This window comes from Bradyrhizobium sp. Pha-3 (assembly GCF_042258615.1).
GTDB lineage: Bacteria > Pseudomonadota > Alphaproteobacteria > Rhizobiales > Xanthobacteraceae > Bradyrhizobium.
Window position 1 is genome coordinate 738,682 of sequence record NZ_CP170152.1, and the last position, 56,837, is coordinate 795,518.

Annotated in this window: 53 protein-coding genes and 1 pseudogene (1 of these 54 running past the window's edge); 33 read left to right on the forward strand and 21 right to left on the reverse strand. The window is 65.4% G+C overall.

The features are described 5' to 3' along the window. Positions 1-121: 121 nt before the first annotated feature. From ACE10Z_RS03445 to pdeM, 4 genes are all read left to right on the forward strand, one after another. Positions 122-1,348: an ABC transporter substrate-binding protein gene (locus ACE10Z_RS03445; protein WP_375786687.1), complete on the forward strand. Its 1,227-nt coding sequence runs from the start codon at positions 122-124 to the stop codon at positions 1,346-1,348. A gap of 180 nt (positions 1,349-1,528) precedes the next feature. Beyond that, positions 1,529-2,464, forward strand: coding sequence for a class I SAM-dependent methyltransferase (locus ACE10Z_RS03450; RefSeq protein ID WP_375786688.1), 936 nt, complete (start codon positions 1,529-1,531; stop codon positions 2,462-2,464). A 182-nt stretch (positions 2,465-2,646) separates the two neighbouring features. Further along, positions 2,647-5,403, forward strand: coding sequence for a ligase-associated DNA damage response DEXH box helicase (locus ACE10Z_RS03455; protein WP_375790093.1), 2,757 nt, complete (start codon positions 2,647-2,649; stop codon positions 5,401-5,403). A gap of 64 nt (positions 5,404-5,467) precedes the next feature. Then, complete coding sequence (gene pdeM, locus ACE10Z_RS03460; RefSeq protein WP_375786689.1) at positions 5,468-6,139, forward strand: ligase-associated DNA damage response endonuclease PdeM; 672 nt, start codon at positions 5,468-5,470, stop codon at positions 6,137-6,139. A 191-nt stretch (positions 6,140-6,330) separates the two neighbouring features. On the opposite strand, the gene ACE10Z_RS03465 is transcribed toward pdeM, so the two are convergent. After that, positions 6,331-7,194: a LysR family transcriptional regulator gene (locus ACE10Z_RS03465; protein ID WP_375786690.1), complete on the reverse strand. Its 864-nt coding sequence runs from the start codon at positions 7,192-7,194 to the stop codon at positions 6,331-6,333. Between the two features lie 98 nt (positions 7,195-7,292). Between ACE10Z_RS03465 and ACE10Z_RS03470 the strand changes: the two genes are divergently transcribed. Continuing rightward, positions 7,293-8,231, forward strand: coding sequence for a DMT family transporter (locus ACE10Z_RS03470; RefSeq protein WP_375786691.1), 939 nt, complete (start codon positions 7,293-7,295; stop codon positions 8,229-8,231). Between the two features lie 139 nt (positions 8,232-8,370). Further along, positions 8,371-9,705: an NRAMP family divalent metal transporter gene (locus tag ACE10Z_RS03475; protein ID WP_375786692.1), complete on the forward strand. Its 1,335-nt coding sequence runs from the start codon at positions 8,371-8,373 to the stop codon at positions 9,703-9,705. 20 nt (positions 9,706-9,725) lie between these two features. On the opposite strand, the gene ACE10Z_RS03480 is transcribed toward ACE10Z_RS03475, so the two are convergent. After that, the gene (locus tag ACE10Z_RS03480; RefSeq protein WP_375786693.1) at positions 9,726-10,208 is read right to left on the reverse strand and encodes an Lrp/AsnC family transcriptional regulator; all 483 of its coding nucleotides are present in this window, start codon (positions 10,206-10,208) and stop codon (positions 9,726-9,728) included. A gap of 147 nt (positions 10,209-10,355) precedes the next feature. Between ACE10Z_RS03480 and ACE10Z_RS03485 the strand changes: the two genes are divergently transcribed. Further along, complete coding sequence (locus tag ACE10Z_RS03485; protein ID WP_375786694.1) at positions 10,356-11,666, forward strand: aspartate aminotransferase family protein; 1,311 nt, start codon at positions 10,356-10,358, stop codon at positions 11,664-11,666. On the opposite strand, the gene ACE10Z_RS03490 is transcribed toward ACE10Z_RS03485, so the two are convergent. The 5 genes from ACE10Z_RS03490 to ACE10Z_RS03510 all read right to left on the reverse strand — a co-directional run bounded on the left by ACE10Z_RS03490 (position 11,663) and on the right by ACE10Z_RS03510 (position 19,049). Beyond that, complete coding sequence (locus ACE10Z_RS03490) at positions 11,663-12,445, reverse strand: TIGR02186 family protein (protein ID WP_375786695.1); 783 nt, start codon at positions 12,443-12,445, stop codon at positions 11,663-11,665. The genes ACE10Z_RS03485 and ACE10Z_RS03490 overlap by 4 nt on opposite strands. Next, a complete protein-coding gene (locus ACE10Z_RS03495) occupies positions 12,442-13,371 on the reverse strand; it encodes a sulfite exporter TauE/SafE family protein (RefSeq protein WP_375786696.1) in 930 nt (309 codons plus the stop codon). Before ACE10Z_RS03495 ends, ACE10Z_RS03490 begins: the two co-directional genes overlap by 4 nt. Before the next feature lie 267 nt (positions 13,372-13,638). Beyond that, on the reverse strand, positions 13,639-14,484 hold the full coding sequence (locus ACE10Z_RS03500) for a hypothetical protein (RefSeq protein WP_375786697.1): 846 nt from the start codon (positions 14,482-14,484) through the stop codon (positions 13,639-13,641). A gap of 123 nt (positions 14,485-14,607) precedes the next feature. Continuing rightward, positions 14,608-18,189, reverse strand: a complete 3,582-nt coding sequence (locus ACE10Z_RS03505) for a hypothetical protein (protein ID WP_375786698.1) — start codon at positions 18,187-18,189, stop codon at positions 14,608-14,610. Between the two features lie 272 nt (positions 18,190-18,461). Next, positions 18,462-19,049, reverse strand: a complete 588-nt coding sequence (locus ACE10Z_RS03510; RefSeq protein WP_229169550.1) for a PadR family transcriptional regulator — start codon at positions 19,047-19,049, stop codon at positions 18,462-18,464. A 164-nt stretch (positions 19,050-19,213) separates the two neighbouring features. Here ACE10Z_RS03510 and ACE10Z_RS03515 point away from each other — a divergent pair, with 164 nt between their 5' ends. The 4 genes from ACE10Z_RS03515 to ACE10Z_RS03530 all read left to right on the forward strand — a co-directional run bounded on the left by ACE10Z_RS03515 (position 19,214) and on the right by ACE10Z_RS03530 (position 25,223). Next, positions 19,214-19,630, forward strand: coding sequence for a nuclear transport factor 2 family protein (locus tag ACE10Z_RS03515; protein ID WP_375786699.1), 417 nt, complete (start codon positions 19,214-19,216; stop codon positions 19,628-19,630). A 108-nt stretch (positions 19,631-19,738) separates the two neighbouring features. Continuing rightward, positions 19,739-21,526 (forward strand): acyl-CoA dehydrogenase C-terminal domain-containing protein, encoded by a 1,788-nt coding sequence (locus ACE10Z_RS03520; protein WP_375786700.1) that lies wholly within the window; start codon positions 19,739-19,741, stop codon positions 21,524-21,526. 137 nt (positions 21,527-21,663) lie between these two features. Continuing rightward, the gene (locus ACE10Z_RS03525) at positions 21,664-22,872 is read left to right on the forward strand and encodes an acetyl-CoA C-acetyltransferase (RefSeq protein ID WP_375777327.1); all 1,209 of its coding nucleotides are present in this window, start codon (positions 21,664-21,666) and stop codon (positions 22,870-22,872) included. Between the two features lie 137 nt (positions 22,873-23,009). After that, positions 23,010-25,223, forward strand: a complete 2,214-nt coding sequence (locus tag ACE10Z_RS03530) for a 3-hydroxyacyl-CoA dehydrogenase NAD-binding domain-containing protein (RefSeq protein ID WP_375786701.1) — start codon at positions 23,010-23,012, stop codon at positions 25,221-25,223. Between the two features lie 402 nt (positions 25,224-25,625). Here the strand turns inward: ACE10Z_RS03530 and ACE10Z_RS03535 are convergent, their stop codons facing one another. Both ACE10Z_RS03535 and gstA read right to left on the reverse strand, forming a co-directional pair. Further along, positions 25,626-25,877 carry a hypothetical protein gene (locus tag ACE10Z_RS03535; RefSeq protein ID WP_375786702.1) on the reverse strand — a complete coding sequence of 84 codons (252 nt, stop codon included), beginning with the start codon at positions 25,875-25,877 and terminating at the stop codon, positions 25,626-25,628. A gap of 285 nt (positions 25,878-26,162) precedes the next feature. Further along, positions 26,163-26,780, reverse strand: coding sequence for a glutathione transferase GstA (gstA, locus tag ACE10Z_RS03540; protein WP_375786703.1), 618 nt, complete (start codon positions 26,778-26,780; stop codon positions 26,163-26,165). Between the two features lie 131 nt (positions 26,781-26,911). Here gstA and ACE10Z_RS03545 point away from each other — a divergent pair, with 131 nt between their 5' ends. The 3 genes from ACE10Z_RS03545 to ACE10Z_RS03555 all read left to right on the forward strand — a co-directional run bounded on the left by ACE10Z_RS03545 (position 26,912) and on the right by ACE10Z_RS03555 (position 29,598). Next, positions 26,912-27,436, forward strand: a complete 525-nt coding sequence (locus ACE10Z_RS03545; protein WP_375786704.1) for a MarR family winged helix-turn-helix transcriptional regulator — start codon at positions 26,912-26,914, stop codon at positions 27,434-27,436. Between the two features lie 93 nt (positions 27,437-27,529). Then, entirely contained in the window at positions 27,530-28,900 is a 1,371-nt protein-coding gene (locus ACE10Z_RS03550) for a glutamate--cysteine ligase (RefSeq protein ID WP_375786705.1), read from the forward strand. 143 nt (positions 28,901-29,043) lie between these two features. Then, complete coding sequence (locus tag ACE10Z_RS03555) at positions 29,044-29,598, forward strand: PAN domain-containing protein (protein WP_375786706.1); 555 nt, start codon at positions 29,044-29,046, stop codon at positions 29,596-29,598. A 109-nt stretch (positions 29,599-29,707) separates the two neighbouring features. On the opposite strand, the gene ACE10Z_RS03560 is transcribed toward ACE10Z_RS03555, so the two are convergent. From ACE10Z_RS03560 to ACE10Z_RS03580, 5 genes are all read right to left on the reverse strand, one after another. Continuing rightward, a complete protein-coding gene (locus ACE10Z_RS03560) occupies positions 29,708-30,274 on the reverse strand; it encodes a nucleotidyltransferase family protein (protein ID WP_375786707.1) in 567 nt (188 codons plus the stop codon). After that, positions 30,271-30,618, reverse strand: coding sequence for an MmcQ/YjbR family DNA-binding protein (locus ACE10Z_RS03565; RefSeq protein ID WP_375786708.1), 348 nt, complete (start codon positions 30,616-30,618; stop codon positions 30,271-30,273). The genes ACE10Z_RS03560 and ACE10Z_RS03565 overlap by 4 nt, the downstream gene beginning before the upstream one ends. 63 nt (positions 30,619-30,681) lie before the next feature. Continuing rightward, positions 30,682-31,452, reverse strand: coding sequence for a signal peptidase I (gene lepB / locus ACE10Z_RS03570; RefSeq protein WP_092119164.1), 771 nt, complete (start codon positions 31,450-31,452; stop codon positions 30,682-30,684). Continuing rightward, complete coding sequence (gene tldD, locus ACE10Z_RS03575; protein ID WP_092119161.1) at positions 31,452-32,876, reverse strand: metalloprotease TldD; 1,425 nt, start codon at positions 32,874-32,876, stop codon at positions 31,452-31,454. The genes lepB and tldD overlap by 1 nt, the downstream gene beginning before the upstream one ends. Positions 32,877-33,147: 271 nt before the next feature. Continuing rightward, positions 33,148-33,618, reverse strand: a complete 471-nt coding sequence (locus ACE10Z_RS03580) for a winged helix-turn-helix transcriptional regulator (protein WP_375786709.1) — start codon at positions 33,616-33,618, stop codon at positions 33,148-33,150. A 121-nt stretch (positions 33,619-33,739) separates the two neighbouring features. Between ACE10Z_RS03580 and ACE10Z_RS03585 the strand changes: the two genes are divergently transcribed. The 8 genes and pseudogenes from ACE10Z_RS03585 (at position 33,740) to ACE10Z_RS03620 (ending at position 38,297) form a co-directional block, all read left to right on the forward strand. Continuing rightward, entirely contained in the window at positions 33,740-34,132 is a 393-nt protein-coding gene (locus tag ACE10Z_RS03585; RefSeq protein ID WP_375786710.1) for a DoxX family protein, read from the forward strand. Positions 34,133-34,142: 10 nt separating this feature from the next. Next, a complete protein-coding gene (locus ACE10Z_RS03590; protein WP_375786711.1) occupies positions 34,143-34,646 on the forward strand; it encodes a hypothetical protein in 504 nt (167 codons plus the stop codon). Positions 34,647-34,681: 35 nt separating this feature from the next. Next, entirely contained in the window at positions 34,682-35,284 is a 603-nt protein-coding gene (locus ACE10Z_RS03595; RefSeq protein ID WP_375786712.1) for a TlpA family protein disulfide reductase, read from the forward strand. A 45-nt stretch (positions 35,285-35,329) separates the two neighbouring features. Next, a complete protein-coding gene (locus ACE10Z_RS03600) occupies positions 35,330-35,824 on the forward strand; it encodes a GNAT family N-acetyltransferase (RefSeq protein ID WP_375786713.1) in 495 nt (164 codons plus the stop codon). Positions 35,825-35,979: 155 nt separating this feature from the next. Further along, the gene (locus ACE10Z_RS03605; protein ID WP_375786714.1) at positions 35,980-36,342 is read left to right on the forward strand and encodes a hypothetical protein; all 363 of its coding nucleotides are present in this window, start codon (positions 35,980-35,982) and stop codon (positions 36,340-36,342) included. A 159-nt stretch (positions 36,343-36,501) separates the two neighbouring features. Further along, positions 36,502-36,669, forward strand: a pseudogene (locus ACE10Z_RS03610) (TolC family protein); the annotation flags it as partial. A gap of 117 nt (positions 36,670-36,786) precedes the next feature. Continuing rightward, positions 36,787-37,635, forward strand: coding sequence for a hypothetical protein (locus ACE10Z_RS03615; RefSeq protein ID WP_375786715.1), 849 nt, complete (start codon positions 36,787-36,789; stop codon positions 37,633-37,635). A gap of 152 nt (positions 37,636-37,787) precedes the next feature. Next, positions 37,788-38,297, forward strand: a complete 510-nt coding sequence (locus ACE10Z_RS03620; RefSeq protein ID WP_375790094.1) for a MarR family winged helix-turn-helix transcriptional regulator — start codon at positions 37,788-37,790, stop codon at positions 38,295-38,297. Between the two features lie 37 nt (positions 38,298-38,334). Here ACE10Z_RS03620 and ACE10Z_RS03625 read toward each other — a convergent pair whose 3' ends face one another. Continuing rightward, on the reverse strand, positions 38,335-38,862 hold the full coding sequence (locus tag ACE10Z_RS03625) for an invasion associated locus B family protein (protein ID WP_097676619.1): 528 nt from the start codon (positions 38,860-38,862) through the stop codon (positions 38,335-38,337). Between the two features lie 487 nt (positions 38,863-39,349). On the opposite strand from ACE10Z_RS03625, the gene coxB reads away from it, so the two are divergent. The 8 genes from coxB to ACE10Z_RS03665 all read left to right on the forward strand — a co-directional run bounded on the left by coxB (position 39,350) and on the right by ACE10Z_RS03665 (position 46,022). Beyond that, on the forward strand, positions 39,350-40,189 hold the full coding sequence (gene coxB, locus ACE10Z_RS03630; RefSeq protein ID WP_375786716.1) for a cytochrome c oxidase subunit II: 840 nt from the start codon (positions 39,350-39,352) through the stop codon (positions 40,187-40,189). Between the two features lie 96 nt (positions 40,190-40,285). Further along, positions 40,286-41,902, forward strand: coding sequence for a cytochrome c oxidase subunit I (gene ctaD / locus ACE10Z_RS03635; RefSeq protein ID WP_375786717.1), 1,617 nt, complete (start codon positions 40,286-40,288; stop codon positions 41,900-41,902). Positions 41,903-41,964: 62 nt separating this feature from the next. Beyond that, positions 41,965-42,903 carry a heme o synthase gene (locus ACE10Z_RS03640; RefSeq protein WP_375786718.1) on the forward strand — a complete coding sequence of 313 codons (939 nt, stop codon included), beginning with the start codon at positions 41,965-41,967 and terminating at the stop codon, positions 42,901-42,903. 38 nt (positions 42,904-42,941) lie between these two features. Then, a complete protein-coding gene (locus ACE10Z_RS03645) occupies positions 42,942-43,106 on the forward strand; it encodes a CoxF protein (protein WP_176528844.1) in 165 nt (54 codons plus the stop codon). Between the two features lie 5 nt (positions 43,107-43,111). After that, positions 43,112-43,750: a cytochrome c oxidase assembly protein gene (locus ACE10Z_RS03650; protein WP_097676615.1), complete on the forward strand. Its 639-nt coding sequence runs from the start codon at positions 43,112-43,114 to the stop codon at positions 43,748-43,750. A 107-nt stretch (positions 43,751-43,857) separates the two neighbouring features. Beyond that, positions 43,858-44,754 carry a cytochrome c oxidase subunit 3 gene (locus ACE10Z_RS03655; RefSeq protein WP_092119134.1) on the forward strand — a complete coding sequence of 299 codons (897 nt, stop codon included), beginning with the start codon at positions 43,858-43,860 and terminating at the stop codon, positions 44,752-44,754. Positions 44,755-44,817: 63 nt separating this feature from the next. After that, the gene (locus tag ACE10Z_RS03660) at positions 44,818-45,204 is read left to right on the forward strand and encodes a DUF983 domain-containing protein (RefSeq protein WP_375786719.1); all 387 of its coding nucleotides are present in this window, start codon (positions 44,818-44,820) and stop codon (positions 45,202-45,204) included. Then, positions 45,201-46,022, forward strand: a complete 822-nt coding sequence (locus ACE10Z_RS03665) for an SURF1 family protein (RefSeq protein WP_375786720.1) — start codon at positions 45,201-45,203, stop codon at positions 46,020-46,022. Before ACE10Z_RS03660 ends, ACE10Z_RS03665 begins: the two co-directional genes overlap by 4 nt. A 2-nt stretch (positions 46,023-46,024) precedes the next feature. Here the strand turns inward: ACE10Z_RS03665 and ACE10Z_RS03670 are convergent, their stop codons facing one another. Genes ACE10Z_RS03670 through ACE10Z_RS03685 form a run of 4 tightly spaced genes read right to left on the reverse strand, consistent with a single transcriptional unit; the run spans position 46,025 to position 51,553 of the window. Next, entirely contained in the window at positions 46,025-46,681 is a 657-nt protein-coding gene (locus tag ACE10Z_RS03670; RefSeq protein WP_375786721.1) for a hypothetical protein, read from the reverse strand. A gap of 20 nt (positions 46,682-46,701) precedes the next feature. Next, positions 46,702-49,821: an efflux RND transporter permease subunit gene (locus ACE10Z_RS03675; protein WP_375786722.1), complete on the reverse strand. Its 3,120-nt coding sequence runs from the start codon at positions 49,819-49,821 to the stop codon at positions 46,702-46,704. Then, the gene (locus ACE10Z_RS03680) at positions 49,818-51,017 is read right to left on the reverse strand and encodes an efflux RND transporter periplasmic adaptor subunit (RefSeq protein ID WP_375786723.1); all 1,200 of its coding nucleotides are present in this window, start codon (positions 51,015-51,017) and stop codon (positions 49,818-49,820) included. Before ACE10Z_RS03680 ends, ACE10Z_RS03675 begins: the two co-directional genes overlap by 4 nt. Then, entirely contained in the window at positions 51,014-51,553 is a 540-nt protein-coding gene (locus tag ACE10Z_RS03685) for a hypothetical protein (protein ID WP_375786724.1), read from the reverse strand. Before ACE10Z_RS03685 ends, ACE10Z_RS03680 begins: the two co-directional genes overlap by 4 nt. A 137-nt stretch (positions 51,554-51,690) precedes the next feature. Between ACE10Z_RS03685 and ACE10Z_RS03690 the strand changes: the two genes are divergently transcribed. Next, a complete protein-coding gene (locus ACE10Z_RS03690) occupies positions 51,691-52,590 on the forward strand; it encodes a LysR family transcriptional regulator (protein WP_375786725.1) in 900 nt (299 codons plus the stop codon). Between the two features lie 79 nt (positions 52,591-52,669). On the opposite strand, the gene ACE10Z_RS03695 is transcribed toward ACE10Z_RS03690, so the two are convergent. Both ACE10Z_RS03695 and ACE10Z_RS03700 read right to left on the reverse strand, forming a co-directional pair. Next, the gene (locus tag ACE10Z_RS03695) at positions 52,670-54,271 is read right to left on the reverse strand and encodes a DHA2 family efflux MFS transporter permease subunit (RefSeq protein WP_375786726.1); all 1,602 of its coding nucleotides are present in this window, start codon (positions 54,269-54,271) and stop codon (positions 52,670-52,672) included. Then, a complete protein-coding gene (locus ACE10Z_RS03700; protein WP_375786727.1) occupies positions 54,271-55,548 on the reverse strand; it encodes an HlyD family secretion protein in 1,278 nt (425 codons plus the stop codon). Before ACE10Z_RS03700 ends, ACE10Z_RS03695 begins: the two co-directional genes overlap by 1 nt. Positions 55,549-55,752: 204 nt before the next feature. Here ACE10Z_RS03700 and ACE10Z_RS03705 point away from each other — a divergent pair, with 204 nt between their 5' ends. Together ACE10Z_RS03705 and ACE10Z_RS03710 are read left to right on the forward strand one after the other, a co-directional pair. Further along, positions 55,753-56,478 carry a TetR/AcrR family transcriptional regulator gene (locus tag ACE10Z_RS03705; protein WP_375786728.1) on the forward strand — a complete coding sequence of 242 codons (726 nt, stop codon included), beginning with the start codon at positions 55,753-55,755 and terminating at the stop codon, positions 56,476-56,478. 46 nt (positions 56,479-56,524) lie between these two features. Then, positions 56,525-56,837, forward strand: the beginning of a protein-coding gene (locus tag ACE10Z_RS03710) for an outer membrane protein (RefSeq protein WP_375786729.1). 620 nt of this gene lie beyond the right edge of the window; 313 of the gene's 933 nt are visible here — the first part of the coding sequence; it begins with the start codon at positions 56,525-56,527; its stop codon lies beyond the right edge, outside the window.

The following is a 56,837-nucleotide window of genomic DNA, read 5'->3' on the forward strand; positions in this document are numbered from 1 at the left end:
CCAACTTGAGTCTACACGCTACGCATTTGCCGTGACGCGGCATTGCGCCGCAAAGCTGTGACTTCGCGCTTGCTCGGCGCTGGACGGAATGCGAGAGCTTTTCGCCTCAGGGAGAGAACCAATGAAAAAACATACGCGGCGCGAGTTCGGCGCCACCGCATTGTCCGTGATTGCAGCGTCCGTGCTGCCTGCGCCGTTCGTCCGGGCCGCCGACAAGAAGTACGATCCGGGTGCTGGTGACACCGAGATCAAGCTCGGCCAGACCGTGCCGCATTCCGGACCCGGCTCGCTCTATGGTGTGCTCGGCCGCGTCGGCGAAGCCTATTTCCAGATGCTGAACGACAAGGGCGGCATCAACGGCCGCAAGGTGAAATTCCTCACCATGGACGACGCCTACAGCGCGCCGAAATGCGTCGAGGCGACGCGCCGGCTGGTCGAGCAGGAGGAGGTGCTGGCGCTCTATGGCTCGCTCGGCACCGCGCCGCAGACCGCCGTGCACAAATACCTCAATTCCAAGGGCGTTCCCCAACTGCTGTTGAACACCGGCGCCTCGAAGTGGAACGACCCGAAGAATTTCAAATGGACCATGGCGGGCCTGCCGCTCTATCCGACCGAAGCCCGCATCCTGGCCAAGCACGTCGTCAGCGTGAAGCCGAACGCCAAGATCGGCATCCTCTACCAGAACGACGATTTCGGCCGCGACTTCCTCGGTCCGTTCAAGAAGGTGCTGGCCGATGCCGGCGGCAAGGCACAGGTGATCATGGAGCAGACCTACGATCTCACCGATCCGACGGTCGATTCCCAGCTCATCAATCTGTCGAAGTCGGGCGCCGACGTGTTCTACAACATCACCACCGGCAAGGCGACGTCGCAGTCGATCCGCAAGGTGGCGGAGCTCGGCTGGAAGCCGTTGCAGCTGCTGTCGGCGGGCTCGACCGGCCGCTCGATCCTGAGCGCTGCGGGCCTCGAGAACGCCAAGGACATCGTCGCGATCCGCTACAACAAGGAAGTCGGCGTGCCCCGCTACGAGAAGGATCCGGACGTCGTCGCGTTCGAGGAGCTGCGCAAGAAGTACCTGCCGAACATCGACCCTGATAACACCATCGCCTTCGCCGGCTACGGCCAGGCGGCGACGATGGGCGAAATCCTGCGCCGCTGCGGCGACGATCTGACCCGGGCCAACGTGCTGAAGCACGCCGCCACGCTGGCCGGCTTCCATTCGCCCTATTTCCTCGACGGCATCAATTACAGCTATACGCCCGACGACTACACGCCGATGAAGACGCTCTATGTCTCGATCTTCAACGGCAAGGATTGGGACCTCTCCGGCGAGCCGATGACGGAGTAGGGCGGGCGATCAAGAACCGATTTTTCCTCCATCTCTCTCCGCCTGTCGCGGCGAGAGGCAGAGGCCGTCTTCAGGCTGCCACGCTTCAGGCCAATCTCATCGCCGTCCGTGCCAATTCCTGATACGCTGCCGCCAGCACTCAGGTCCGAAGCGACAGGCGTAAGGTCCAGGAGAGAATCGATGAGGGAAGCGGCCAGCCGCACGGCCATGGCGACGTCGCTTATGAGGGCGCTGCATTCGCGATCCGACGCGTCTCCTCTGTTGCACGACCCTTGGGGCGATCGCCTCATTCCCAAGTCCGAACGCGACAGAATGAGCCAGCGGATTTTGGCTCGCATGAATTCGGAGGCCCGCGCCGGCGCCTTGCCGACGCCGGATTCGATCCTGGATGAATTTCTGCGAACCAATGCCGCCTACCCCGGAGTAGTGATCCGCTCCCGCTACGCCGAGGATGCGCTGAGGCAGGCAGCGGACAGGGGCGTGCGCCAATATGTCCTGATCGGTGCGGGCTTCGACAGCTTCGCGCTTCGCCGCCCGGCCTTTTCCGATGCTCTCGACATCTTCGAAATCGACCACCCGGCGACGCAGCTGATGAAGATTGAGCGCATCAAGGAATGCGGCGTTTCGCTTCCGGAGTCGGTGCACTTCATCGCGGCCGACCTCGCTAAGGAGGATCTCGCAACCGCCCTGACCCGCTCCTCGTTTCAGCGGAACGAGGCGGCATTCTTCTCGTTGCTCGGCGTTACGGTGTATCTGACGCGGGAAGCCAATTTAGCCACCCTGCGTGCTGTGGCGACCTGCGGCTCAGAGGGAAGCGAGCTTGTCTTCACCTATGTCGATCAAATCGAATTTGCCCCGGGTGGGTCGCGGTCGCATCACAATCAAAATGCCCAGGCGGTCGCGACGATGGGCGAACCTTATGTGTCGGGATTCGATCCCAGGGAGATTGCGAAGGATTTGGCGGACGTCGGCTTCGAGCTGGTCGAAGACTTGGATGGAAACGCAATGTCCGAGCGCTACTCAGGAACGAGCGCGAATGTCCTGCAACCGCCTGCTAGCCTGCACATCGTGCGGGCGCGCGTGCGGCCGAGACCGTGCTTCGGCGCAGGCGGTTGAGGGCGTGAATCTCATATTCGGGATCGATGGCACCGTTTTTGCGTCTCTTCGTTACGCCCAGTCGCAGGCAATCTCGGAACTGCCCGTTGAAGGCGTTGGTCCGGACGTGGTTCAGGCACGGCCTCGCATTCCCGGACGGTCCTACCCTCGACGAAACCGCTTGAACCGCTTACCTCTTGGGCGTGTCGACGCTCGATCTCTTTTCCGTCCCGCCGTCGGAAACGGCCGATCTCTTGCCGCGCCGGTTTCGCGACTGGTTTGCCTCACGCGGCTGGTCGCCGCGTGAGCATCAACTCGCGCTGCTGGCGAAGGCGCGCGAGCAGCGTTCGGCGCTGCTGATCGCCCCGACCGGAGCGGGCAAGACGCTGGCGGGGTTCCTGCCGACGCTGGTGGAGCTGAGCGGGGAGAGCGGCGAGAGAGCCGGAAAACTTGTGTCGCATACTCGATTGCCACCTCCCCCCGTGCGGGAGAGGGCTGCGCCGCTTGCTCCGAGCGATACGGCTTACCCCTCTCCCCAATCTCGAGAGCGAGCCTTGCTCGCCTCGGACCCCGCAAGGGGGGAGGGAGCCCTGCCAGCGAGCGCTGCGGAACCAAGAAAGACTCTGACCTCAACCGGCCGCGGCGTCCGCCGCAGCGGCGGGCTGCACACGCTCTACATCTCGCCGCTCAAGGCGCTCGCGGTCGACATCGCGCGCAATCTGGAGACGCCGGTTGCCGAGATGGGGCTGCCGATCAGGATCGAGACCCGCACCGGCGACACGCCGGTGTCGCGACGGCAGCGGCAGCGGCGCTATCCGCCGGATATTCTGCTCACCACGCCGGAACAGCTGGCGCTGCTGCTGGCATCGGACGACGCGCCCTATCTGTTCTCGTCGCTGAAGCGCATCGTGCTCGACGAGCTGCATGCGCTGGTCACCTCCAAGCGCGGCGATCTGCTGTCGCTCGGTCTCGCGCGGCTCTGGACCATCGCACCGCTGGCGCGCGCCATCGGCCTCTCGGCGACGGTGGCCGAGCCGGAACAACTCGCGCGTTTCCTGGTGCAGCAGTCGGGCGGCGAGAGCGTATCCGCCGACGTCGTCATCGCCGGCGGCGCCGCGCCGCCGGTGGTCGAGATGCTCGATACGCGCGAACGGCTGCCGTGGTCGGGCCACAGCGCGCGCCATGCGCTGCCCGAGGTCTATGAGCTGATCAAGCACAACAAGACCACGCTGGTGTTCGTCAACACCCGCAGCCAGGCCGAGATGCTGTTCCAGGATCTCTGGCGCATGAACGACGACGGGCTCGCGATCGCGCTGCATCATGGCTCGCTCGATGTCGCGCAGCGCCGCAAGGTCGAGGACGCGATGGCCGCCGGCCGGCTGCGCGGCGTGGTCTGCACCTCCTCGCTCGATCTCGGCGTCGACTGGGGTGATGTCGACCTCGTCATCAATATCGGCGCGCCCAAAGGCTCGTCGCGGCTGATGCAGCGGATCGGCCGCGCCAACCACCGCTTCGACGAGGCCTCGCGCGCCGTGCTGGTGCCGGCCAACCGCTTCGAGGTGCTGGAATGCCGTGTTGCGATCGACGCCATCGCCGAGAATGCGCAGGACACGCCGCCCCTGCGCACGGGCGCGCTCGACGTGCTGGCCCAGCACGTGCTCGGCTGCGCCTGCGGCAAGCCGTTCCTGTCCGACGAGCTCTACGATGAGGTCAGGACCGCGGCACCCTATGCGTCGCTGTCGCGAACCGATTTCGACGACGTCGTCGACTTCGTCGCGACCGGCGGCTACGCGCTGAAAACCTACGAACGCTTCGCGCGCATCAAGCAGGACAAGCAGGGCCGCTGGCGCGTCGCCAATCCCAAGGTGCGGCAGAGCTACCGCCTCAATGTCGGGACCATCGTCGAGGAGACCATGCTGAAGGTGCGGCTGGTGCGCTCGCGTGCCGGTGGGCAAGGAAAAAGTGGCGGATCGACCGGTGCAATCGCCCGCGGCGGCCGGATGCTGGGCGAGATCGAGGAGGTCTTCATCGAGGGCCTCGTGCCCGGCGACACTTTTGTCTTTGGCGGTGAGGTGGTGCGCTACGAGGCCTTGGTCGAAGACCAGGTCTATGTTTCCCGCGCCAATGATAAGGATGCAAAAGTGCCGTCCTATATGGGCGGCAAGTTTCCGCTGTCGACCTATCTCGCCGAGCGCGTCCGCAAGCTGCTCGACAACAGCCGGGCCTGGAGCGGATTGCCGGACCAGGTGCACGACTGGCTGTCGCTGCAGCGAAAATTCTCGCGGGTGCCTGCGGTGCGCGAGCTGCTGGTCGAGACTTTTCCGCGCGGTGGTAGCCATTATCTGGTCTGCTATCCGTTCGAGGGTCGGCTGGCGCATCAGACGCTCGGCATGCTGCTGACGCGCCGGCTGGAGCGCGCCCGCGCCCGTCCGCTCGGCTTCGTCGCCAATGAATATGCGCTCGCGGTCTGGGGCGTCGGCGATCTCTCCTTCATGATCCGGCACGGCAAGCTCGATCTCAACGCGCTGTTCGACCCTGATATGCTCGGCGACGACCTCGAAGCGTGGCTTGCAGAGTCTGCGCTGATGAAGCGCACCTTCCGCAACTGCGCCATCATCTCGGGGTTGATCGCGCGCCGCTTCACCGACGAGGAGAAGTCGCGCCGCCAGGTGCTGTTCTCGACCGATTTGATCTACGACGTGCTGCGCAAGCACCAGGCCGATCATGTGCTGCTGCGCGCCGCGCGCGGCGATGCCGCCACGGGATTGCTCGATCTCCGCCGCCTCAGCGACATGCTTTCGCGCATCCAGGGCCGAATCACCCACAAGGATCTCGACCACGTTTCTCCGCTTGCCGTGCCCGCGCTGCTGGAAATCGGCCGCGAGTCAGTTTATGGCGAAGCATCCGACGAGCTTCTGGCCGAGGCGGCCGAGGAACTCGTGCGGGAGGCTATGACATAACGCTGGTATCGTTGGGGAACAGGACGTGACGGCAAGCGCGCTAGCTTTGCGAGATGGTGACGACATGCGCGTTTCGAGGGTCACGGTCGCGGATGTCGGCTTCGTGGCGGATTTTTCCGGCGCGCTGTTCTGGGAAGAACGGAGCCTGCTCGTGGTCTCCGACCTGCATCTGGAAAAGGGCTCGAGCTTCGCTGCCCGCGGCGTGCTGCTGCCGCCTTACGACACGGTGGCGACGCTGAGCCGGCTTGCCGCCGTGATCGCGCGGCACGATCCGCGGCAGGTGATCGCGCTCGGCGACAGCTTTCACGACCGCGATGCGCATGCGCGGCTGTCGGAGCCGGATCGCGAGGCGCTCGCGGCGCTGCAAGTGCGGCGCAATTGGATCTGGATCTCGGGCAACCACGATCCGGCGCTGCCGCCCAGTCTCGGCGGCGTGGTCGCGACCGAGGTCGCGATCGGCCCGATCGTGTTCCGCCATGAGCCGACTGGCGCTGCCGGCGAGATCGCCGGGCACCTCCACCCCAAGGCGCGGGTGCCGACCCGCGGCCGCTCGATCGAGCGCCGTTGCTTTGCCTCCGACGGCGAGCGCGCGGTGATGCCGGCCTTCGGCGCCTATACCGGGGGCCTCAGCATCCGCGACGCCGCGTTCGCGCGGATTTTCGGATCGCCGGGATTCATGGCCCACGTGCTCGGCGACAACCGCGTCCACGCGTTCGTGGCGTCGCGGTGTTATTGACGGTCGTGACCAGTCCACTCCAGCTTGCCATCATTCTCGGTGTCGTCCCGGGCAAGCGAAGCGCGACCCGGGACCTATAACCACCGATCATCGTTGTTGCGCGACGATGGGGCCACAGCCGGCTTCAGCAACACAGCCCTGTGGTCCCTGCTTTCGCAGGGACGACAGGGGAGTAGCGGCGCGGTCTCTGCCTACGCCGCCTTCGCCTGTACGCTCTCGCAATACTCCGCCAGCCGATCCGCCAGCCGCAGCGTTGCGGGGCTGGCTTCGGGGGTGGCGACAAGGGCGACTTCGGTCCGCTCGATCGGCGCAAAGCCGTCTTTTGCCGTCAGCACGCGATGTTCGGCCTGGATCGACATCTCCGACAGGATGCTGAGTCCGAGGCCCGCGGCGACCGCGGCCTGGATGCCGGCGAGGCTTGATGAGGTGTAGGCCATGTGCCAGTTGCGGCCCGCGCGCTCCAGCGCATGGATGGCATGGGCGCGATAGAGGCAGCCCGAGCCGAAGCCGATCAGCGGCACCGAGCCGATCGCCGTGTCGCGTGGATGGCTCTTGCTGGTGACCCAGTGCACACGTTCCGGCCACACCGCGATGCCGCCCTTCTCGCTGGCTGCGCGCTTGATCAGCGCGAGATCGAGATCGCCGCGTTCCAGATCGCGATACAGGAACAGGCTCTGGCCCGAGCGCACGTCGAGCCGCAGATTCGGATGGCTCCGCGCGAAGGTCGCGAGCAATCTCGTCAACCGATAGGCGGCAAAATCCTCGGTGATGCCGATCCGGATCGCGCCTTCGCTGCCGGGGCGCGAGAGCACGTCGCGGGCCTCTTCCGCGAGTGACAGCAGTCGCCGCGCATAGGTGAGCAGCCTTTCGCCGGCCTCCGTCGGGGTGACGTCCTTGCCGCTGCGGATCAAGAGCGGCTGGCCGACATCCTCCTCCAGGCGCTTGATCTGCTGGCTCACCGTCGATTGCGTGCGGTGGACGCGCTCTCCGGCGCGGGTGAAGCCGCCGGCATCGACCACCGAGACGAAACTGCGCAGCAGCTCTAGGTCGAGCATCGCAGCCTCCATTCATAAATCCACTGCATGTCAGTCTATCATTTAATTTCCAAATGACAAGGTGTGGGCCTAGATCATGGGGCGAAGGAGAAACTGCCATGTCCTCTGCAAGCTCGCCCGCCGCAACCTCGATGTCCGTCCCCCGCACCGGCTTCAACACCCTGCCGCTGCTGATCGCCCTGTTCTGCCTGCTCTGGAGCTACGCCTTCGTCGCCGGCAAGATCGGCGTCACCGATTGCCCGCCGCTGATCCTGCTCGCCGCGCGATTTTCGCTCGCGGGGGTCCTGATCCTCGGCATCTCCTGGCTGCGTCGGGATCAATGGGATCTCACCTGGCGCGATGCGGCGGTGTTCGCCGTGCTCGGCGTCGCCAACAACGCGCTCTATCTCGGGCTCGGCTACACCGGCCTGAAGACGGTCTCCGCCGGCCTCGGCGCGCTGATCGTCTCCGCCAATCCGGTCTTCACCGCCATGCTGGCGGCGATGTTCCTTGGCGAGACCATGACCTTGCGCAAGGTGGTTGGTCTCGTGCTCGGCATCGTCGGCGTCGCCTTCATCGTCTGGCATCGCATGAAGGTCGGCACCGATAGCCCGCACGGCATCCTGTTCACATTGGCTTCGCTCGCCTCGATCGTCGCCGGCACCGTCCTGTTCAAGCTGCTGGCGCCGAAGGGCAGCCTTTGGATCGGCAACGGCATCCAGAACATCGCCGGCGGCCTTGCGGTGATGCCGTTCGCCTTCACGCTCTCCAGCGTCGGTGACATCGTGCCGAGCATGCGGCTCGCCGGTGCCTTCGCCTTCCTCGTGCTCGGCGGTTCGATCCTCGCCTATCTGCTCTGGTTTCACCTCCTGAAAGTGTGTGGCGCGACCGCCGCGAGCGCCTATCACTTCCTGATGCCGCCGCTCGGTATGCTGTTCGCCTATCTCGTGCTCGGCGAGCATGTCGAATTTCGCGACCTGCTCGGGATCGTTCCGGTCGCGCTCGGCATTTACCTGGTGACCCGCCCCACAGCGCCGGCCAAGGTGAGAGCCGCATGAGCGTGCCAGCGCTGACGGCAGCCATGAGGCCGCCGTCAGCGAATTGCCCGCCCCGCGTCGCGACCGTGAGCGTGACGCGGGTTTCACTTTAGGAACCCTGCCGGTATCCGCGCCGTTGTAGCGACGGTCGGATCAGGACATGACACGGCAGAGGAAGATCTCGCGAGAGCAGGACAAGTCCCGCAGCCCGTCGGCCGACAAGCCGCGGCGCGAGCCGTTCAGCTTCAACCGCGTTGTGAAGTCGCTCGGCCCCGGTCTGATCACCGGCGCCTCCGACGACGACCCGTCGGGCATCGGCACCTACAGCCAGGCCGGCGCGCAACTCGGCTACGGCATCGGCTGGACCATGCTGCTGACCTTCCCGCTGATGACCGCGATCCAGGAGATCTCGGCGCGGGTCGGCCGTGTCACCGGGCACGGCATATCGGGCAATGTCTGCCGGCATTATCCGGGCTGGCTGCTGATCATCGTGGTGACGCTGCTGTTCATCGCCAACACCGTCAACATTGCCGCCGACCTCTCGGCCATGGCGGACGCGACCAAGCTCCTGATCGGCGGTCCGGCCATCCTCTATGTCGTGCTGTTCGGCGTGACCTCGGTCGCTGCCCAGATATTCATGAACTACCGGCGCTACGTCGCCGTCCTGAAATGGCTGACGCTCAGCCTGTTCGCCTATGTCGCGGCGCTGGCCTTTGCCAAGGTGTCGTGGATGCAGGCGCTCGCTGGCGTGCTCGTTCCGCGCCTGACCTGGAGCTCCGATTATTTCACCACCATCGTGGCGATCTTCGGCACCACCATCTCGCCCTATCTGTTCTTCTGGCAGGCCTCGCAGGAGGCGGAGGAGCAGCGGGTCGACGTCACCAAGCATCCGTTGATCGAGAAGCATTACGGCGTACGGAAGGAGTTTTCCCGCATTCGTGCCGACACCATCACCGGCATGGCGTTCTCCAACCTGATCGCGCTGTCGATCATCGTCACCGCCGCCGCATCCCTGCATGCTGCCGGCAAGACCGATATCCAGACCTCGGCGCAGGCCGCCGAAGCGTTGCGTCCGATTGCCGGGCCGTTTGCCGAGGTGATCTTCGCGCTCGGCATCGTCGGCACGGGCCTCTTGGCGATCCCGGTGCTCGCGGGCGCGACCGCCTATGCGGTCGGCGAGGGCCGGCGATGGCCGGTCGGGCTGGCGCGCAAGCCGAAGGAGGCGATTGCGTTCTATTCGGTGCTGGCGCTGTCGGGCGGCATCGGCATCGCGCTGAATTTCACCCCAATCGATCCGATCTCGGCGCTGTACTGGAGCGCGGTCGTCAACGGCGTGCTTGCCGTTCCCGTGATGGTGCTGCTGATGGTCATGGCCCGCCACAAGGAAGTCATGGGTCGCTTCGTGGTCGGCGGGTGGCTCTACTGGCTCGGCTGGCTCTCGACCGGCGCGATGGCGCTCAGCGTGATCGCGATGGGGGTCGGGGTGCTTGTTTGATTCTTGTTTGATCCTTGCGGTCAGAACAGCGAGCTATCGATCTTTGTCGTCGATTTGACCTTCCGCAGGATGATGGTCGTGCGGTAGCTGGCGATATCGGTGTCCGGATGCATGAGGCGGTCGAGGATGAACGATTGATAGCTTGCGAGATCGGAGGACACGACCCGTAGCGAATAATCCCAATCGCCGGCGATCATGCAGCATTCGGCCACCTCGGGAAGGCCGGTCACCTTCTTCTCGAAGCGCGCGAAGGATTCCCTGTTCTGCTGCTTGAGGCGGACCTCGACGATCACGTCGAAGCCGAGGCCAACTCGCGCAGCGTCCACCAGCGCCACATAGGAATTGATGATGCCGGTCTCCTCCAGGGTCCGGACGCGTCGCATGCAGGGGGCAGACGAGAGGCCGATCCGTTCGGCCAGCTCGAGATTGGTGATGCGTCCCTCGACCTGCAGCACGTCGAGGATCTTCCGGTCCATCTCGTCGATCACGATCGTGGTTCCCATTTCTTTCGCATTTGTCATCTTTTGCGCAATTGATCGCAGAAGAATGGGCAAGATGCATCTCAAATCGCAAAGTCATTGCTACGCGGCGCGTATAAGATGCGCTGCATGGGTCTCTCATCGCGGCGACCGAGCAGCAAGGGAACGGGCATGGCCGGAAATGACGACCAATCCTTTTGGGATCGCGCGCGGCGTCACCTGATCCGCTATGGCGGGACGTTCGCTCCCGTCATCATCGAGCGCGCGTCCGGATCCTTCGTCTATGACGCCGACGGCCGCGCCATCCTGGATTTCACGTCCGGGCAGATGAGCGCCGTGCTTGGCCACGGCCATCCGGAGATCGTCAAGACCATCGGTGAGCATGCCGAACGGCTCGACCATCTGTTCAGCGGCATGCTGACGCGTCCGGTCGTCGCGCTCGCCGAACAGCTCGCGGACCTGCTGCCGCCAGGGCTCGATCGCGTCATGCTGCTGAGCACGGGTGGTGAGTCGAACGAGGCTGCCATCAAGATGGCCAAGCTCGCCACCGGCGGCTTCGAGACCGTTGCGTTCGCGCAGTCCTGGCACGGCATGACATCGGGCGCGGCCGGGACGACCTATTCGGCCGGCCGCAAGGGCTATGGTCCGGCGCCGGTCGGCTCGCTCGCGATCCCGACGCCGAACCTCTATCGGCCCCGCTTCGGCAATGCGGCGGATTGGCGAGCCGAGCTGGCCTACGCCTTCGATCTTATCGACCGCCAATCGACCGGCTCGCTCGCCTGCATGATCGCCGAGCCGATCCTGAGCTCCGGCGGCCTGATCGATCTGCCGGAAGGCTATCTCGCCGAGCTCAAGGAGCTGTGCCGCGCGCGGGGCATGCTGCTGATCGTCGACGAGGCGCAGACGGGGCTCGGCAGGACCGGCGCCATGTTCGCTTTTGAGCGTGACGGCGTCGTGCCTGACATCCTGACCCTGTCGAAGACGCTCGGTGCCGGGCTGCCTCTGGCTGCGGTCGTCACGTCAGCCGAGATCGAGGAGCGGTGTCACGAGCGCGGCTTCCTGTTCTATACGACGCATGTGTCGGATCCGATGCCGGCCGCGGTCGGGCTGAAGGTGATCGAGATCATCCTTCGCGACAGATTGGTCGAGCGCGCCAGGATCGCGGGCGCGCGGCTGAGGGACGGGCTCCTCGCCCTTCAGAACCGGTTCGAATGCATCGGTGACGTCCGCGGCAGGGGGCTGATGCAGGGCATCGAGATCGTGCGCGACCGCTTCAGCAAGGAGCCGGACGAAGCGCTCGGATCGCGTGTGTCGCAGCGCTGCCTGGAGCTCGGGCTGAGCACCAACATCGTGCAATTGCCCGGCATGGGCAGCGTCTTCCGGATCGCTCCGCCGCTGACGATCAGCGACGACGAGGTCGATCTCGGCCTCTCGATCCTGAGCGACGCCTTTGGAAGCGCGCTGCAACGGAAGGGTGGCTAATCCTTGCGGAACACGATCGAGGCCATCCAGCCGGTCATCAGCGCCATGAATGCGGTGACGAGGCCGTAGACCAGGCCGTTCTGCCGAGCGGTGGTGGCGACGAACTGCTCGAAGCCGATCTTGACGATCTCGAACGCGCTATCGGTCTTGGTCACCAGCGCGCCGTCGGAAAACAGCTTGATCTCGACATTGTAGGTGCCGATCGGCACCTCCGCCGGCAGCGGAATGCCGGTGCGGAACAGGGTCGGCGTCAGGAACGTCACCGCCGAGGTCGCCTCGCGGTACAGCCCGTGTTCGGAGCGCAGCCGGACGAAGGCGCTGCGGAACGGATCGTTCGGCACCACGTCGGCAAAGTCGGGCCCGACCCGCTGCATCAGCAGCACGTTGTTGAGCCCGAGCTGCTGCCGCCGCTGCACCTCCGGCGAGGCGATCTGCTCGAACGGGCGATTGGAGAACAGTGCGAGATAGCCCGGCACCTGCAGGAACTGCCGCGAGTCGGTGTTGATCCAGATCCCGAATTTGCGCTCCTTGCGCCGCGTCACCATGTCGGCGCGTGGGCCGGACACCGTGACGACGAGATCGTAATTGCCGCGATTGGACGGCGTCTTGTCGTCCTTCTCGACCGAGCCGAACAGCACGAGCTCGCCGCCGGAATAGTTCGGCGTCACGGTGACGCGGTGGTTGGAGACCGACACGATCAGCCGCTCGGCACGCGCCGGTGCCGCCGCCAGGCTGGCGGCGACGAGGCCCACGATCGCAAGCCCCGCGCGCAGCCTCATGGCGGGGCTCCGCCGGTTTCGCGGATGCTGAACAGGTCCTGCGGCCGGATCACCAGCTCGACCGCAAAACGAATGCCGACCGCAAGCACGAGCAGGCCGAGCAAGAGGCGCAGATGCTCGCCGCGGATCTTCTGGCCGGCGCGGGCGCCGAACTGCGCGCCGGTGACGCCGCCGATCATCAGGATCAGCGCCAGCACGGCGTCGACCAGGTGGTTGGTCACCGCGTGCAGCAGGGTCGCGAACACCATGGTGACGAGGGTGAGCACCATCGAGGTGCCGATCACGGTCGAGGTCGGCACCCGCAGCACATAGATCATCAGCGGCACCAGGATGAAGCCGCCACCGATGCCCATCACCGCGCCGATGAAGCCGATCACGAGCCCGACCACGACCACCGGGATGACCGAGAGGTAGATCTTGGAGCGCTTGAAGCGCAGCTTCAGCGGCAGGCCGTGGATCCAGCCATGGCTGCCGGGTTTGCGCAGCGTGACCGGGCCGCCGCGCCGGGAACGCAGCATCGCGCGCAGGCCTTCCCAAAACATCAGCCCGCCGACCGTGGTCAGCAGGATGACGTAGGACAGCGCGATCATCAGGTCGAGCTGGCCGAGCGAGCGCAAGAAGGTGAAGGTCCACACCCCGAGCGCGGTGCCGATCGTGCCGCCGACCAGCAGCACCGCCGCCAGCAGTGGGTCGATCGCGCGCCGGCGCCAATAGGAGATCGCGCCGGAGAAAGAGGAGGCCGCGATGTGGCTCGCAACCGAGGCAACCGCGACCGCGGGCGCGATGCCGACGAAGATCAGCAGCGGCGTCATCAGGAAACCGCCGCCGATCCCGAACATGCCGGAGACAAATCCAACCGCCGCACCCATCGCCAGGATGAGGAAGACATTGACCGGAATGTCGGCGATCGGGAGGTAGAGCTGCACGCGCGTCGCTTCTTGTCGGTTCGCCACGTGCTGGGGCGCAAGGCCGCATCACGGCGTGATGTCGTTCTGGTCGGGCATTCTCCGGCTGAACGAATCCGGTCGGCGCGCAGGAAGCAGGCGAACGCGGGTCGATTGCCGCCGTCTTGCATAACCGAAATCGGCGAGGGGAGGGACTAAAGATTCCGCCCCAGGTGGCATTTTTCGCCGCACCTGGCCGCTCGGCTTCGGACGTGGTTGATAATTCAGATTAATGACACCGGTGGCGCCTCAGGGCCGATCGACCGGCCTGGTGATCAGGTTCAGCGCGAGTGCTTCCTTCGGGCTCAGCCAGCGGATATCCGAGGTCTGCGACATCGCTTCCACGATCCCGGAGGAGACCCCCATCTTGGTCATGTAGCCGAGCACCATGCCCTGGATGCGTTGCGCCTCGGCGAGGGGATCGCTGACCGGTGCGCTGGTCGTGAAGCGATGCACGCCGAGCCGCGAGCCCGCGATGCCATAGCGGGTCTGGCCGCCGGCATAGACCAGGACACAGGCGCTGGCGCAGGCAGAAGGGCGGAGCTTGCCGGATGCGTCTGCGGTGGCGACGGCGGTGACGAGGCCATGTGTGCGGATGACCTCGCCCATGATCGCCGCCTGGTTCAGCGCACCACCCTGCGACGACAGCAGTACGGCATCACCAGGTGCGAGACGCGCCTCGCTGAGCCGGTCGCGGAACCAGCTCGCGCTGGCCGAGCCGATCTTGCCGCTGATCGCAAGCGCACGCCGGCCGCGGCCCGACCCGTCGATGTCGACATCTGAAATCACCGCCGAATTCATGCTCGCCGCGATATAGGTCTCGCGCCAGAAGTCCCAGGCGCCCGGCCTCGACAGGTCGCGATAGGCCTGAATGGCGACGCTCGACGACAGCAGTACGAAGATGATGACGGACCAGAGCGAGAACCGGAAGGTGCGGGGCGGCGATGCCGCGTTTCCTTGCGGGGGCGGAGGAGAAGGCGGAGGCTTGGGAGGCGCGGCAAACGGCGACGGCCTCTCGCGCGGCGGCGCGACGCGGGGACCGGTCGGCGACGAACGATGGCCCGTTCCATCATCCTGACGATCGTCGACAGACAAGCCTGCCCTCCGGAACGCGTGCGCCATTGGCGCTGGGATATGCGCCTGTCTACACGGCGGAAGGGCGCAGGGATAGGACAGCGGCGCCGTCAAGGCGCCGCAGCAGCTTTCAAATGAGTGAGATCAATGCGCCGCCAGCGCGGCGGTTCGCTTCGACGGTGGCTTGACGGACCTCGCCGCCGCGGGCTGCGCAGGCGCGCCGTCCCAGCCGCCGGCCGGGGCCGGCACGTTGACCGCATCGCTCGGCTGCGGCTCGGGGGTAAAGGTCTGGATCGCAAGCTTCGCTGCGGCCAGCGACTGCGGGTCGAGCCGCTTGGCGATATCGTCGCGCTTGTGGCCGGCGTCGGCGTCGCCCTGCGCGGCCGCGAGGCTGAACCACTTGAACGACTCGGCGAGGTTCTGTTCGACCCCGATGCCGCGGGCGTAGAGGATGCCGAGGTTGACCTGGCTGTCGGCAACGCCGCGATCGGCGGCCTTGCGGAACCACTGTGCGGCGCTCTTGTAATCGGCGCCCTTGCCGCCGCCATCGGCGTCGAGCACGGCGAGGTTATGCATCGCCTTGGCATTGCCGCGCTCCGCAGCCTGCACGTAGTAGCGCCGTGCGGCATCGAAATCGCGCTTCACGCTGAGGCCCTTCTCGTAGAAGGTGCCGAGCCGGAACATCGCGGGCACCACGCCGGCCTGTGCCGCGCGGCCATACCATTTGGCAGCTTCGTCGACATTGGCGGGCACGCCCTTGCCTTCGGCAAAGCGGACGCCGACCTCATAGGCCGCCGCCGCATCGCCCTTGATCGCGGCCGTGCGCAGCGCCGGACCGCCGATCGCGTCTGGCAGTTTCTCGCCCGCCGGAATCTGGATCGTGGCGAGCTTGCCGCCGAGCGGCGGCGCGGTCGGAATCGTGCCGGTGATATCGCTGGCGGCGGCGACCGGTGCCGCAGCGGGCTCCGGCGCCACGGCGGGCGCGGGAGCCTGAGGGATCGTCACCTGCGCGCTGTCGAGCGTATTCGGCGCCGCCGTGTTGTTGGACTGGCGGCCGAGCGGGGTCGGCGAGGTCATCGACGGTCCGGGCACTGACGGCCCGGGCACTGACGACCCGGGCACGCCGGACGGCGCAGCCGGTGCGGGCGCCGCGGAATTCTCGGCAGGCGGCTGCACGGGGGGCGCGGCCGGCTCGCTGTGCTCGATCGCCGGCACCTGCGGCGCGGAGCTGGTGTCGAGCAGGTTCATCGCCATCTTGGCGGTCGAGAGCAGGATCACGACCACGCTCGCGCCGACCAGCAGCGAGCGGATCTTGGAGGTGATGGTCGAAGGCTGGGCCTCCGGCGCGCCAGTCGCCGGCGCGCCAGTCGCGGGCACGCCGGCTTTGCCGGCAGCGGCCTTCGCGGCCTTGTCGGCCTTCTCCTTGGCCTTGGCCGCGGCCTTGCTCGCCGCGCGCGCGGCCTTGTCGTTGACGGGCTGCGCAGCGGCGGCCTGCGCGGCGCGGCGCGCGGCGGCGATGAAGCTCGAGGTCGAGACCGGCTCCTTCTTGCCGGCAGGAAGATCGCTGATCGCGCGCTCGGAATCCGCGATCCGCTCCGACGGCGACGATACGCGGCCCGAGGGGCGGGTACCCGGCTCGAGCGGATGGTCCGGCGGCAGTTCCGGCGCGATCGCAGCGCGCGCGGAGGCGGCATGCGGCTCGAGGATCTCGCTGATCGCGCGCGGCGGCAGCGGCGGCGGCGCGGCCTCGACCGGCTGCGCGGCATGGAATTCGCGCGGCGCGGACATGAAGTGCTCCTGCGCCAGCGCAGGATTGGGCAATTCGGGCCTGTATGATTCAGGCTTGTATGATTCAGGCTGCGCGACCGGCTGCGGCATCGCCGCGTGCGGCATTTCCATCCGCGGTGCTTCCATCCGCGGTTCGGCCGGCGCGGGGGCCGGCGGCGGCGCGGTGCGCACGGTGCGCAGATCGTTCTCGATCATCGCCAGCCGATCGACGACATGGCCGAGGGTGTTGTGAACGGTCTCCAGCGAATCCTGGGTGCGGCGATCGGTCTCCGACTGGCTGAAGCGGATGTCGGACAGCTCGCGCTTCACCAGGTCGACGATGCCGCTGTCCATCATCGGCTGCGGCGAGGCCGTGTTGACGGCGTTGCGGGTGGCGTCGGCGAGCGAGGCGAGGTGAGCGTGCTGCGCCTCGAGGTGCCGCATGATGTCATGCAGCCCTTCCTCCACCCGGCCGAGATTGCCGGAGCGCTGGTCGGCGGACTCCAGGCGCTCGAGCAGATAGGAGACGCGCTGCTCGAGATGGGTGAACGCCGACGAGCTGTCGTTGCCGACCTGCAGGCGGTCGATCCGCTCCGACAGCGAGCGCAGGGCGCCTTCGATGGCGTCGGTATTGTCGTAGCCGGCGGGCCGCTCGCGGGTTTCCAGCGTCGAGGCCAATGCGGCGATGCGCTGCTCGATCCCGGCGAAGGCATCGACGTGGGACTCGGCGCGCGACATCTGCGACAGCTGGTCGACCTTCGCGGCCAGCGCATGCACGTCCCCGGAGAGCTGCAGCAGCGCGTCGTTGGAGGCGACATTGGAGACGATGGCGCGCAGCGCGGCGATCGCGCTCTCGAGCTGATGCACCGTCGACGGATCGTCGTTGGCGCGCAGGATCATGTCGAGCTTGGCGCCGAGATTGCGGATCGCCTCGTCGTAGCCGGTGAGCTGCTCGGCGGGCGTCAGCGTGCGCAGCGCCTCGCGAATTTCCGACAGCGCGCGTTCGATGCCGGTGATCACCTGGGCTTGGTCGTGGCCTTGGCCGTTGCTGCTGTCCTGGCGGATCTCGTCGATCCGGTGATGCAGCGAGCGGATCTCGTTCTCGATCGATTCGATCGCGCGGCGCGGCATCGCCTCGGTGATCGCCTGGCGGATTTCGGCAAGCTCGCCGCGGAAGGCCGCGATCGATTGCTCGATATGGTCGGGCCGCTGCAGCGCCTCGATCTGGCTCGTGATCTTGAGCAGGTGCCGTTCGAGCGAAGAGAAGTCGGGCCCGGCCGGCGCAGCCGGCGGCGGCGCGTAGGCGGCCATCGGCGGCGACGATTGCTGCATCGGGGGCGCGCTGCGCGGCGGCATCTGCCGTGCGGCTGATACGTCGAGCTCGTTCTGGCGCGCGGCGATTTCCGCGATCGCGGAATCGAACGAGGCCGGGCTCAGCGGCGGCGAGGGGCGGTAGACCTGGGCTGCGGCGCGCTCGACCGCCTCCGCCTGGCGCAGCCTCTCCTCCAGTTGCCGGTCCTGCATCTGCGGCTCCCGCTGCATCTGCGCTTCACGCATCGGCTGGGGTTGCGGCTCACGCGCCGGCTGTGGTCGCGAAATCTGCGACAGCCGCGCATCGAGGCGCGAAATCGCGTCGTTCAGCTGCCGTGCGACGGCGGGCTGGCCGCGCGGCACTTCGGCGCGCACGGCCTCGGCGCGCGACATCGGTTTTGCAATCTGTTCGATCTGGCGCGTGATCGCGTCGAGCCGCTGATGGATATCGGCGACCTCGCGGCTTTCCCGGCTCGGCATCGGCTGCCGTTGCTCGGGTGCCATCCGCCAATCCGGCGGGCTGGGTTCGCCGACGGTGGAGTTGAGCCAGTCGTTCAGCGACATGCCGGCGCGGCGCGCAGCCGCCTCGGCCCTGTCGCGGACGGAGGGATCGATGCCGTCAACACTCCACGATACGCGCGAATTCATGATTCCGTCCGGTCCCGACTCCGGCGCTACACCCTGCGCCCGCAGCCTCCCCGCGCATTCCCGTTAAGAGACAATCGAATTCTGCGCTGGTCGTCTGCTTCAGCTGCTGACTTTTTCCCGTCACGGTAAATAACGGGTTAAGGAATGCGGCCGGCGGGCCTTAAAGTTAGGGAATCCGGGAACCTGTTGCGCCGGATCAGGACACGCCTATCGCTTTCCGGCAAAGCGGATTCCGCGTCACGTGTCGTCACGGCATGACCTGAGATTTGTTTCTAGCCGTTGCCTTCGCGCTTGCCGTCGTCGAGCGGCAGCACATTGCCGCGGCCGGACATCGCCGAGAGCGCGTCGAGCGCCTCCTCGCACCACTCCACCACGACGCGCTCATGGCGCATCCCGATGCGAAGCCCGAGCATCTTGCCGACGTCGGCCGGCGGCGCGGTGCCGTCGGGAAAGCGTTTGTTGAGCAGCCGCTCGTAGCGCTCATAGCGGTCGCGGTGATGCTCCAGCCGCGCCATCAGGTCGGTGCGCAGCGGCTCGATGTCGACGCAGTCGAGTGCGTAGAGCCGGACCAGCAGGTCGTCCTTGATCGAGGGTGGAACGCTCGGCCGCGCCGCCCAATGCTTCAGCGCCGCGCGGCCCTCGGCCGTCAGCGTATAGACCAGCTTGTTGGGCTTGCCGGATTGCACCACCTCGCGGCCCTGGACATGGCCCTTGTCGCGCAGCCGGGAGAGCTCGCGGTAGATCTGCTGATGGTCGGCCTTCCAGAAGAAGCCGATCGAGGCGTCGAACGTCTTGGCGAGCTCATAGCCCGTCATCGGACGTTCCGTGAGGCAGGCGAGGATTGCGTCACCGAGTGCCAACGCCCACCTCCATCTCAGTTCCCAAGAAGGCCATTCTGAAGTTCGCTTGACTTTATGCGTTACTGTGCATATGCGTCAATATGCATATGGTGATCGGCGTGCCGCCTTGTCGCGCGCGGCCGATGTTCAGGCTTCTTAAACCCCCTGCCGCAGGAGACGTCCGAATGAGCAAGCCGGGCCTCGACAAGTGGTACGCCTACATGAAGTCCCACGACACCGCCGCTCTGTGGGATCTGCTGCATCCCGACGCGGTGTTCGAAAGCCCGGTCGTGCACACGCCGCAGCGCGGCCGCGACATCACCTTCAAATATCTGACCAGCGCCGCCAAGGTGCTCGGCGGCCCGACCTTCAAATATCTCGGCGAGTGGCAGAGCGACACCGGCGCGGTGCTCGAATTCGAGAACGAGATCGAGGGCATCAAGCTCAACGGCGTCGACATCATCACGTTCGACGGTGACGGCCGGATCACGCATTTCAAGGTGATGGTGCGCCCGCTCAAGGCGATCAACCTGCTGCATCGGATGATGGGCGAGGAGTTGATGAAGCAGAGCGGCGCAACGTCGCAATCACAGTCTCGCTAGGACCTGCCGCGGACCTCCCGAACCGGATAAGGTCCGTTCCAACAAACCCAAGGACAAGCTGCGCAGCATAGGTCGCGCGTGCGACCGCGAGCCAGCCGGGAGATCAGCATGCCGACCTACAAAGCCCCCGTCGAAGACGTCAGCTTCCTGCTCAACGACGTTTTCCAGATCGATCGCTACGGCAATCTTCCCGGCTTCACCGATGCGTCGGCCGATGTGCGCGAGGCGATCCTCGGCGAAGCCGCCAAGCTCAGCGAGGAAGTACTGCAGCCGCTCAATCGCACAGGCGATCTCGAAGGCTGCAAGCGCAACGACGACGGCAGCGTCGCCACGCCGAAGGGCTTCAAGGAGGCCTTCAAGCAGGTCGCCGAAGGCGGCTGGCTCGGCCTGTCGGCGCCGACTGAATTTGGCGGCCAGGGCCTGCCGGTGACGCTCTCGCAGGCGGTCAACGAATTCCAGATTTCCGCCAACATGGCGTTCTCGATGTATGGCGGGCTGACCATGGGCGCGACCGCCGCGCTCCTGGTGCACGGCACCCCCGAGCAGAAGAAGACCTATGTGCCGAAGATGGTTGCCGGCGAGTGGACCGGGACCATGAACCTGACCGAGCCGCAATGCGGCACCGATCTCGGCCTGCTCCGCACCAAGGCGGTGCGCCAGGCCGACGGCAGCTTCAAGATCACGGGTACCAAGATATTCATCTCCGCCGGCGAGCATGACCTTACCGAGAACATCATCCATTTGGTGCTGGCGCGCATCGAAGGTGCGCCGGCCGGAATCAAGGGCGTCTCGCTGTTCGTCGTGCCGAAGGTGCTGGTCAATGCCGACGGCTCGCTCGGCCAGCGCAACGGCGTCACCTGCGGCTCGATCGAGCACAAGATGGGCATCCACGGCAATTCCACCTGTGTGATGAACTACGACAACGCCACCGGCTGGCTGATCGGCGAAGAGAACAAGGGCATGCAGGGCATGTTCGTCATGATGAACGAGGCCCGCCTCGGCGTCGCCGTGCAGGGCCTTGCGCAGTCCGAGGTCGCCTATCAGAACGCGGTCGCCTATGCGCGGGAGCGTTTGCAGGGCCGTTCGCTGACCGGCGTCAAGGCCGCCGACAAGCCGGCCGATCCGATCATCGTGCATCCCGACGTCCGTCGCACCTTGCTCACCATCCGCGCCTTCAACGAGGCGGCACGCGCCATGGTGGTGTGGACCGCGCTGAAGAGCGACGTCGCGCACCGCTCCCAAGACCCGAAGGATCGCCAGGCGGCCGACGACCACATGGGCCTGATGACGCCGGTGCTGAAGGGCGTTCTGACCGACACCGGCTTCGCCAACACGGTCTCGGCGCAGCAGATGTTCGGCGGCCACGGCTATATCGCCGAGCACGGCATGGAGCAGTTCGTGCGCGATGCCCGCATCGCGATGATCTATGAGGGCGCCAACGGCATCCAGGCGCTCGACCTGGTCGGCCGCAAGCTGCCGCGCGACGGCGGCCGTGCCGCGATGGCGTTCTTCGGCGAGGTCACGGCCTTCGCCAAGGAGCATGGCGGCGACGAGGCGATGAAGCCGTTCATCACCCCGCTCTCCACCGCGCTCGGCCATCTGCAGCAAGCCACCGGCTGGCTGATGCAGAACGCGCTGACCAAGCCCGACAATGCCGGCGCCGCGGCGACCGATTTCATGAAATTGTTCGGCCTCGTCGCGCTCGGCTACATGTGGGCGAAGATGGCCAAGGTGGCGCAGGACAAGGCCGCCGCCGGCGCCACGCCCTACCTCAACACCAAGCTCGTGACCGGCCGCTTCTTCATGGAGAGGCTGCTGCCGGAGACCGCCGTGCATCTGGCCCGGATCCAGAGCGGCAGCGCCACCACGATGGAGTTGGCCGCGGAAGCGTTCTGAAGCGTTTTCCAGCGAAGTGGAGACCGGTTCGCGTGAAGAAAACGCGTCAAACAAGAAAGCCTTGAAAATTGCCGCCGCACCCGTGCGGCGGCGCTTCCTTCCGTATATATTATGATCCTCATATCAAGGAGGGCGTCATGCCTGAGGCATACATCTACGATCACGTTCGTACCCCGCGCGGCCGCGGCAAGGCCGATGGCGCGCTCCACGAGGTCACCGCGCTGGCGCTCGCCACGGTGCCGCTGAAGTCGCTCAAGGAGCGCAACAATCTGCCCGAGAACTCCGTCGACGACGTCGTGCTCGGCGTGGTCGATCCGGTCGGCGAGGCCGGTTCCGACATCGCGCGCTTTGCCGCGCTGAAGGCCGGCCTCGGCGAGAAGGTACCGGGCGTGCAGATCAGCCGCTTCTGCGCCTCCGGCCTCGATGCCGTGAACTTCGCGGCGGCCCAGATCATGAGCGGCCAGCATGAGCTCGTGATCGGCGGCGGCGCGGAATCGATGAGCCGCGTCGGCATCGGCGCCTCCGGCGGCGCCTGGCCGATGGATCCCTCGATGGCGGTGCCGGCTTATTTCATGCCGCAGGGCATCTCGGCCGACCTGATCGCGACCAAATACGGTTTTTCGCGCGATGACGTCGATGCCTACGCCGTGCAGAGCCAGCAGCGCGCGGCTAAGTCGTGGGATGAGGGCCGCTTCAACAAGTCGGTGGTGCCGGTCAAGGACATCAACGGCCTGACCATCCTCGCCAAGGACGAGCACATGCGCCCGACCACGACGATGCAGTCGCTGGCGCAGCTGCAGCCGTCATTCGCGGCGATGGCGGCGATGGCCGGTTTCGACGCGGTGGCGATCCAGTCGCATCCCGAGGTCGAGAAGGTCAATTACGTGCATCACGCCGGCAATTCCTCCGGCATCGTCGACGGCGCCGGCGCGGTGCTGCTCGGCAGCAAGGAGGCGGGCGCGAAGCACGGGCTGAAGCCGCGGGCGAAAATCCGCGCGTTCGCCAATATCGGCTCGGAGCCGGCGATGATGCTGACCGGCCCGGTCGACGTCACCGAGAAGCTGTTCGAACGTTCCGGCATGAAGAAGTCGGACATCGACCTGTTCGAGCTCAACGAGGCCTTCGCCTCGGTGGTGCTGCGCTACATCCAGGCGTTCGACATCGACAACGCCAAGATCAACGTCAATGGCGGCGCGATCGCGCTCGGCCATCCGCTCGGGGCGACCGGCGCGATGATCCTCGGCACCGTGCTCGACGAGCTCGAGCGCACCAACAAGCAAACGGCGCTGGTGACGCTGTGCATCGGCGGCGGCATGGGCACCGCCACCATCATCGAGCGCGTGTAACCGAGCAGGCAACGTCATCCTGAGGTGCGAGGGCGAAGCCCGAGCCTCGAAGGATGGATAAATTCACCGGGTCATCCTTCGAGGGCCTCGCAAGAGCGAGGCCACCTCAGGATGACGGAGAGATTGGGAACCGCAACATGGCTTACAAGAATTTCAAGTTCGACGTCGACGCCGACGGCATCGCGCTCGTCACCTGGGATATCCCGGGTCGTTCGATGAACGTGTTCGACGAGGTCTCGACCCGGGAGATCGGCGAGATCATCAAGCAGACGACCAGCGATGCCGCGATCAAGGGCGTCGTGATCACCTCGGCCAAGGAGGCGTTCTGCGCCGGCGCCGACCTTTCGATGCTCGAGGGCATGAACCGCAGCTACGCGCAGCTCTTCAAGGAGAAGGGCGACGAAGCGGCGAACCAGATGCTGTTCGAGCAGAGCCGCCAGATGTCGCAGTCGTTCCGCGCGATCGAGACCTCGGGCAAGCCGTGGGTCGCCGCGATCAACGGCCTCGCGCTCGGCGGCGGTTTCGAGATCACGCTGGCCTGCCACTACCGCGTTGCGGCCGAGAACCCCAAGACTCGCCTCGGCCTGCCCGAGATCAAGGTCGGCCTGTTCCCCGGCGCCGGCGGCACCCAGCGCGTGCCGCGCCTAGTGTCGCCGCAGGACGCGATGCAATTGCTGCTCAAGGGCGAGGCGGTCAACCTGACCCGCGCCAAGGCGCTCAATCTGATTCACGCCGTCGTGCCGGCGGCCGATCTGATCAAGGCCGCGAAGGACTGGATCAAGGGCGGCGGCAAGGCCGTCGCGCCATGGGACGAGAAGGGCTTCAAGCTGCCCGGCGGCCCCGTCTTCTCCAAGATGGGCATGCAGATGTTCCCGGCCGGCAACGCGATCTACCGCCGCGAGACCTACGACAATTATCCGGCTGCGCGCGCCATCATGAGCTGCGTCTATGAGGGCCTGCAGCTGCCGATCGACGCCGCGCTGCGGGTCGAGTCGCGCTACTTCACGCAAATCCTGCGCTCGAAGGAAGCGGCGGCGATGATCCGCTCGCTGTTCCTGTCGATGCAGGAACTGAACAAGGGCGCGCGCCGCCCGGCAGGCGTGCCGCCGACCAAGGTGAAGAAGCTGGCCGTGATCGGCGCCGGCTTCATGGGCGCCAGCGTCGGCTACGTGTCGGCGCAGGCCGGCATCGATGTCGTGCTGGTCGATCGCGACCAGGACAGCGCCGACAAGGGCAAGGGCCACGCCAAGACCGTGGTCGACGGCCTGGTCGCGAAGGGCCGGATGAAGCAGGAGGCGGGCGCCGCGATCCTGGCGCGCATCTCGGCCACGGCGGACTACAACGTGATCTCGGACTGCGACCTCGTCATCGAGGCGGTGTTCGAGGACCGCAAGGTCAAGGCCGACACCTATGCCAAGGCGCAGCCGCTGCTGAAGTCGGGGGCGATCTTCGCCTCCAACACCTCGACCCTGCCGATCAACTCGCTGGCCGAGGAATTCAAGGACCAGGGCAAGTTCATCGGCATCCACTTCTTCTCGCCGGTCGAGAAGATGATGCTGGTCGAGATCATCCTGGGCAAGAACACCGGCGACGTCGCGCTGGCGACCGCGCTCGACTATGTCCGCGCCATCGGCAAGACGCCCATCGTCGTGAACGATTCCCGTGGCTTCTTCGCCAACCGCTGCGTGATGCGCTACATCTCCGAGGGCAACGAGATGCTGCTCGAAGGCGTGCCGCCGGCGATGATCGAGAACACCGCCAAGATGGCGGGCATGCCGGTCGGACCGCTGTCGCTGCAGGACGAGGTCGCGCTCGATCTCGGCCTCAAGATCACCAAGGCGACGGAGGCCGATCTCGGCCCCAACGCGATCGACCAGGCGCAGAAGAAGCTGATGGTCGAGATGGTCGAGAGGCAGGGCCGCTTCGGCCGCAAGAACGGCAAGGGCTTCTACGACTATCCCGAGAAGGGCAAGGGTCAGAAGAGCCTGTGGCCCGGGCTCGCGAATCTGCAGCCCAAGCAGCTCGATCCCGATACCCTGAACGTCGAGGAATTGAAGCAGCGCTTCCTGGTGGTGCAGGCGGTGGAAGCCGCGCGCACCGTCGAGGATCACGTCATCACCGACGTGCGCGAGGCCGATGTCGGCTCGATCCTCGGCTTCGGCTTCGCGCCGTTCACCGGCGGTGCGCTGTCCTACATCGACTTCATGGGCACGAAGAATTTCGTCGCGCTCTGCCACGCCTTCGAGAAGAAGTACGGCTCGCGCTTCACGCCGCCGAAGCTGCTCGAGGAGATGGCGGCCAAGGGCGAAACCTTCTACGGCCGCTTCCCGCCGAAGAAGCAGGCGGCTTAGCTCGCGGAGTAGACTCCGGCCGCGTCATTGCGAGGAGCGAAGCGACGAAGCAATCCATACCTCAGCACGCGGAGGACTGGATTGCTTTGCTCCGCTCGCAATGACGAAACCAAAATGGGCCGGGTCATCGATCCGACTTGATCCTGTTGCGTGACGGTCACGGCGGTCAAAGTCCCGCCATGCTTGCTCCAAACTGGCACCACGCTGCTGGCATCACTCTTGCTCGTCGATCGCCAAGATGATCGAAGACGACGATCAGAGTTGGGGTGTCCTGCAGTGCGTTCTGTGCTCAAGGAAGGTGCCGCTGAGACGGCGGGCAGGCGTTCCTTCTCGCTCTCGCCGCCGCGACGCTGGAATCCGCTGCGTTTGCGACGCAAAGGTCCGTCATGGACCGGCCTGGTGCTACTCGTTCTGGCCGTGGACCTTGTGCTCGCGGTGGCCGCGTGGAATGCCGTCGACTTCTTCCGCAATTGAGCCGTCATTGTCCGGCGAGAGGACGGCGCCGGCGAGATAGGCGATCTGGTTGAACGCGAGGCAGGCGACGACGATCGGGGCGCCGGTGGCAAAGGCATAGCCATCCGATTGGAGCAAGATTGCCGCGAGCACCGCGATCAGCGGCGACACCAGCATCAACGTCCAAACCCGAAAATACAAACTGGTTGCCAGCCCAACGAGCGTGCTGGTCAAAAGCGTCAAGGCGATCGTCACATTGTTGGACCAGTTGGAGCGGAGGGCGCGCCGCAGGTCATAGTCGGTCAGTTGGATCGCACGAACAAGGACAGCTACGCCCCCAGCCGGAAGTACACCGACTTAGTATTAATCGGTACAATGCGGGTTAAATTGAGACGTTCCACCTTTGGTTGCCGAAAGTAGGCTGGTGGCCACAGAAAAAGAGCCGGATCGGCGATCCGGCTCTTTGTCAACTGTGGTGTGCCAGGCTCAGGCCGCCTTCAGCAGGCCTTCCTTCTTCAGCGCTTCCTGCACCTTCGGGCGCGCCGCGACGCGGGCCTTGTAGGCCGTCACATTCGGCAGGCCGGAGAAGTCGAAGCCGAGGCGGTCTTGCGCCCACATCATCATGGTGAACAGGTAGCCGTCGGCGACCGTGAACTGGCTGCCCATCAGATAGTCGCGTCCGGCGAGCTGGCTCTCGACATATTTGAACTTGCCCATGGCGCGGTCCTTGAAGAAGGCCTTGGCGTCGTCGGCGAGCGCCGGCGAGAACATCGGGCCGAGATTCTTGTGCAGCTCGGTCGTGATGTAGTTCAGCCATTCGAGCAGCTTGTAGCGCTCGTTGGAATCCCTCGCCGGAGCCAGCTTCCGGTCGGCGACCCTGTCGGCGATCATCTGGATGATGATCGGCCCTTCGGTGACCATTTCGCCGGTATCCAGCGCCAGCGCGGGCACCTGGCCCTTGGGGTTCACTTGCAGGAAATCGTCGCCATTTTCGAGCTTCTTGGCGCGCAGATCGACCTTGACCAGGTCGTAAGGCAGGCCGGCCTCGAGCAGGGCGATGTGGGGAGAGAGGGAGCAGGCACCGGGGGAGTAATAAAGCTTCATTGGAGGTATTCCTTCCCTTGTTCTTGGCGTCCGGAGAGGGATTGCCTACATGCACCTGCATGAAATAGTCAAGATTGATGCAGATGCATTCAGTACGGTACACTGGGTTCCGGGACCTTATGGGCTAGACGATGAAACGCAAGCTATCGAGCGAGGCGACGGCCGCCTGGATCCGCCTGATGCGGGTGCCGAGCCGGGTGCTGGACTGCGTCGAGCAGGATTTGAAGAAGGCCGGCTTTCCGCCGCTCGCCTGGTATGACGCCTTGCTCGAGCTGTCGCGCGCGCCGTCGGGCGAACTGCGCCCGGTCGAGCTCGAGCGCCAGATGCTGATTCCGCAATATTCGACCTCGCGGCTGATCGACAAGCTGGTCGACGAGGGGCTTGCCGCCCGGCGCGAGTGCAAGATCGACAAGCGCGGCCAGTTCGTCGAGATCACCGAGGCCGGTCGCGAGCTCCAGAAGAAGATGTGGAGCGCCTATTCCTCGGCGATCGACAAGCATGTCGGCTCGAAATTGTCCGATGCCGACGCGGCCAGGCTGTGCGGTCTGCTCGACCGTCTGGGCTGCTCCTGCGACGACGCCAAAAGCGACGCCAAGGTCGATGCAAAGAGCGATACCAAGGCCGCGCCGGCGCGAGACGGCGTGCCTGCCCGATGATACTCCTGATCCCATCATCCGCGGCCGTTGTGGCCTACGGATGTCCCTGCCACCGCGCGCCTTCGATCGAAGCGCCCTTGAGTTGGATTTTCTATGGCGCGTGACCAGATCGACATGACGCCGCTGCAATCGCGCGACGAACTCGTGGCGTGGATTGAAGCCGGCGTGAAGCCCGAGTCCGAATTCCGGATCGGCACCGAGCACGAGAAGACCCCCTTCACGCTCGAGGGCCGTCAGCCCGTGCCCTATGACGGCGCGAAGGGCATCGGCGCGCTGCTCGAGGGCATGAAGCTCTTGCTCGGCTGGGAGCCGATCATGGAGCGCGGCAACATCATCGGGCTCTATGATGTCACCGGCGGCGGCGCGATTTCGCTCGAGCCGGGCGGACAGTTCGAATTGTCGGGCGCGCCGGTCGAGAACGTGCATCAGACGCAGTCGGAATTGATGGCGCATCTGGCGCAGGTGCGGGAGATCGCAACCCCGCTCGGCATCGGCTTCCTCGGTCTCGGCATGACGCCGTCCTGGTCGCGGGCGCAGATCCCGGCGATGCCCAAGGGCCGCTACAAGATCATGTCGAACTACATGCCGAAGGTCGGCAAATACGGCCTCGACATGATGTTCCGGACCTGCACGGTGCAGACCAATCTCGACTTCTCCTCCGAAGCCGACATGGTGAAGAAGCTGCGGGTGTCGCTTGCGTTGCAACCGATCGCGACCGCCTTGTTCGCCAACTCGCCATTCACCGAAGGCAAGCCCAACGGCTTCCTGTCGTTCCGCTCCGAGATCTGGCGCGACACCGACAATGCTAGAAGCGGCATGATTCCGTTCGCGTTCGAAGACGGCATGGGTTTCGAGCGCTATGTCGATTACGCGCTCGACGTTCCGATGTATTTCGTCAAGCGCGGCGAGGAGTATATCGACGTCTCCGGCTCGTCGTTCCGGGATTTCTTCGCCGGCAAGAACAAGATCCTCCCCGGCGAGCGCCCGACCCTGTCGGACTGGGCCAATCACCTGTCGACGATCTTCCCCGAGGTGCGGCTGAAGCGTTACCTCGAGATGCGCGGTGCCGACGGCGTGCCGTGGGGCCGGCTGCCGGCGCTGCCGGCGTTCTGGGTCGGGCTGCTCTACGATAATGACAGCCTCGATGCCGCCTGGGACATCGTCCGGCACTGGACCGCGCCGGAACGGCAGGCGCTGCGCGACGACGTGCCGCGTTTCGGCTTCAAGTCGCGGATCAAGGACCGCTATCTGTTCGAGATCGCCAAGGAGTGCCTGATCCTGTCGCATGCCGGATTGCGGCGGCGCGGCCGGATCGATCATCTCGGACGCGACGAGAGCCGCTTCCTCGAACCGCTTGAGCGCATCATCGAGACCGGCCGCTCGCCGGCGGAGGAGATGCTGGAGAAGTTCAACGGCCCGTGGAAGGGCTCGGTGGAACCGGCCTATCAAGAGTACGCCTTCTAATCCCCGCTCGGCCCGAATTCGGGCGAGGCACGCGCGCGGACGGCGGTGGTGTCGCACCCGCCGTTCATCAGCCGTACAGGTTCATGGCGTTCAAATAACGCCCCGCGGAGTGCGCGGGGCTGTGCGAATTTGAAAGCAATCTCATGGGGATAGGTCGCCTTTTTAGGGCGTGGATGGTGATGTTCGCGGTTCTTGCGGCCGCTTTCGTTGCACGCCCGGCATTGGCGCAGACCAATTTCGACCGTCCCGGCGGCGACTATCTGAATGCGCCGGTGACATCAGGCGATCCCGCCGATTGTGCGCTCACCTGCGAGCGCGACCGCCGCTGCCGCGCCTGGAGCTTCAACTATCCGACCGACGCCAATAATGGCGCGGTGTGCTGGCTGAAGAACACCGTGCCGGCGCGGGTGCAGGACGTCTGCTGCGTCTCCGGGGTGCGTGGCGCGGGCGTGGTCGAACCGCGCAACGGCGCTATCGAAACCTCGATCGACCGCCTCGGCGGCGACTACAAGAATTTCGAACTGAAGAGCAGCGACGGTGACGAGGCCTGCCAGGCCGCCTGCACCGCCGACAACAAGTGCCGCGCCTGGACCTACGCCCGGCCCGGCTATGCCGGCCGCGACGCGCATTGCTTCCTGAAAAAGGAGATCAAGCCGCCGCGCCGCAAGGCGGGGTTCACGTCGGGCGTGGTGCGCTGACGCGCAACGGGTCCGTAGCCCGGATGGAGCGAAGCGCAATCCGGGAACGATCTTACCGCGGATGCGTCTGCCCCGGATTTCGCTTCGCTCCATCCGGGCTACGAAGTCTCTACTCCGCCGCCAGTACCGTGATCTCCGGCCACAGCGCCTTCCACCGCGCCGCCTTCTTCGCATAGTTCGCCGCGGAAAAATTCGCGGTCCGGTTCGGCCGTACGATCATGCCGGCGATATCGCCGAAGCCGTTCGGCGCATAGACGTCGTAGCCGTTGGTGCAGCGGCGGATGCCGATCTGCGTGGTCGCGGTGAGGAAGCGATCGATGCCGTCGCTCGAGCGCGACAGCGCGGGGTAGGGCAAGCCATGCTTGCCGGGATACCAGAGATGGACGCGGGCCTGGTTGCGCGCCTCGATCGCAACCCCGAGAGGGCCGAGCCGCGCCTTGAGGTCGCGGATCACGGCGTCCTCGGCCTCCCATGACGTATCCGGATCGAAATAGAAGATGTCGTAGTCGCTGATGCCGTGATCGAGCGGCCGGCTGGTCAGCACATTCCACGCGGTCTGCACCAGGCAGCCGGACACCAGCCACGCATCGGGCAGGGCAAGGCGATGCAGCTCGTCCGTTATCGCTCGATTGGCCGGGTTGCGCAGCGCCGCTGTGAGGAATTCGCCTTGCGTCACGACGGAACGGTCGCGTCATATTCCCTGACTGCCTTCTTCGATGCCAGCGTGCGCCAGTGCCGGCGCAGCAGCGGCTCGACGGTCGCGCGCTTGGCCTTCGACAGGCGGATCAGCATGGTCGGATAATCGCGGTAGTGATCGGTGAAGTAGAACACTTTCGGCTGGCTCTCGACCAGCATGTCGCGCTCGTCCGGCGGCACGCCCGGCATCACCAGGCTGGCGCCGTCTTCCTTGAGCCGCACCAGCATCTTCTTGCGCACCTTCAGCGCCGGTGTGCCGTAGGAGGAGCCGTCCTCGACCTCCGGCCACGCCAGTGCGATGTGCCTGATGTCGTCGAAGGTCACGGCGATCATCTCATAAAGAATGTAGCCCGGATGGAGCCAACGGGGCTACGGGTCCGTCCGAACTCACTGCACCGAGGTGAAGAACCGTGCGAGGCGGAAGCCGGAGAGCCAGGTCCAGACCGGCTGGCTGCGGATGCCCATGTCCCAGGAGCCGACCACCGCATCGGCGCGGCCGATCAGATTGTCGATCGGCAACAGGCCGACACCACCGTCGCGCACCGGCACGCGGCTGTCGGCCGAATTGTCCCTGTTATCGCCGAGCACGAACAAATTGCCTGCGGGCACCGTCACCTCGGCCGTGTTGTCGAGTCTTCCATTGTCGCGGATCTTGAAGATCGCGTGGCTGACGCCGTTCGGCAGCGTCTCGATATAACGGTAGGCGTCCTCGCCGCCGCCGCGATCGTCCTCGGCAAAGCCGGTGCCGTCGGGCTTCAAGGCCGCCGGATGATCGTTGATGAAGAGCTGGCCCTGCCGCATCTGGATGCGATCGCCGGGCAGCCCGACCACGCGCTTGACCCAGGCCTGCGAGCGGTCGCCCGGCCAGCGGAACACGACGACGTCGCCGCGCTTCGGCGTCTCGCCGAACACCCGGCCGGTCTCCGGCAGCGTGATCTGGATCGGCAGCGACGCCGCGCCGTAGCCATAGGGAAATTTCGAGGCGACCAGCGCGTCGCCGATCAAGAGCGTCGGTTCCATCGATCCCGACGGCACGTAGAACGGCTCGGCGATCGCGCCCTTGGCGAGGAACACGACGGCCACGATCGCGGCGAGTTGCACGGCCTGCCCGCGCCAGCTGGTCGGCTTGGCCGCCACGACTTCGTTTCCGCTGCTCACTAGCCTGTTCCTCCGACCGTAATCCGTTCCATCCGCAGCGTCGGCTGGCCGACGCCGACCGGCACACCCTGGCCGTTCTTGCCGCAGGTGCCGATTCCCGTATCGAGCGCAAGATCGTTGCCGATCATGGTGATCCTGTGGAGATCGGTCGGTCCATTGCCGATCAGCATGGCGCCCTTCAGCGGCGCGCCGAGCTTGCCGTTCTCGATCTTGTAGGCCTCGGTGCACTGGAACACGTATTTGCCCGAGGTGATGTCGACCTGGCCGCCGCCGAAATTGGCGGCATACATGCCGTTCTTCACCGAGGCGATGATCTCGGCCGGGTCCCGGTCGCCCGACAGCATGTAGGTGTTGGTCATGCGCGGCATCGGCACATGGGCATAGCTCTGCCGGCGACCGTTGCCGGTCGGCTTCATGCCCATCAGCCGGGCGTTCTGGCGGTCCTGCATGTAGCCGACCAGGACACCGTCCTCGATCAGCACGGTGCGGTTGGTCGGCGTGCCCTCGTCGTCGATCGAGAGCGAGCCACGGCGCGACGCCATGGTGCCGTCATCGACCACGGTGACGCCCTTGGCTGCGACCTGCTGGCCCATCAGGCCGGCGAAGGCCGAGGTCTGCTTGCGGTTGAAGTCGCCCTCGAGCCCGTGGCCGACGGCCTCATGCAGCATCACGCCGGGCCAGCCGGCTCCTAACACGACGTCCATCTCACCGGCGGGCGCCGGCACCGATTCGAGATTGACCAGTGCCTCGCGCAGCGCGCCGTCGGCGGCATCGCGCCAGGCCTTGGTCTCGATGAAGCGCGCATAGCCCTCGCGGCCGCCATAGCCCTTGCTGCCGCTCTCCTGCCGGTCGCCCTGGCCGGCGACCACGGAAATATTGACGCGCACCAGCGGGCGAATGTCGCGATAGCTCTCGCCGTCGGGCCGCAGGATCTCCACCACCTGCCAGGTCGCGGTGAGGCTGGCCGAGACCTGCCGCACCCGCGGGTCCTTGTCCCTGACATAGGCGTCGATCTCGCCGAGCAGTTTGACCTTGGCCTCGAACGCCGGGCCATCCAGCGGGTTCTCGTCGCCATAGAGCCTGACATTGGTGTGGGCCGGCGCCGCGGCGAACGTCCCGGCATAGCCGCCGCGCACCGCCGCCACCGCGTCCGCGGCGCGGATCAGCGCCGGGATCGAGACGTCGGAGGAATGCGCATAGCCGACCGCGTCGTCCTTGACGGCGCGCAGGCCAAAACCCTGCGAGGTGTCATAGGTCGCCTGCTTCAGCCTTCCATTGTCGAACACCAGCGCCTCGGTCTGCCCGAACTCCAGGAACAGCTCGCCGTCGTCGGCGCCTTCAAGTCCGCGAGACACCTCGCGGCGGACGGCATCGCGGTCCAGATTGGCGCGGTCGAGCAGGGAGGTGGTGGCGGGATTGGTCATGGTCACTCCGACGCAGTGCGAGTCCTTGGCGATTCCTGGTCATCCTTGCCTGAAGCGCAACTGATTGCCAGTGCGGAACCCGCATCAGGAATTTCGGGCGATTGAAGCAGAGACGAGCGGAAAACTCACCTTACAACCCGGAAACCTGTGCCGGTCCCGGTTCGGGCCTGGACGGCGATTCCTCAAGATAGTGTTTGGGGTGGCAAACCGGGAGTGCCTGCGGCCATGCCGCCGATCACGGCCGCCCCCCGGGATCCTCACCTTGTCGTCATCACCGCGCGCGCCGATCCGCTTGCCGCGGCTGGCTTTCCGGCTCGTCGGCCTCGCTCGATTGCGGTGCCGGCTTCGGCTGCGCGCCGGCGGCAGCGCCCTGTGCCGAGGTCGGAAAACCATGCTCCTGCGCCCACCGGTACAGCTCGTCGAACACCGGTTTGAGTGCCTTGGCCGACGGCGTCATCTCATACTCAACCCGCGGCGGCACCTCGGGATAGACCGTGCGCTTGACCAGGCCGTTGGCCTCGAGATCGCGCAGCTGGGTGGTCAGCATATGCTGGGTCACGCCGGGGATCGCCTGCCGCAATTCGCCGAACCGGCGCTTGCGCTCGACCAGTTGCCAGAGGATGTCACCCTTCCATTTCCCGGCCAGCACCGACAAAGCCCGGTGAAATTGCGCCGACAGGTCGCCGTTGCACGGCTCGGATGCCGCCGGAGGCTCGGCGGGCTCAATAGTCAGTTTTTTCATACTACCTCACAAAAAGCATCCTACTTGTTCTTTTCATCTTACTCCCGAATTTAGTGCATCGAAAGCCGTGGGCCGGTCGCCGAATGGGCGGGTGGCCGCGCGGTCATTTGGGGAGTCGTCCATGTCAGTTGCCGTTGCCGCAGCGCCGTCGCGCTGGAAATCCGTCACGCTGTGGGTCGTCAGGGGATTACTCGCGCTGGCCTTTGCCGCCGCCGGCGCCGCCAAGCTCTATGGCGTGCCGATGCTGGTCGAGGAATTCGAGCATATCGGGCTCGGCCAGTGGTTCCGCTATCTCACCGGATCGCTGGAGCTGCTCGGCGCGATCCTGATCCTGGTGTCGCCGGTCGCAGCCTTCGGCGGCCTGCTGCTGAGCTGCATCATGGTCGGCGCCACGCTCACGCATCTGTTCGTGATCGGCGGCTCGCCGGTGCCCGCCCTGGTGCTGCTGGCGCTGAGCGCGATCGTCGCCTACGCCAAGCGCAGCCAGTTCGCCCTGGTCCCGAGCGCACCGTGAGGTGGGTGCGATGCGCGTCTCTCGCCGCATCCTGACGCTGGCCGCGGGGCTCGCGCTGGCCTTCGCGGTGCCGTTCGCCGTGACATTGTTGCTCACCGGTTCGGTCGCGGCGGTGTCCAAACCGGAGGCGAAGAAGCCCGAGCCGCGCGTGCACCATGTGGTGCTGCCGATCAACAGCGACGATCCGACCACGATGCGGGCGCTGATCTCGACCGCGCTCAACCTCCCGAAATATTATCGGGAGCGCAACGAGCCGTTCGAGATCGAGGTCGTCGCCTACAATGCCGGCGTCCACATGCTGCGCGCCGATACCTCGCCGGTGAAGGACCTGTTGCGGGTGGTGCGGGGGCTCACGCCGGACATCCGCTTCGTGGTCTGCGAAGCCACCAAGCTCGGCATGGAGCGCGCAGAGGGACATCCGCTGGTCCTGCTCGACAATGTCGATCTGGTGCCGAATGGCCCCGGACGCATCATCGAATTGCAGGAAGCCGGCTGGTCTTACATCCGGTCGTGAGCGGTCTGGCCGTCAACGCAAGCGGAGAAACCGACATGACTTCTGTTCGCGTGCCCACCCGCCGCGCTGTCGTCGCCGGCATGATCGGCGCCGGCGCCGCGCTCGCGATGCCGGCAGCACGGGCGCGCGCAGCGTCGGGACCGCCGCCATTCGGCACCATCCGGCACCAGTTCACGCTGGTTCAGGGCGCCCGCCCGGTGCCGCCGGTGGCGATACCGGCGCTCGCCGGCGGCGCGCTCGACCTCACCGCGTTCAAGGGCAGACTGGTGCTGGTGAACTTCTGGGCCACCTGGTGCGCGGCGTGCCGGACCGAGCTGCCGATGCTGGATCGCCTCGCCGCCAGCGGCCGCAGCGACCTTGCGGTCGTCGCCATCAGCACCGATCGCAACCGGTCGCTGGTGGCGCCTTACGTCAAGCAGGTCAAGCTTCGCCACCTTGCGATCGGCTTCGATCCGGGCGGTCTGGTCTCGCGCGTCGACGCCGACGAGGTCGACACGCCGTTCGCGCTCTACGGCATGCCGATCTCATTCCTGATCGGCATTACCGGACAGGTCGAGGGCTACATGACGGGCGAAGCCGACTGGCTGTCCGCGGAGGCGGGCGGGCTGTTCGATTATTATGCGGGTGGCGGGCGGTGAGCCGGATTTGCCTGGCGCCGCGACGCCCAATACGGTGGCGGGACCATGAGCACCGTCGAAATCGTTCCGATCCGCGAAGAGCATGCCGGGGGTTTCCACCGCACGCTCGATATCGTCGCGCGCGAGCGGCGCCATCTGTCGTTTCTTGAAGCGCCACCGATCGACGCAACGCGGGCGTTCATTCGCGACAACATCGAGAATGGCTTTCCGCAACTCGTCGCTCTCGCCGATGACGAAGTGGTCGGCTGGTGCGACGTGAGGCCCAAGGCGAGGCCGATCCACGCCCATGTCGGCGTGCTCGGGATGGGCCTGCTGCCGGCCTTCAGGGGGCAGGGGCTCGGATTGAGGCTGATCGAGCGAGCGTTGGCCGCGTCAAAGCGGTTCGGATTTCACCGCGTCGAGCTGACGGTGCGAGCCGAGAACGCCAATGCCGTCGCGCTGTACCGGAAGGTCGGCTTTGAACTCGAAGGCCGCCTGCGCGACGACGTTTGCGTCGATGGCGTCTATGGCGACCTGCTCGTGATGGGCATCTTGCTCTAGTGCTTGCGGTTCACCTCGGATGCCGACGACACCGTGCAGATCTCCGACGGGGACGCGCTTTTGGAGAACAGTCACGGGTGTAACATTATTGCGGATCGACACGCGCTGGGACTGCGTGTTACAGATCGCTCGTTCTTGCACCGGAAACAAGATTCGTGACGTCGACTGTATCGCACTTCTGCTTCGCTCTGCCGCGCAGTTTGCGCGTAGCGCTGGCGTTGTTTGCGCTCACGATCTACCTGTTGGGCGGCGTGCTGCACGGGCTGCACGATCTGAACGTGGCCAACGTGCCGCGCGATGCCGTCGTTTCAGTCGCTGACAAGGGCGCCCCCGGTCATTCCGAGAAGGGCGTGATTGCGGACGACCACTGCCACGGCTGCTTTTCCGTGTCAGTCCCCGCCCCGGCGATCGGCGCTGGTGACGCGATGCCCACGGTGAAGCTGATCGCCGTGCGTCAAATCGGGCGTCGTGGCCTTGCGCCCGGAATCGATCCTCCTCCGCCAAAGTTCCTGACCTGAAGATGACCGCTGGGCACCTCGCGCCCTGAATCAGTCTTTCGTCAGGTTTTCATCATGTTGCTCAAGTGCGCCGCGCGTTTCGCGTGCGCGATGGCATTGCTGTTCAGCCCTTGGCTGACGGCCGTGTCGCATTCGCCGGCCGTCACCTTGCGAGTCGCGCGTCATTTCAACGAGACCAACGACGACGTCGTGCGCCTCTCGGTGACGGTGCCGATCCCGGTGTTCGACCAAAATCAGGGCAACATCCTCTCCGCTCGGGAAAGTCTCGCCAAGACGCGCGCAGAGCGGGAGGCCAACCGCAACACGCTGCTGGTCGTCGCGGGCAAGCTCACCAACGACGGAGGGATTGCGGGCATCGAGGTCTTCGACGACGCCGGCGTCCAGCGGCCGGCCTGGAACGGCCGCAGCTTCGTCGTCAAGGGAAAGTCGAGAAAGGAAACATAAATGGCCCGGTCACTCATCGGACATCTGCACTTCGGCGGAGCTGACGTCGGCTTCCGGAAGAAATTCCGTCTCTTCTTCATGGTCGCCGTCGTCGTGCTGCTGCTCGGCGGCGTGAAGGCCGCCGTGCATTATTTTGGTCTTGAGCTTCTCGAGCTCAACAGCCTGTTTACCAGCGGCATCGGTGGGGCGGTCTTCATCATAGGCTTCCTCCTTTCGAGCATTCTCGCCGACTACAAGGAAGCGGAGCGGATTCCTGCCGATATTCGGACGTCGATCGAGGCAATCGACGGCGACCTGCACGCCTTCGCGGTCGAGAAGCCCGAATTCGACGTCGCCGAGCCCCGATCGATCCTGATCGCGACGATCGACAAACTGAGAGCGGGGCTCGGACACGAAAGCGGCCACAAGGAAATTCCGCCGGTCCTGGAGGAGATCGCCAAACTGACGCCGATCTTCGGGCGGCTCGAAGGCATGGGAATGGCCGCGAATTTCGTCGTGCGTTTACGCACGACGCAAGACGTGCTCCGCCGGTCGGCGCTGCGCATCTACCAGATCCAGCGGGTCGAATTCGTGCCGTCCGTACACGTGCTGGTGCAGACGCTGGTCATCTCGATCGTGGTTCTCCTGCTGCTGCTGAAGACCGAAGGAGACCCTGCGATCGCCATTCTGTTCGGCTTCATCAGTTACATGTTCGTCTACGCCCTCTACCTCATCCGGCTGCTCGAGCAGCCGTTCGCGAAGGGACACTCATCCGTCGACGATGTCAGCCTGTTCCTACTCGACGAGCTCGAAACGCGGTTGCGTCAAGCGCTCGAAGCGTCCGGTGGAAGCAAGCCTTTGGAGGTTTAGATGCACGGAGGCGGAGAGGCGATCCCCTCCGACAGCGTATCTCGCCGATGCAACATCATCCGGCGGTCCGGCAATCGGATGGGCGTGCTCACCGTAGAGGCAACGAGAACCAAGGCGGCGTGAAGCTGTCAGCGGCGAGAGGAAGGGAAGCTGTGTCACCGAGGAGGAAGGACGCGATGCGCCTGCGCACTATCGAAGATCTGGACATCATCAAGCGCTTTACGTTGGAGATCTCCTCCATCAATAGTCATTTGAAGGAACTCCGCCAGATCTGGAGCAAGACGCTCGGCATAAGCGGTCCGCAATGGATGATCCTGATTGCCGTCTCGGACCTCGACAAGGACGGCGGCGTGCCGGTCAATGTGGTCTCGAAATTGCTCCACGTCGATCCGTCGTTCGTGACCACCCATTCAAAGCTCCTGGAACAGAAAGGCCTGCTGCGCCGCGCGTCGTCGCCGACCGATGCCAGGGTAGTTCAAATGTCGTTGACCGAGAAAACGTGGAAGCACATGGCGAGCCTCGCCGAACAACACAGCGCGATCAGGAAGTTTGTGTTCGAGGAATTCAACAGGAACGAGTTGATCGCGTTCACCGCTAAGCTCGCCACTCTCAACAAACGTCTCGAGAAGGTGTGTTTGCGGGTCGCGGCGGATTTCATTTGAGAAGGGAGGATCGGCGGGTCTAGCGCCGATGCTTTAGCTACGGCAATTTGTCATACCCCTCCGCCAGGCCGTTCAGGCTGAGCGGAAAGCCGATCCCCTCTTCCGGGGTCTCGAAGATGATGAATGTCGCGGTCTTGGCGTTCTTCAACTGCCCGAGCAGCTTGTCATCCATCACGACCTCGGCGACGCAGCCATTGGGCAGGCAGCGGACAAAACCGGCGCGGCCGACGTCCTGGTTGTCGAGCTTGAGGCCGAGGCCGGAGGGCAGCAGCACGCCGAGCGGGGCGACCACGCGCATCAGGCGGCTCTTCTGGTCGGCGGTCTTCAGCACGATCACGGTCAGGCCGGCATTGGAGCGGTCTTCGGCTACCACGCTCTGGATCAGCGCGCATTGCTCGGCCTGGGCGCCCGGAGGGGTGTCGCAGCGGATCTGCCAGTCGCCATGGACCGAGCGTACCGCGCCCTGCGCGTTCGCCGGCTGGGTCAGGCCGAGAGAAAGGGCCAGAATCAGCAGGCCGCCGAGCCAGCCGGCCTTTCGTCCTGCCTGAATTTTCGAAGCGCCCATCCGGGGTCGATCCTTTGATTGTTCGGTCGGCCCGGCCGTCGAGGCCGCCGGGTAGCACGCATCAGTCGACTGATACCGCAATTGGGCGCCTTGAAGGCGATCTTGAAGCCATTCCCGCGCCGGATTGGGGCAGCCCGCAGCGAATCAGGTTCCTGCGGGTCATCCGGTCTGTGCGTACATCCGGTAATCCCCCTGTCAACAGTGCGCGGCGTTGTTTCGTCGACTTTCGCTTGATTTTGCGGGAAAATTCGCAAGCGGCAGCTTCATCGCACGCGCATGGCCTTCGGCCGTACTACTGCATTGCGAGCGCCTGCGAATTATGGTTTGAGAGGCTGGATTTCGACGCGTTCTAGCGATCTGGCTCCCGTACCCACCTTGACTCAGAGACGGGTATGTCCGGAAGGCCATTTGTCAGGGCGGATCGTGCTGTATCTCCGGTCACGTGCCGGGGGTGCGTTGGGGAATAATGCAAGGGAGCGCGAACGGCATGAAGATGTCGATTGGCCGGTTGGGCAGGCAATTGCTGGGGTTGGCGGTGGCGGGTGTGGCGTCAGTCGCCGCGGGATCGGCCTTCGCCGAAATGGGGCAGCCGGCGCCGTGGGAGCACACGCTGCAGGAAGCCGCGACCCCGGTGATGGAAAACATCATCTGGTTTCACAATTTCCTGCTGGTGCTGATCACCGTCATCACCCTGTTCGTGCTGGCGCTGCTCGTCATCGTGGTGGTGAAGTTCAACGCCAAGGCCAACCCGGTCCCCTCCAAGACCACCCACAGCACCCTGATCGAAGTGGCCTGGACGCTGATCCCGGTCCTGATCCTGGTCGGTATCGCGGTGCCGTCGTTCCGCCTCCTGTTCCTGGAGCTCGACGTGCCGAAGCCGGACCTCACCGTGAAGGTCACCGGCAAGCAGTGGTATTGGTCCTACGCCTACCCGGATAACGGCAAGTTCGAGTTCGACTCGCTGCTCGACAAGGACAAGCAGCCCCGGCTGCTCGGCGTCGACAACGAAATGGTCGTCCCGGTCAACAAGGTGGTGCGGATCCAGACCACCGGCGCCGATGTGATCCACTCCTTTGCGGTGCCGTCCTTCGGCGTGAAGATCGACTCGGTCCCCGGCCGCCTGAACGAGAGCTGGTTCAAGGCCACCAAGACCGGCGTGTTCTACGGCCAGTGCTCGGAACTGTGCGGCAAGGACCATGCCTTTATGCCGATCGCGGTGCGGGTCGTCAGCGACCAGGAATTCGCGGCCTGGGTTGAAGGGGCCAAGAAGAAGTTTGCGACCAATCCGGCGAATTCCTACGCCTCGGCTGGTCAGGCGGCGCAGTAAGCCCCAAGGGTTAAGGCCCCAAGGCTTGCGGCGCGGATTGAATAAGGGCGATGGGACCGCAAGGTCCAAGAGGGACTGCAAGGCAGGATTTTGAACATGGCGACAGGCGCAGCGACACACGACGATCACGCCCATGATGATCACGCCCACCATCCGACCGGATGGCGGCGCTATCTCTACTCCACGAACCACAAGGATATCGGTACCATGTACCTTATCTTTGCGGTGATCGCGGGCATCATCGGCGCTGCGATGTCGATCGCGATCCGCGCCGAGTTGATGTACCCGGGCGTCCAGATATTCCACGAAACGCACACCTATAACGTGTTCGTGACCTCGCACGGTCTGATCATGATCTTCTTCATGGTCATGCCGGCGATGATCGGCGGGTTCGGCAACTGGATGGTGCCGCTGATGATCGGCGCGCCGGACATGGCGTTCCCGCGCATGAACAACATCTCGTTCTGGCTGCTGCCGGCCTCGTTCGCGCTGCTCGTGCTGTCCACCTTCGTCGAGGGCGAGCCGGGCGCCAACGGCGTCGGTGCGGGCTGGACCATGTACGCGCCGCTGTCGACCTCGGGCCATCCGGGACCTGCGGTCGATTTCGCGATCCTGTCGCTGCATCTCGCCGGTGCCTCGTCGATCCTCGGCGCCATCAACTTCATCACCACGATCTTCAACATGCGCGCGCCGGGCATGACCCTGCACAAGATGCCGCTGTTCGTGTGGTCGATCCTGGTGACCGTGTTCCTGCTGCTGTTGTCGCTGCCGGTGCTCGCCGGTGCGATCACCATGCTGCTGACCGACCGCAATTTCGGCACCGCCTTCTTTGCGGCTGACGGCGGCGGCGATCCCGTGCTGTTCCAGCATCTGTTCTGGTTCTTCGGCCATCCCGAAGTGTACATCCTGATCCTGCCGGCCTTCGGCATGGTCAGCCAGATCGTCTCCACCTTCTCGCGCAAGCCCGTGTTCGGCTATCTCGGCATGGCCTACGCCATGGTCGCGATCGGCGGCATCGGCTTCGTGGTGTGGGCGCACCACATGTACACCGTCGGCATGTCGTCGGCGACGCAGGCCTACTTCGTCGCCGCCACGATGGTGATCGCGGTGCCGACCGGCGTGAAGATCTTCTCCTGGATCGCCACGATGTGGGGCGGCTCGATCGAGTTCAAGGCGCCGATGATCTGGGCGATCGGCTTCATCTTCCTGTTCACCGTCGGCGGCGTCACCGGCGTCGTGCTGGCCAATGCCGGCGTCGATCGCGTGCTGCAGGACACCTATTACGTGGTGGCCCACTTCCACTACGTGCTGTCGCTCGGCGCCGTGTTCGGCATCTTCGCCGGCTGGTATTACTGGTTCCCGAAGATGTTCGGCTACATGTACTCGGAGCGGATCGCCAAGGCGCACTTCTGGTTCACCTTCATCGGCGTCAACCTGGTGTTCTTCCCGCAGCACTTCCTCGGCCTGTCGGGCATGCCGCGCCGCTACGTCGACTATCCGGACGCGTTCGCCGGCTGGAACCTGATCTCGTCCTGGGGCTCCTACATCTCCGGCGTCGGCGTCTTGATCTTCATCTACGGCGTGATCGATGCCTTCGTCCGCAAGGAGCAGGCCGCGAACAATCCGTGGGGTGCGGGTGCGACCACGCTGGAGTGGACGCTGACCTCGCCGCCGCCGTTCCACCAGTTCGAAGTGCTGCCCCGCGTGCAGTAAGTCCAGAACAACGCGGCGCACCCTGGGTGCGCCGCGCCTTTTGAGAGAAGTGAGACCTGATCTTGTCGGTTGTCGATCACAACGCCATCGAGCTGCCCCGGATTTCCGAGGCCGAAGTGGGCGACTACATCGCGCTGTTGAAGCCGCGCGTGATGTCGCTGGTGATCTTCACCGCGCTGGTCGGGCTGATGATCGCGCCGGTGCATGTCCATCCGGTGCTGGCGTTCACCTCGATCCTCTGCATCGCGGTCGGTGCCGGCGCCTCCGGCGCGCTCAACATGGCCTATGAGAGCGACGTCGACGCCTTGATGTCGCGCACCGCGAACCGGCCGATCCCGCGCGGCCGGATCACCCCAGCCGAGGCCGCCGCCTTCGGCCTGACGCTCGCCTTCTTCTCGGTGATGACGCTCGGCATCCTGGTCAACTGGGTGGCGGGTGGGCTGCTTGCCTTCACCATTTTCTTCTATGCCGTGATCTACACGATGTTGCTGAAGCGCTGGACCGCGCAGAACATCGTGATCGGCGGCGCCGCCGGCGCGCTGCCCCCCGTGGTGGCATGGGCAGCCGCGACCGGCTCGCTCTCGGTCGAGCCGATCCTGCTGTTCCTGATTATCTTCTTCTGGACCCCGCCGCACTTCTGGGCGCTGGCGCTGTTCCGCAGCGACGACTATGCGCGCGCCGGCATTCCGATGCTGCCGGTGGTCGCCGGTCCCGACGCGACCCGGCTGCAGATCCTGCTCTACACCATCGTGCTGGTCGCAATCGCGCTGGCGCCGTGGCCGCTCGGCTATTTCGATGCGATCTACGGCGTCACCTCGCTGGTTTTGGGCGCCGGCATGCTGTGGCTCGCCATCGAGGTCTATCGCCGCCGTGAGGGTGTTGCCGCCAACCGCGCCACGCGCCGGCTGTTCGCCTTCTCGATCCTCTATCTGTTCGCGCTGTTTGCCGTCCTCCTCGCCGAGGTCGTCGTCCGCGCGATCCTTCCTGTCTTCATCGGGTAGGGACGCCGGGGGGCAAGATGGGGGCGCAGGGGATAGCAATGGACGAGAAACGCGAACCAGAAGGAATCGTCCTCACCGAGGCGCAGCTCAAGAGCCGCCGCCAGCGCTCGATCGCCATTGCGCTCGCGCTCGGCGTCATGGTCGTGCTGTTCTTCGCCGTCACTCTCGTCAAGGGGCCGGCCGTGCTGGTGCGGCCGCTGTGACTGAGATGGCAAACCAGGGTGCACCGCAGGCTCCGCAAGCCAAGGGCGCGAAAGTTACGCGCCGCGTGCTGACGCGCGACGCCATTGTCGCCTCGATCTGTGGCTTCGTCGTGGTGTTGATGGTCGGCGCGTCCTACGCCGCCGTGCCGTTCTACAACTGGTTCTGCCGTACCACCGGCTTCAACGGCACCACCCAGGTGGCGACCTCGGTGCCGACGGATGCGCCGCTCGCGCGCACCATTTCGGTCAGTTTCGATTCCAACGTCGCGCCGGGCCTGCCCTGGAAGTTCGAGGCCGAGCAGAACACGATCGACGTCAAGATCGGCCAGGTTGTCACGGTCTATTACACCGTGACCAACCAGTCGGCGCGCACCACGACCGGACAAGCCGCCTACAACGTCGCGCCGCTGACGGTCGGCGCCTACTTCCAGAAGATCAACTGCTTCTGCTTCACCGAACAGACCATGGCACCGGGCGAGAAGCGCGAGATGGCCGTGGTGTTCTATGTCGATCCCGCGCTGGCCAAGGACAGCGAGAACGACACGCTGAAGAACATCACTTTGTCCTACACCTTCTTCCCCGTGCGCGATGCCGCGCCGAAGCCCGTGGCTGCGGGCGAGGCGGAGCAGCGCAAGGGCGGCTAGAGCATGATCCGGAAAAGTGGGGACCGGTTTTCCGAGAAGATCATGCTGATGAGATTGGAATTTTAAGATTAAGACGTGCCTTGCGGCACGCGAATGGAGAGACGGCAATGGCTGAGGCGCAAGTCAAGCATCACGACTATCATCTCGTCGACCCGAGCCCGTGGCCGGTGGTCGGCTCGGTCTCGGCCTTCATCATGGCGCTCGGTGCGATCGGCTGGATGCACCACATGTTCTCCGCCGCGCCGATCGTGTTCGGCGTCGGCACCATCGGCGTGCTCTACACCATGGCGAGCTGGTGGGGCGACGTGATCAAGGAAGCCCAGTACAAGGGCGACCACACCCGCGTGGTGCAGATCAGCCACCGCTACGGCATGATCCTGTTCATCGCCTCCGAAGTGATGTTCTTCGTCGCCTGGTTCTGGGCGTTCTTCAATTCGGCGCTGTTCCCGGCCGATGCCGTGCACGCCACCCGCGATGCGGTGTTCGGCTGCGGCGCCGGCACGGCGATGGGCGCCTGCTCGGTGCCCGGCACCTGGCCGCCGCATGGCATCGAGACCTTCGATCCCTGGCATCTGCCGCTGCTCAACACGCTGCTGCTCCTGACTTCGGGCACCACCGTCACCTGGGCGCACCACGCGCTGCTGGAGAACGACCGCCAGGGCCTCAAGCAGGGCCTCATCCTCACTGTGATCCTCGGCGCCTGCTTCACCTGCGTGCAGGCCTATGAGTACGCCCATGCGACGTTCTCGTTCGGCGGCAACGTCTACGGCTCGACCTTCTTCATGGCGACCGGGTTCCATGGTTTCCACGTGCTGGTCGGCACCATCTTCCTGCTGGTCTGCCTGATCCGCGCCTATGCCGGCCACTTCACGCCGAAGCAGCACCTCGGCTTCGAGTTCGCCGCCTGGTACTGGCACTTCGTCGACGTGGTCTGGCTGTTCCTGTTCATCTGCATCTACGTCTGGGGCCACGGCGCCGAGTCGATGGCGCACGGCGCACACTAATCTCGCTGACGTGCTAAGAGGGGGCGGCCCGATGGCCGCCCCCTTTGCTTTTGAAGAGAACCGATGACAGACACCCCGCCCACTGTGACCGAAAGCGCGCTGCGCGGCATCGCCTGCCGCTGCCCGCGCTGCGGCAAGGGCAAGCTCTATTCCGGCTTCCTGACGCTGGCGCCGCGCTGCCAGTCCTGCGGCCTCGACTTCGCCTTCATCGATGCCGGCGACGGGCCGGCGATCTTCGTCATCATGCTGGCCGGCGCCATCGTGGTCGCGGCGGCGCTGATCGTCGAGGTGAAGTACCAGCCGCCGTTCTGGGTTCACGCCGCGTTGTGGCTGCCGCTGATCGTCGTCACCACGATCCTGCCGCTGCGTTCGATGAAGGCGCTTCTGATCGCGCTGCAATTCCACCACAAGGCCGCCGAAGGCCAATTGATCGAGCGCGATCCGAAATGAACGACACGACGAACAAAGCGTTTTCCAGCGAGGCGAACACCGGTTCGCGCGAAGAAAACGCGTCAAAAGATTCTACTCGGCCGAGCGCGGCCGGCTTCGGCATTTTCACGCTGATCCTGATCGCAGTGTTCATCGCCCTCGGCTTCTGGCAGTTGCAGCGCCGGGTCGAAAAGCATGCGCTGATTGCCGCGCTCGACGAGCGGCTGGCCGCCCCGACCGAGGCGCTGCCGCCGCCATCGGCGTGGCCCACGGTGACCTCTGCCAGGGATGAATTCCGCCGCGTCACGCTGACCGCGACCTACGCGAAACAGCCGGACGCGATGGTCTTCAGCTCCGGCTCGGCGGTGCGCGACGATGTCGCGGGACCCGGCACCTGGGCGTTCCTGCCGGCCAAGCTCGCCAGCGGCGAGACGGTTGTGATCAACACCGGCTTTGTCCAGAACACGATGCAGGACCGCGCCTTTGAGGATCGCGTCACCGGCCGCCTCGTCACCGGCGCACCGGTTGAGCTGACCGGCTACATCCGCTTTCCCGAGCCGCCGGGCCGGCTGACGCCGAAGGAAGATCTGCCGAAGCGGTTATGGTTCGTGCGCGATCATCGCGCGATGGCGCAGGCGCTCGGCTGGGGACAGGTCGCGCCGTTCTATATCGACCTCGAGGCGCCGGTGCCCGACAGCGGCACGCCGAAGCCCGGGCCGCTCAAGGTGCGGCTCAAGGACGATCACATGCAGTACGCCATCACCTGGTTCTCGCTGGCCGCCGCAGTCACGATCGCCTTCGGCCTCTGGTGGCGCGGCCAGCGGCGCAGGGGAACTTGAGGTCAGGTGGAGAGCGCGTGGCCGGCTCCGATCAGGCGGATCAGCGTGTCGCCCCATAGCGCGCCGAGGATCCCGGTCAACACGAATGCGGTCCAGAATAGCGCGGGACGCGCGATCCGGGCCCATCGGGCCGCAGCCACCGCCGGCAGGCCGATTGCGATGGCAAGGAGCACGATGGACGAGCCGGTCTGGCCGGGGTCCACCACCCAATCGGCCAACGAACTGGCGAATGCCTGCGCCAGCATCGCCACGATCCAGAACGGAGCCTGGTCGCGAACCGAGCCGACGCACAGGAATCCCGTTGTTCCCGCCACCCGGGCCCAGACGATCAGGGCGAGCGCGAACAGCGCCGCCAGCTGGACGGAGGCGACAAGATCACCGATCCCGAGCGAGCGGTCCGCCATATGGGCCAATGCAGCGCTGAGGACCAAGACACCGACCAGCACCGGCCAGAAGGCGATCCGACCCTCACGATCGCGCGCATAAAGGACTCCGATCGACACCACGCCGGCCGCGGCCAGGACGTGGCTCCCCTTGCCCGCGACGACATGGCCTCCGATTTCGCCCAGCACTGCGGCAGCGGTCCGGATCGCCCAGAACCGCAACGCGGCCTCGCGCACTCCGCTCGTCGCTCGCATCTCTATGTGACGCATCTCCATGCGCGCCTCCGCGGTGACGTTCAGGCCGACAATGTCGGATGGGCCGCAGGCTCACCCGAACGGCCGCTGCGCATTCGGTTGATCCATTGGGTCAAGCCGTCGAGATAGATGTACACGACAGGCGTCGTGAACAGCGTCATCAGCTGGGAGACGATCAGCCCGCCGACGATGGCAAAGCCGAGCGGCTGACGCAGCTCAGATCCGGTGCCGGTGCCGATCATCAGCGGGACGCCGCCGAGCATCGCGCACATCGTCGTCATCAGGATCGGGCGGAAGCGCGCCTTGCAGGCCATGTAGACCGACTGTTCGGCGGGGAGATGCTGGTGGCGTTCGGCCTCCAGCGCGAAATCGATCAGCATGATGCCGTTCTTCTGCACGATGCCGATCAGCAGGATGATGCCGACCAGCCCGATCACGTCGAGGCCGAAGCCGAAGGCCCACAGCGCGAGCAGTGCGCCGAGCCCGGCGGACGGCAGGGTCGAGAGAATCGTGATCGGATGGATCGTGCTCTCATAGAGCATGCCGAGGATCAGATAGACCGCGACCACGGCGGCGAGGATCAGGATCGGCGTCGACGCGAGCGCTGCCTGGAACGCCTGCGCATTGCCCTGGAAACTGGTGATCACGGTCGAAGGCACGTGCAGGTCGGCGGTCGCCTTCTGGACGGCTGCGACCGCGGTTCCTACCGCCGTGCCCGGCGCCAGGTTGAAGCTCAACGTGACCGACGGAAACTGGCTCTGGTGGTTCACGGAGAGCGGCGCGGTGCCGTAATCGATGCTCGCGATCTGGCTCAGGGGCACCATCGTGCCTGCGGACGAGCGGACATAGATGCGGTTGAGCGCATAGGGGCCGAGCTGGAACGACGGATCGACCTCGAGGATCACGTAATACGTGTTGAGTGTCGTGAACAGCTGGGCGACGTGACGCTGGCCGAATGAATCATAGAGCGTGTTGTCCACCGCGGCCGGATCGATGCCGAGGCGCGAGGCCGCGTCGCGGTCGATCTGCAGCTTGAGCTGACGCGCGGCGTTGGCCTGGTCGGTGGCGACGTCGGCCAGTTCCGGCAACGTCTTCAGCTTCTGATACAGCTTGCCGGCCCACAGATTGAGCTCGTCCTGGTTCACGTCTGTAAGCGTGAACTGATACTGCGTCTTGGACAGGCGGCTGGCGAGATTGATGTCCTGCGTCGCCTGCATGAACACCGACATCCCCTTGATCTTCTGCAACTCGGTGTCGAGCTGCCGGATCACCTGGTCGGCGGATGCATTGCGCTCGTTGCGCGGCTTCAACAGCACGAACAGGCGGCCGTTGTTCTCGGTCACGGTCGGGCCGCCCGGTCCGATATAGCCGGTCGCATTGGCGACCGAGGGATTCCTGGCGATGACGTCGATGACACTGCGTTGCAGCGTCGCCATCTGCGCCGGCGAGATGTCCGCCGAGGCCTCGGTGATGCCGGTGATCATGCCGGTGTCCTGCTGCGGGAAGAAGCCCTTGGGGATGCCCACGAACAGCAGGCCGGTCACAACGACGCTTGCCAGCATGATCGACAGTGTCGTGGCCTTGTAGCGCAACGCCGTCGCAAGCACGGCCTCGTAGGCCGCCTGGATCGCAACGAAGCCGCGTTCCAGGGCGCGCGACACCGCCCCGGCCTCGGCGCCCTGGTGCGGCGACAGCAGATAGGCGCACATCATCGGCGTCAGCGTCACCGAGACGATCACGGACACCACGATGGCGACGCACACCGTGACGGCGAATTCCTGGAACATGCGGCCGATCACCCCGCCCATCAGCAGCAGCGGAATGAACACCGCGATCAGCGAGACCGAGATCGAGATGATGGTGAAGCCGATCTCGCCGGCGCCCTTCAGCGCGGCCTGCATTGGGGAGAGGCCTTCCTCGATATGCCGCGAGATGTTCTCGATCATCACGATGGCATCGTCGACGACGAAGCCGACTGCGATCGACAGACCCATCAGCGACAGATTGTCGAGGCTGTAGTTGAGCAGATACATCACGCCGAATGTGCCGATCAGCGAGATCGGGACCGAGACCGCGGGGATGATGGTCGCCCACAGATTGCGCAGGAACAGGAAGATCACACCGACCACCAGCGCAATGGTCAGCACTAATGTGAGCTGAACGTCGGCGACGCTGGCGCGGATGGTCTGGGTGCGGTCGGAGGCGATCTGGACCTTGATGTCGGACGGCAGGCTCGACACCAGTTGCGGCAGCAGCTTCTTGATGCCGTCCACCGTGCTGATCACATTGGCGCCGGGCTGGCGCTGGATCGCGAGGATGATGGCGGGCTTGTCGTTGTACCAGCCATGCAGCGTGATGTCCTCGGCCGCCACCACGGCATGCCCGATATCACGCAGGCGGACCGGCGCGCCGTTGCGATAGGCGATGATCAGATCGTCATACTTGCTCGCGACCAGCACCTGGTCGTTGGTGGCGAGCGTATAGGCCTGCTGGCTGCCGTAAAGCACGCCCTTGGGCTGGTTCACGGTGATGTTGCCGAGCGTGGTGCGCAATTGCTCGAGATCGAGCCCCGCGGCGGCGAGCTTGGCCGGATTGACCTGCACCCGGATCGAGGGCTTTTGCATGCCGCCGATGGTGACGAGCGAGACGCCCGGCACCTGCGACAATTTCTGCGCCAGGATGCTGTCGGCATAGTCGTCGACCTTGGTCAGCGGCTCGGTGTCCGACATCAGCGCGATCAGCAGCACCGGCACGTCGGCCGGATTGACCTTGTGGAAGGTCGGCGGTGACGGCATGGTCTTGGGCAATTGCCCCGATGCCGCATCGATCGCGGTCTGCACGTCCTGCGCGGCCGCATCGACGCTGCGGTTCAGCGCGAATTGCAGCGTGATCTGGGTGTTGCCGAGCCCGCTGCTCGAGCTCATGCCGGTCAGGCCTGCGATCTGCCCGAATTGCCGCTCCAGCGGCGTCGCGACCGAGGAGGCCATGGTCTGCGGATCGGCGCCGGGCAGTTGCGCGGTGACCTGGATGGTCGGGGTATCCACCGTCGGCAGCGCCGAGACCGGCAGCCGCACGAAGGCGATCATGCCGACCAGCACGATTGCAATGGCCAGAAAGGCGGTGGCGACGGGCTTGCGGATAAAACCTGCGGAGACGTTCATGGCAGCATCCCTGCGCTGGCGGTGGTTGCGTCCTGGACCTGGTCTTTCTTGTCGTCGGGCACGATCTCGACCGTCGTCCCCGGATTGAGCCGGTACTGACCCGCGGTAACGACGGTCTCGTTCGCCGCGAGGCCCTGCTCGATCAGGACCTGCCCGTCGCGCGATTGGCCGGTCGTGACATTGCGGATGCCGACGACGTTGTTCGCGCCGACCACATAGGCGAAGCTGCCGTCCGGCCCCTGGCGCACCGCCGTCAGCGGCACGGTGAGCGCGTTGTGGCGAACCGCGATCGTCAGATGAACGTTGACGAAGGTGCCGGGCCACAGTGTGTTGCCGGCATTGGGAAAGGATGCCTTGAGCTGCACGGTGCCGCTCGTGCTGTCGACCTGGTTGTTGATCAGCATCAGGCTGCCGTGGTCGAGCTTGCGCTTGTTCTGTGCATCGTAGACGTCGACCGATGCGTCTCCGGACGCCAGCGCCTGCCGCACGCCCGGGATCTCGCCGGACGGCAGCGTGAAGATCACCGCGATCGGTTGCAGCTGGGTGAGAACCACGAGCCCGTTGGTGTCGGTCGGGTGGACGATGTTGCCGGGATCGATGCGGCGGATGCCGGTGACGCCGTCGAACGGCGCGGTGATCGTGGCGAAGCTCAGCTGGGTCTGCGCGGCTTCCAGCGCCGCCTTGTCGAGCGCGACGGTGCCTTCGCCCTGCGTGACCTGCGAATCCTGGGTGTCGAGCAGTTGCTGGGTCGCAAAGCCGCGATTGGCGAGCGGCTGGGTTCGCGCCAGATTGGTCCTGGCGTTCTTCAGGCTCGCCTCGTCGCGCGCCAGCGCGGCCTCGGCCTGGTCGACCTGGGCCTCGTAGACCCGCGGGTCGATCTTGGCGAGCACGTCGCCGCGCTTCACCTGCTTGCCCTCGACGAAATCGACGCTGTCGAGCGTGCCCTGCACCTGGGTGCGTATCGTGGCGGTGTTGATCGGCGTCACCGTGCCGAGCCCTTCGAGCACGATCGGCACGTCATGCTGCAGCACCTTCGCCGCAGTCACCGGAACGGCGGGCGTGGTCGACTTCGACTGGGCCGCTGCCGGGGTCTTGTCCGCTGCGACGTCCGGCCGATGCACGGCATAGGCGCCGGCCCCGATTGCGGCGGCGGCCACCAGGCACGCGCAAGCGATCTTGAAGGTCTTCGATGTCATGGATCGCCAACTCCATCGGTTGTCCGGCGGCCGATGGTTGCGACCAGCTCCAGGACAAAGGTTTCAGTTGCGCTCGCCGCGGCCGCTTCCGCCCCGCGGCCGGCAGCCAGGTCGAGATTGATGATGCGTGCGTCGAGATCGGCAGCGCGCAAACTGCCGATCAAACTGCCTTGCGGCCCTTCGTCGGTGTGATGAACGACAAGCCGGATCGCGGTTGCCGTCGGCACGATGCGAAACGGCAATGCGTCGGCGGCGACGCCGATCGCGACAATGCCGCCGCAGGACAGCTCGTGCCGCAGCGCCAGCTCGAGCATGCGCCGCCCGAGGGGGCCTTCGCCCAGCAGGATCAGTTGCCGCGGGGTCATGCCGAGGCGGTCGAGCGCAGCCGCGACGCCGCTCAGGATGCCGGCATGGCCCGTTTTGCGGAGCTCGACCGGCAGCCACGTCGCCAGTGGCGTGAGCCGGCGCCAGCGCGCGAAGGTTTCAGGCATGGCGATCGATGCGGCACCGGGGGCGACCAGGACGCCGACCAGCACGCGCGCGGTGGCGCGACGGGGCCGGGCTGCGATTGCGCTGTGCGGGCTTTCGGACATGCCCGGAAGCTGGGCCTTGGCACGATATTATACAAATGAATTGTCTTTATCCGCTAATTCATAACGTGCATGATGACGGCATGCGGATGCGCAATCTCGATCTCAATCTCCTGCTGGTGTTCGACGCCGTCATGCGCGAGCGCAGCGTGGTGCGCGCGGCCGGCGCGCTTGCCATCAGCCAGCCCGCCGTGAGCCATGCACTGAACCGGCTCCGTCATGCGCTGAAAGACAGGCTGTTCGTCCGCACGCCGACCGGCATGCTGCCGACGCCGCGGGCGGAAGCGCTGGCGCTGCCGGTCCGCAAGGCGCTCAACGAGTTGCAACTCGCGGTCGAGGGTGATCGTTTCGATCCGACGCAGGCGGAACGGCACTTCACCATTGCCGTCAACAATTATGCCGCCGTGGTCGCCGCCGGCTCGATCATCGCGGCGGTGCGCGCGCAGGCGCCCAAGGTGCGGCTCACGCTGGTGCCGAGCGGGACGTTGAATCTCCCCGACAGGCTCGATCGCGGCGAGCTCGATCTTGCGATCTCCGCCCGCGCGATGGAGGGCGAGCGCTTCGCCTCCTGCCGGTTGATCGAGGACCGCTTCGTCGCGGTGCTCAGGGCCGGTCATCCGGCCTTGCGCAAGAAGCTGACCGGCGAGACGCTGGTCGAGCTGCCGCACCTTGTGATCACCTCCAGCGGCGAAAATCTGGATTTCATCGACGCCTGGCTGCGAGCACGCAAGGCGAGCCGCACCATTGCGACCGATGTCCCCTATCTGTCCGCCGGCGCGGTCCTGGTGCAATCGAACATGGTCGCGATCCTCGGGCGCAAGCTCGCGCTCGAATTCCGCCGCGCCTATCCGATCGAGATGCGGGAGCTGCCGTTCGATGCATCGAAGCTGCAGAGCGTCATGAGCTGGCACCGCCGCTTTGACGATCTGCCGGCGCATCGCTGGTTGAGAGACACGATCATCGCCGCCACGCGCGGCATTTGATCGGCGTCGAGGCGGTCCCGAATGAATGCGCCCGCGCCGGTCCGTGGCGCGGGCGTATCGAGTTGACCTCTACAGCTCGTCAATGGCCGACAGGGGCGGGGCCGCCGAGCTTGACCTTGCGCAAGGTCAGCGCCAGCGGGATCGCCGAGAGCGCGATCAGCATCAGGACCCAGAACGCGTCCATGTAGGACAGGAAAGAGGCCTGGGTCTGCACCTGCTGCCCGATCCACTGGATCGCCTGCTGGTGCGCCTGGGCCAGCGAGTTGCCCTGGGCGACGAAGAAGTCGGTGACCTGATGCAGCGTGTCCTGGTATTGCGGGCTTGACGGCGTCACCTGCTCCACCAGCCGGCTCTGGTGGAACTGCTGGCGATGGGTCAGCACGTTGGAGACGATCGAGACGCCGATCGAGCCGCCGGTGTTGCGCGCCGCGTTGATCAACGCGGAGGCCTGGTCGGTCTTGTCGGGCGGAATGCCGTCATAAGACGCCGCCATGATCGGCACGAAGATCAAGGGCAGGCCGACGCCGATCAACATGCGCGAGCGCGCCATGAACCAGAAGCCGAGATCGCCATACACGTTGGTCATGCTGTACATCGAGGCGGCGATCACCAGCGCGCCGGCGACGATCAGGTATTTCGGCTGCACCTTGGCGGCGAGCCGGCCGACCGCGAACATCATCACCATGGTGACCACGCCGCCAGGCGAGAGCACGAGGCCGGCCCAGGTCGCGGTGTAGCCGAAATCCTGCTGCACCAGTTGCGGCAGGAACTGGGTGGTCGCGAGCAGGATGGCGCCGGTCGCCAGCATCACCAGGAAGCAGGCGCCGAACTGCCGGGTCGCGACCATTCTGAGGTCGATCATCGGACTGCGGCGGGTCATCTCCCACGGGATCATCAGCACGAACGCCGCGGCGCTGATCGCCGCAAAGGTGACGATGAAGGGCGAGCCGAACCAATCGTCCTCGAGGCCGCGGTCGAGCGTCACCTCGAGCGCGCCGAGGAAGGTTGCGACCAGCGCGAAGCCGATGAAGTCAAACGTATTGTCCGGCTGCGCGCCCTTCTGCGCTCCCTTGGCCTTGGCGGGCTCCTGCAACACCGCTGCGATCAGCGCGATCGCGAACACGCCGACCGGGGCGTTGATCAGGAAGCACCAGTGCCAGGACAGATTGTCGGACAGCCAGCCGCCGAGTGTCGGCCCGACCACCGGCGCCACCACCACGGCGATGCCGAACACCGCAAACGCCTGGCCGCGCTTGGCCGGCGGGAACGCGTCGGCGAGGATCGACTGCGCCACCGGAACCATGCCGCCGCCGCCGAGACCCTGCAGGATGCGGAACAGCAGCAGCGCATTCAGATTGGGCGCGAAGCCGCACAGCACTGAGCTCACCGTGAAGATGCCGAGGCAGATCAGGAAGAAGGTCTTGCGGCCCAGCATTCTTGCGAGAAAGCCGGAGGCGGTCAGGATGATGGCGTTGGACACCAGATAGGTCGTGACCACCCAGGAGGCTTCGTCCTCGCTCACGCCCATGCCGCCCGCGATATAGGGCAGCGCGACGTTGGCGATGGTGGTGTCGAGCACCTCCATGAAGCTCGCGAGCGCAACCACGATGGCGATCAGCCAGGGATTGACGGCAACGCTCGGAGCCGGGAAGCCTTTGGCGTCGATTGCGGCCGCGCTCATTACAGCCTCCCAAAATTCAACTTCTCAAGACGCTCGAGCAGCGATGGCGCGGGATTGATCCGCACCGTCGGGACGACAGACATGCCCGGGCCGAGCGCGACGTCGGTCGGCGGGTTGTCCATCACGATCTTCACCGGCACGCGCTGCACGATCTTGACGTAGTTGCCGGTGGCGTTCTGCGCCGGCAGTAGCGAGAACGCGGTGCCCGATCCCGGCTGCACGCTCGCGACATGGCCCTGGATCGCACGTCCGGGATAGGCATCGATCCTCAGCGTCACCTTCTCGCCCGGCCGCATCTGGTCGAGCTGGATCTCCTTGAAGTTCGCAGTGACCCAGGTCTCGTCGGGCACGAACATCGTCAGGTTGGTACCGGCCTGCACGTACTGGCCGACGGCAGCCGAGAGGTTGACGACGCGGCCCGGCTGGGCGGCGGTGACCGTCGTATAGGAGAGATTGAGTTCTGCCTGGTCGCGCTGCGCCTCGGCCTGGGCGAGGTTCGCGACCGCGCTCTTGCGCTGCGCCTTCAGCGATTCCACCTGGCGCTGCGCCAGGTTGAGCGTTGCTTGCGCGCTCAGAACCGCCGACTGCTGCTGATGTAGTTGCGAGGTATATTGCTCGGAATTCTGCACCGTGCCGTAGCCGGTCTGCTCCAGATGCTGGTAGCGCGTCGCCTGCTGCTGGGCGAAGGTCAGCGCCGCCTGGGCCTGGTCCACCTGGGCCTGGTTGGCTGCTATCTGCGCCTGCTGCACGTCGAGCTGCGCGTCGACATTCTGGATGCTGGCCTGCGCGGCGGCGACCTGCGCCTCGGCCTGCGCCAGCGCGACGCGATAGTCGCGGTCGTCGATCCGCGCAATCACGTCACCGGCGGCGATGTGCTGGTTGTCGGTCACCGGAACGGCAGTGATGTAGCCGGAGACTTTCGGCGCGAGCGCGAACTGCCGCGCCGCGATGAAGGCGTCGTCGGTGGATTCGAAATGCCCGGCATAGTCCATGTAGAGGGTGCCGCCGCCGAGCGTGGCGGCGAGCAGCACGGCGCCGATCGCGGAGACCACCGGACGGCGGCGCAGGAAGCCGCGCCGCTGCGGGGCGACTTCCGGCTGGACGGTTTCCGGCGGCGCGGGCTCTTTGCTTGCGGGGCGCTCCTGCGCCGGAGCCCGCGCGGTGACCGCCGGCCGTTCGGATGTGACGTTGGGCTCGTGGGAAGCCGGCGCCGAGGGTGAACCCTCGATGCTCTCGTGCTCTCCTTGGTCGCGCTCCAAAACAGTGTCTTCGAACATGATGGCTGCTCCTGCTGTCGGGCGAGGTCTGCAAGGCCTTCGCAAAAGGGAACGATACCGTTCCGTTCTGTGCGACAAATAGTCTCGCGGCAGCGCAGCGTCAATAGAAACGGAACTGTACCGTTCTATTTACAACTAGATGTGATAGGGTTATCTTGCATGATGTTGCCGGCAGGACCGGCCGATGGAACCCGGGGAAGGCTGATGACCACCAGTACCCTGAAGATGCCGCGGGCGCCCAAGACCAGGGCGACGACCAGGCCGGTCGAGGTGCGCGCCGGCCGGCCGCCGAAGGAATTGGCCGGCGAGGTCGATGCGCGCATCCTCGATGCCGCACGCAAGGTGTTCCTTGAGCGCGGGTTCGAAGGTGCCAGCATCGACGAGATCGCGGAAGCCGCGCGCTCCGGCAAACGCACCATCTATGCGCGCTTCCGCGACAAGCGGGCGCTGTTCACCGAGGTGGTGACGCGGGACATCCTGGCACGCATCGCGGAGTTCAAGGCGGACGCGCCGCTCGGCGCGACGGTGGAGGAGCGCCTCACCAGCGTCGCCTCGACCCTGCTGCACTGGGGCCTCGACGCCGACCGGATCGGCCTGATGCGGCTTGCCATCGCGGAGGCGCATCGCTTCCCGGATCTTGCCGCCACCGTCAACCGCAGGGCGCGCGCGCTCGCCACCGAGCTCGGCGTTCACCTGCTGCGCGACCTGACGCAATCCGACGAGCTAGGCAAGCTGCCGGCCTTCGCGCCGGAGCACCTGCCGACCACGGCACGCCTGTTCCTCGACATCATCGCGGTGCCGATGCTGCACCGGGCTCTGTACGAAGTCGACCTCAAGGCGCTCGATCCGGAGATCGATGAGCACGTCGCGCGCGGCGTCGCGTTCTTCGTCGCGGCGTGCAGGAGCGGCTACCGGTTCGGCGCCGATTGATCCTGGCCGGTCCAGTCAACAGGTTGTGAGCGCGGTCAGTTGCAACTTGGCCACAGATCACAGAAAAGAGAAAAATTCGAATGAGACACGCTGTCGCATTCCTTCCTTCCATCGCAGAGACGTGTATCGCTGGCCTGCAGCAACCGCAAGGGGAATGGAAGTGCGTCGTATTGCAATCGTTGGGACTTGCCTGCTTTTGATTACGCAATTTGCGAACGCGGCGTCAGCCGCTGACCTGCCGGAGCGCAGTTGGACCAAGGCTCCGCCATTGGTGGCTCCCGCGTTCAACTGGTCCGGATTCTACGCCGGCGTGAATGTCGGCGGTGGCTGGTATGATGGTGGGGATATCGCGACAAGCA

Bases quoted from the DNA above. Each gene is read 5' to 3' on its own strand.
- ACE10Z_RS03485 (WP_375786694.1), top strand. From the start codon at position 10,356: ATGGCCGGAAATGACGACCAATCCTTTTGGGATCGCGCGCGGCGTCAC.
- ACE10Z_RS03505 (WP_375786698.1), bottom strand. From the start codon at position 18,189: ATGAATTCGCGCGTATCGTGGAGTGTTGACGGCATCGATCCCTCCGTC.
- ACE10Z_RS03545 (WP_375786704.1), top strand. From the start codon at position 26,912: ATGAAACGCAAGCTATCGAGCGAGGCGACGGCCGCCTGGATCCGCCTG.
- ACE10Z_RS03625 (WP_097676619.1), bottom strand. From the start codon at position 38,862: ATGGGCGCTTCGAAAATTCAGGCAGGACGAAAGGCCGGCTGGCTCGGC.
- ACE10Z_RS03465 (WP_375786690.1), bottom strand. From the start codon at position 7,194: ATGCTCGACCTAGAGCTGCTGCGCAGTTTCGTCTCGGTGGTCGATGCC.
- ACE10Z_RS03670 (WP_375786721.1), bottom strand. From the start codon at position 46,681: ATGGAGATGCGTCACATAGAGATGCGAGCGACGAGCGGAGTGCGCGAG.
- tldD (WP_092119161.1), bottom strand. From the start codon at position 32,876: ATGACCAATCCCGCCACCACCTCCCTGCTCGACCGCGCCAATCTGGAC.
- ACE10Z_RS03470 (WP_375786691.1), top strand. From the start codon at position 7,293: ATGTCCTCTGCAAGCTCGCCCGCCGCAACCTCGATGTCCGTCCCCCGC.
- ACE10Z_RS03665 (WP_375786720.1), top strand. From the start codon at position 45,201: ATGAACGACACGACGAACAAAGCGTTTTCCAGCGAGGCGAACACCGGT.
- ACE10Z_RS03530 (WP_375786701.1), top strand. From the start codon at position 23,010: ATGGCTTACAAGAATTTCAAGTTCGACGTCGACGCCGACGGCATCGCG.
- ACE10Z_RS03585 (WP_375786710.1), top strand. From the start codon at position 33,740: ATGTCAGTTGCCGTTGCCGCAGCGCCGTCGCGCTGGAAATCCGTCACG.
- ACE10Z_RS03445 (WP_375786687.1), top strand. From the start codon at position 122: ATGAAAAAACATACGCGGCGCGAGTTCGGCGCCACCGCATTGTCCGTG.
- ACE10Z_RS03650 (WP_097676615.1), top strand. From the start codon at position 43,112: ATGGCAAACCAGGGTGCACCGCAGGCTCCGCAAGCCAAGGGCGCGAAA.
- ACE10Z_RS03555 (WP_375786706.1), top strand. From the start codon at position 29,044: ATGGGGATAGGTCGCCTTTTTAGGGCGTGGATGGTGATGTTCGCGGTT.
- ACE10Z_RS03550 (WP_375786705.1), top strand. From the start codon at position 27,530: ATGGCGCGTGACCAGATCGACATGACGCCGCTGCAATCGCGCGACGAA.
- ACE10Z_RS03515 (WP_375786699.1), top strand. From the start codon at position 19,214: ATGAGCAAGCCGGGCCTCGACAAGTGGTACGCCTACATGAAGTCCCAC.
- ACE10Z_RS03700 (WP_375786727.1), bottom strand. From the start codon at position 55,548: ATGTTCGAAGACACTGTTTTGGAGCGCGACCAAGGAGAGCACGAGAGC.
- ACE10Z_RS03675 (WP_375786722.1), bottom strand. From the start codon at position 49,821: ATGAACGTCTCCGCAGGTTTTATCCGCAAGCCCGTCGCCACCGCCTTT.
- ACE10Z_RS03590 (WP_375786711.1), top strand. From the start codon at position 34,143: ATGCGCGTCTCTCGCCGCATCCTGACGCTGGCCGCGGGGCTCGCGCTG.
- ACE10Z_RS03680 (WP_375786723.1), bottom strand. From the start codon at position 51,017: ATGACATCGAAGACCTTCAAGATCGCTTGCGCGTGCCTGGTGGCCGCC.
- ACE10Z_RS03705 (WP_375786728.1), top strand. From the start codon at position 55,753: ATGACCACCAGTACCCTGAAGATGCCGCGGGCGCCCAAGACCAGGGCG.
- ACE10Z_RS03580 (WP_375786709.1), bottom strand. From the start codon at position 33,618: ATGAAAAAACTGACTATTGAGCCCGCCGAGCCTCCGGCGGCATCCGAG.
- ACE10Z_RS03490 (WP_375786695.1), bottom strand. From the start codon at position 12,445: ATGAGGCTGCGCGCGGGGCTTGCGATCGTGGGCCTCGTCGCCGCCAGC.
- ACE10Z_RS03690 (WP_375786725.1), top strand. From the start codon at position 51,691: ATGCGGATGCGCAATCTCGATCTCAATCTCCTGCTGGTGTTCGACGCC.
- ctaD (WP_375786717.1), top strand. From the start codon at position 40,286: ATGGCGACAGGCGCAGCGACACACGACGATCACGCCCATGATGATCAC.
- ACE10Z_RS03480 (WP_375786693.1), bottom strand. From the start codon at position 10,208: ATGGGAACCACGATCGTGATCGACGAGATGGACCGGAAGATCCTCGAC.
- ACE10Z_RS03655 (WP_092119134.1), top strand. From the start codon at position 43,858: ATGGCTGAGGCGCAAGTCAAGCATCACGACTATCATCTCGTCGACCCG.
- ACE10Z_RS03525 (WP_375777327.1), top strand. From the start codon at position 21,664: ATGCCTGAGGCATACATCTACGATCACGTTCGTACCCCGCGCGGCCGC.
- ACE10Z_RS03450 (WP_375786688.1), top strand. From the start codon at position 1,529: ATGAGGGAAGCGGCCAGCCGCACGGCCATGGCGACGTCGCTTATGAGG.
- ACE10Z_RS03600 (WP_375786713.1), top strand. From the start codon at position 35,330: ATGAGCACCGTCGAAATCGTTCCGATCCGCGAAGAGCATGCCGGGGGT.
- ACE10Z_RS03475 (WP_375786692.1), top strand. From the start codon at position 8,371: ATGACACGGCAGAGGAAGATCTCGCGAGAGCAGGACAAGTCCCGCAGC.
- pdeM (WP_375786689.1), top strand. From the start codon at position 5,468: ATGCGCGTTTCGAGGGTCACGGTCGCGGATGTCGGCTTCGTGGCGGAT.
- ACE10Z_RS03615 (WP_375786715.1), top strand. From the start codon at position 36,787: ATGGCCCGGTCACTCATCGGACATCTGCACTTCGGCGGAGCTGACGTC.
- gstA (WP_375786703.1), bottom strand. From the start codon at position 26,780: ATGAAGCTTTATTACTCCCCCGGTGCCTGCTCCCTCTCTCCCCACATC.
- ACE10Z_RS03595 (WP_375786712.1), top strand. From the start codon at position 34,682: ATGACTTCTGTTCGCGTGCCCACCCGCCGCGCTGTCGTCGCCGGCATG.
- ACE10Z_RS03645 (WP_176528844.1), top strand. From the start codon at position 42,942: ATGGACGAGAAACGCGAACCAGAAGGAATCGTCCTCACCGAGGCGCAG.
- coxB (WP_375786716.1), top strand. From the start codon at position 39,350: ATGAAGATGTCGATTGGCCGGTTGGGCAGGCAATTGCTGGGGTTGGCG.
- ACE10Z_RS03660 (WP_375786719.1), top strand. From the start codon at position 44,818: ATGACAGACACCCCGCCCACTGTGACCGAAAGCGCGCTGCGCGGCATC.
- ACE10Z_RS03520 (WP_375786700.1), top strand. From the start codon at position 19,739: ATGCCGACCTACAAAGCCCCCGTCGAAGACGTCAGCTTCCTGCTCAAC.
- ACE10Z_RS03695 (WP_375786726.1), bottom strand. From the start codon at position 54,271: ATGAGCGCGGCCGCAATCGACGCCAAAGGCTTCCCGGCTCCGAGCGTT.